At 63.5% G+C, this 55,572-nt stretch carries 56 protein-coding genes (1 of these 56 only partly in view); 26 read left to right on the top strand and 30 right to left on the bottom strand.

The features are described 5' to 3' along the window. Both G6N73_RS08260 and G6N73_RS08255 read right to left on the bottom strand, forming a co-directional pair. Positions 1 to 522, bottom strand: the 5' portion of a protein-coding gene (locus tag G6N73_RS08260; protein ID WP_165025972.1) for a small ribosomal subunit Rsm22 family protein. The gene continues 450 nt to the left of window position 1, outside the view; the window shows 522 of its 972 coding nt (coding positions 1-522); its start codon is at positions 520 to 522; its stop codon lies beyond the left edge, outside the window. Between the two features lie 15 nt (positions 523 to 537). Next, positions 538 to 1,800 carry an Hsp70 family protein gene (locus G6N73_RS08255; protein ID WP_165025970.1) on the bottom strand — a complete coding sequence of 421 codons (1,263 nt, stop codon included), beginning with the start codon at positions 1,798 to 1,800 and terminating at the stop codon, positions 538 to 540. Positions 1,801 to 1,991: 191 nt separating this feature from the next. Here G6N73_RS08255 and G6N73_RS08250 point away from each other — a divergent pair, with 191 nt between their 5' ends. From G6N73_RS08250 to G6N73_RS08225, 6 genes are all read left to right on the top strand, one after another. Beyond that, on the top strand, positions 1,992 to 4,799 hold the full coding sequence (locus G6N73_RS08250; RefSeq protein WP_165025969.1) for a [protein-PII] uridylyltransferase: 2,808 nt from the start codon (positions 1,992 to 1,994) through the stop codon (positions 4,797 to 4,799). A 37-nt stretch (positions 4,800 to 4,836) separates the two neighbouring features. Next, positions 4,837 to 6,438, top strand: a complete 1,602-nt coding sequence (gene murJ, locus G6N73_RS08245; RefSeq protein WP_165025967.1) for a murein biosynthesis integral membrane protein MurJ — start codon at positions 4,837 to 4,839, stop codon at positions 6,436 to 6,438. Between the two features lie 131 nt (positions 6,439 to 6,569). Continuing rightward, positions 6,570 to 7,763, top strand: coding sequence for an acyltransferase family protein (locus tag G6N73_RS08240; protein ID WP_165025917.1), 1,194 nt, complete (start codon positions 6,570 to 6,572; stop codon positions 7,761 to 7,763). Positions 7,764 to 7,961: 198 nt separating this feature from the next. Then, positions 7,962 to 9,029, top strand: coding sequence for a tryptophan--tRNA ligase (trpS, locus tag G6N73_RS08235; protein WP_165025915.1), 1,068 nt, complete (start codon positions 7,962 to 7,964; stop codon positions 9,027 to 9,029). Positions 9,030 to 9,114: 85 nt separating this feature from the next. Continuing rightward, a complete protein-coding gene (locus G6N73_RS08230; protein ID WP_165025912.1) occupies positions 9,115 to 9,606 on the top strand; it encodes a universal stress protein in 492 nt (163 codons plus the stop codon). A 142-nt stretch (positions 9,607 to 9,748) separates the two neighbouring features. Further along, complete coding sequence (locus G6N73_RS08225; RefSeq protein WP_165025909.1) at positions 9,749 to 10,324, top strand: NifU family protein; 576 nt, start codon at positions 9,749 to 9,751, stop codon at positions 10,322 to 10,324. Between the two features lie 97 nt (positions 10,325 to 10,421). On the opposite strand, the gene G6N73_RS08220 is transcribed toward G6N73_RS08225, so the two are convergent. Further along, entirely contained in the window at positions 10,422 to 11,042 is a 621-nt protein-coding gene (locus G6N73_RS08220; RefSeq protein ID WP_165025906.1) for a L,D-transpeptidase, read from the bottom strand. A 268-nt stretch (positions 11,043 to 11,310) separates the two neighbouring features. Here G6N73_RS08220 and G6N73_RS08215 point away from each other — a divergent pair, with 268 nt between their 5' ends. Then, a complete protein-coding gene (locus G6N73_RS08215) occupies positions 11,311 to 11,811 on the top strand; it encodes an MmcB family DNA repair protein (protein WP_165025903.1) in 501 nt (166 codons plus the stop codon). A 111-nt stretch (positions 11,812 to 11,922) separates the two neighbouring features. Here G6N73_RS08215 and G6N73_RS08210 read toward each other — a convergent pair whose 3' ends face one another. The 10 genes from G6N73_RS08210 to G6N73_RS08165 all read right to left on the bottom strand — a co-directional run bounded on the left by G6N73_RS08210 (position 11,923) and on the right by G6N73_RS08165 (position 24,387). Continuing rightward, complete coding sequence (locus tag G6N73_RS08210) at positions 11,923 to 12,486, bottom strand: ActR/PrrA/RegA family redox response regulator transcription factor (protein ID WP_165025900.1); 564 nt, start codon at positions 12,484 to 12,486, stop codon at positions 11,923 to 11,925. 73 nt (positions 12,487 to 12,559) lie between these two features. Beyond that, positions 12,560 to 13,885, bottom strand: a complete 1,326-nt coding sequence (locus G6N73_RS08205) for an ActS/PrrB/RegB family redox-sensitive histidine kinase (RefSeq protein WP_165025897.1) — start codon at positions 13,883 to 13,885, stop codon at positions 12,560 to 12,562. Positions 13,886 to 13,923: 38 nt separating this feature from the next. Next, positions 13,924 to 16,524: an ATP-dependent helicase HrpB gene (gene hrpB / locus G6N73_RS08200; RefSeq protein ID WP_165025894.1), complete on the bottom strand. Its 2,601-nt coding sequence runs from the start codon at positions 16,522 to 16,524 to the stop codon at positions 13,924 to 13,926. Then, positions 16,521 to 17,162, bottom strand: coding sequence for an ATP-binding cassette domain-containing protein (locus G6N73_RS08195; protein ID WP_165025891.1), 642 nt, complete (start codon positions 17,160 to 17,162; stop codon positions 16,521 to 16,523). Before G6N73_RS08195 ends, hrpB begins: the two co-directional genes overlap by 4 nt. A gap of 30 nt (positions 17,163 to 17,192) precedes the next feature. Next, positions 17,193 to 18,881, bottom strand: a complete 1,689-nt coding sequence (locus tag G6N73_RS08190) for an ABC transporter permease (RefSeq protein WP_425484064.1) — start codon at positions 18,879 to 18,881, stop codon at positions 17,193 to 17,195. 219 nt (positions 18,882 to 19,100) lie between these two features. Further along, the gene (locus G6N73_RS08185) at positions 19,101 to 20,321 is read right to left on the bottom strand and encodes an ABC transporter substrate-binding protein (RefSeq protein WP_165025885.1); all 1,221 of its coding nucleotides are present in this window, start codon (positions 20,319 to 20,321) and stop codon (positions 19,101 to 19,103) included. Between the two features lie 114 nt (positions 20,322 to 20,435). Continuing rightward, positions 20,436 to 21,548 carry a Gfo/Idh/MocA family protein gene (locus G6N73_RS08180; RefSeq protein ID WP_165025883.1) on the bottom strand — a complete coding sequence of 371 codons (1,113 nt, stop codon included), beginning with the start codon at positions 21,546 to 21,548 and terminating at the stop codon, positions 20,436 to 20,438. Between the two features lie 71 nt (positions 21,549 to 21,619). After that, on the bottom strand, positions 21,620 to 22,522 hold the full coding sequence (locus G6N73_RS08175) for a sugar ABC transporter substrate-binding protein (RefSeq protein ID WP_165025880.1): 903 nt from the start codon (positions 22,520 to 22,522) through the stop codon (positions 21,620 to 21,622). A gap of 78 nt (positions 22,523 to 22,600) precedes the next feature. Beyond that, positions 22,601 to 23,587, bottom strand: a complete 987-nt coding sequence (locus G6N73_RS08170) for an ABC transporter permease (RefSeq protein WP_165025877.1) — start codon at positions 23,585 to 23,587, stop codon at positions 22,601 to 22,603. Beyond that, positions 23,587 to 24,387 (bottom strand): ATP-binding cassette domain-containing protein, encoded by an 801-nt coding sequence (locus G6N73_RS08165; RefSeq protein WP_165025874.1) that lies wholly within the window; start codon positions 24,385 to 24,387, stop codon positions 23,587 to 23,589. The genes G6N73_RS08170 and G6N73_RS08165 overlap by 1 nt, the downstream gene beginning before the upstream one ends. Before the next feature lie 137 nt (positions 24,388 to 24,524). On the opposite strand from G6N73_RS08165, the gene G6N73_RS08160 reads away from it, so the two are divergent. Beyond that, on the top strand, positions 24,525 to 25,364 hold the full coding sequence (locus G6N73_RS08160; protein WP_165025871.1) for a MurR/RpiR family transcriptional regulator: 840 nt from the start codon (positions 24,525 to 24,527) through the stop codon (positions 25,362 to 25,364). Between the two features lie 76 nt (positions 25,365 to 25,440). Here G6N73_RS08160 and G6N73_RS08155 read toward each other — a convergent pair whose 3' ends face one another. Continuing rightward, on the bottom strand, positions 25,441 to 26,268 hold the full coding sequence (locus G6N73_RS08155; protein WP_165025869.1) for an SDR family oxidoreductase: 828 nt from the start codon (positions 26,266 to 26,268) through the stop codon (positions 25,441 to 25,443). A gap of 11 nt (positions 26,269 to 26,279) precedes the next feature. Further along, positions 26,280 to 27,269, bottom strand: a complete 990-nt coding sequence (gene iolG, locus G6N73_RS08150; RefSeq protein ID WP_165025866.1) for an inositol 2-dehydrogenase — start codon at positions 27,267 to 27,269, stop codon at positions 26,280 to 26,282. A 156-nt stretch (positions 27,270 to 27,425) separates the two neighbouring features. Here iolG and G6N73_RS08145 point away from each other — a divergent pair, with 156 nt between their 5' ends. The 8 genes from G6N73_RS08145 to phnN all read left to right on the top strand — a co-directional run bounded on the left by G6N73_RS08145 (position 27,426) and on the right by phnN (position 35,946). After that, complete coding sequence (locus tag G6N73_RS08145) at positions 27,426 to 29,351, top strand: bifunctional 5-dehydro-2-deoxygluconokinase/5-dehydro-2-deoxyphosphogluconate aldolase (RefSeq protein WP_165025863.1); 1,926 nt, start codon at positions 27,426 to 27,428, stop codon at positions 29,349 to 29,351. A gap of 27 nt (positions 29,352 to 29,378) precedes the next feature. Continuing rightward, the gene (gene iolD, locus G6N73_RS08140; protein ID WP_165025861.1) at positions 29,379 to 31,226 is read left to right on the top strand and encodes a 3D-(3,5/4)-trihydroxycyclohexane-1,2-dione acylhydrolase (decyclizing); all 1,848 of its coding nucleotides are present in this window, start codon (positions 29,379 to 29,381) and stop codon (positions 31,224 to 31,226) included. Positions 31,227 to 31,382: 156 nt separating this feature from the next. Beyond that, entirely contained in the window at positions 31,383 to 32,300 is a 918-nt protein-coding gene (iolE, locus tag G6N73_RS08135; protein ID WP_165025859.1) for a myo-inosose-2 dehydratase, read from the top strand. A gap of 30 nt (positions 32,301 to 32,330) precedes the next feature. Next, positions 32,331 to 32,528, top strand: coding sequence for a DUF3329 domain-containing protein (locus G6N73_RS08130; RefSeq protein WP_165025857.1), 198 nt, complete (start codon positions 32,331 to 32,333; stop codon positions 32,526 to 32,528). A gap of 3 nt (positions 32,529 to 32,531) precedes the next feature. Continuing rightward, a complete protein-coding gene (iolB, locus tag G6N73_RS08125; protein ID WP_165025853.1) occupies positions 32,532 to 33,329 on the top strand; it encodes a 5-deoxy-glucuronate isomerase in 798 nt (265 codons plus the stop codon). A 142-nt stretch (positions 33,330 to 33,471) separates the two neighbouring features. Next, positions 33,472 to 34,179 (top strand): DUF1045 domain-containing protein, encoded by a 708-nt coding sequence (locus G6N73_RS08120; protein WP_165025851.1) that lies wholly within the window; start codon positions 33,472 to 33,474, stop codon positions 34,177 to 34,179. A gap of 1 nt (position 34,180) precedes the next feature. Then, positions 34,181 to 35,320, top strand: coding sequence for an alpha-D-ribose 1-methylphosphonate 5-triphosphate diphosphatase (locus G6N73_RS08115; protein ID WP_165026201.1), 1,140 nt, complete (start codon positions 34,181 to 34,183; stop codon positions 35,318 to 35,320). Then, complete coding sequence (phnN, locus tag G6N73_RS08110; RefSeq protein ID WP_165025848.1) at positions 35,317 to 35,946, top strand: phosphonate metabolism protein/1,5-bisphosphokinase (PRPP-forming) PhnN; 630 nt, start codon at positions 35,317 to 35,319, stop codon at positions 35,944 to 35,946. Before G6N73_RS08115 ends, phnN begins: the two co-directional genes overlap by 4 nt. Positions 35,947 to 36,001: 55 nt before the next feature. Here phnN and G6N73_RS08105 read toward each other — a convergent pair whose 3' ends face one another. Genes G6N73_RS08105 through G6N73_RS08080 form a run of 6 tightly spaced genes read right to left on the bottom strand, consistent with a single transcriptional unit; the run spans position 36,002 to position 41,844 of the window. Next, a complete protein-coding gene (locus G6N73_RS08105) occupies positions 36,002 to 37,099 on the bottom strand; it encodes a DUF1513 domain-containing protein (protein WP_165025845.1) in 1,098 nt (365 codons plus the stop codon). Positions 37,100 to 37,101: 2 nt separating this feature from the next. After that, complete coding sequence (locus tag G6N73_RS08100; protein WP_165025842.1) at positions 37,102 to 38,166, bottom strand: imelysin family protein; 1,065 nt, start codon at positions 38,164 to 38,166, stop codon at positions 37,102 to 37,104. Continuing rightward, the gene (locus G6N73_RS08095; protein WP_165025839.1) at positions 38,166 to 39,716 is read right to left on the bottom strand and encodes a di-heme oxidoreductase family protein; all 1,551 of its coding nucleotides are present in this window, start codon (positions 39,714 to 39,716) and stop codon (positions 38,166 to 38,168) included. The genes G6N73_RS08100 and G6N73_RS08095 overlap by 1 nt, the downstream gene beginning before the upstream one ends. An 8-nt stretch (positions 39,717 to 39,724) precedes the next feature. Further along, positions 39,725 to 40,210 carry a bacterioferritin gene (gene bfr, locus G6N73_RS08090; RefSeq protein ID WP_165025836.1) on the bottom strand — a complete coding sequence of 162 codons (486 nt, stop codon included), beginning with the start codon at positions 40,208 to 40,210 and terminating at the stop codon, positions 39,725 to 39,727. Then, positions 40,176 to 40,487, bottom strand: a complete 312-nt coding sequence (locus G6N73_RS08085) for a (2Fe-2S)-binding protein (protein WP_165025833.1) — start codon at positions 40,485 to 40,487, stop codon at positions 40,176 to 40,178. Before G6N73_RS08085 ends, bfr begins: the two co-directional genes overlap by 35 nt. 55 nt (positions 40,488 to 40,542) lie before the next feature. After that, positions 40,543 to 41,844, bottom strand: coding sequence for an imelysin family protein (locus G6N73_RS08080; protein ID WP_165026199.1), 1,302 nt, complete (start codon positions 41,842 to 41,844; stop codon positions 40,543 to 40,545). A 498-nt stretch (positions 41,845 to 42,342) separates the two neighbouring features. Here G6N73_RS08080 and G6N73_RS08075 point away from each other — a divergent pair, with 498 nt between their 5' ends. Then, entirely contained in the window at positions 42,343 to 43,587 is a 1,245-nt protein-coding gene (locus G6N73_RS08075) for an NAD(P)/FAD-dependent oxidoreductase (protein WP_165025830.1), read from the top strand. An 86-nt stretch (positions 43,588 to 43,673) separates the two neighbouring features. After that, complete coding sequence (locus tag G6N73_RS08070) at positions 43,674 to 44,057, top strand: low affinity iron permease family protein (RefSeq protein WP_165025827.1); 384 nt, start codon at positions 43,674 to 43,676, stop codon at positions 44,055 to 44,057. Positions 44,058 to 44,110: 53 nt separating this feature from the next. Here the strand turns inward: G6N73_RS08070 and G6N73_RS08065 are convergent, their stop codons facing one another. Beyond that, on the bottom strand, positions 44,111 to 44,482 hold the full coding sequence (locus G6N73_RS08065) for a GFA family protein (RefSeq protein WP_165025824.1): 372 nt from the start codon (positions 44,480 to 44,482) through the stop codon (positions 44,111 to 44,113). Between the two features lie 528 nt (positions 44,483 to 45,010). Between G6N73_RS08065 and G6N73_RS08060 the strand changes: the two genes are divergently transcribed. The 5 genes from G6N73_RS08060 to G6N73_RS08040 all read left to right on the top strand — a co-directional run bounded on the left by G6N73_RS08060 (position 45,011) and on the right by G6N73_RS08040 (position 47,599). Beyond that, the gene (locus G6N73_RS08060) at positions 45,011 to 45,661 is read left to right on the top strand and encodes a Crp/Fnr family transcriptional regulator (RefSeq protein ID WP_165025821.1); all 651 of its coding nucleotides are present in this window, start codon (positions 45,011 to 45,013) and stop codon (positions 45,659 to 45,661) included. A gap of 215 nt (positions 45,662 to 45,876) precedes the next feature. Beyond that, positions 45,877 to 46,128 carry a DUF6894 family protein gene (locus G6N73_RS08055; RefSeq protein ID WP_165025820.1) on the top strand — a complete coding sequence of 84 codons (252 nt, stop codon included), beginning with the start codon at positions 45,877 to 45,879 and terminating at the stop codon, positions 46,126 to 46,128. A gap of 118 nt (positions 46,129 to 46,246) precedes the next feature. Beyond that, the gene (locus G6N73_RS08050; RefSeq protein WP_165025818.1) at positions 46,247 to 46,963 is read left to right on the top strand and encodes a Crp/Fnr family transcriptional regulator; all 717 of its coding nucleotides are present in this window, start codon (positions 46,247 to 46,249) and stop codon (positions 46,961 to 46,963) included. A 143-nt stretch (positions 46,964 to 47,106) separates the two neighbouring features. Further along, the gene (locus G6N73_RS08045; protein WP_165025816.1) at positions 47,107 to 47,355 is read left to right on the top strand and encodes a hypothetical protein; all 249 of its coding nucleotides are present in this window, start codon (positions 47,107 to 47,109) and stop codon (positions 47,353 to 47,355) included. Further along, on the top strand, positions 47,345 to 47,599 hold the full coding sequence (locus G6N73_RS08040) for a hypothetical protein (RefSeq protein WP_165025814.1): 255 nt from the start codon (positions 47,345 to 47,347) through the stop codon (positions 47,597 to 47,599). Before G6N73_RS08045 ends, G6N73_RS08040 begins: the two co-directional genes overlap by 11 nt. 15 nt (positions 47,600 to 47,614) lie before the next feature. On the opposite strand, the gene G6N73_RS08035 is transcribed toward G6N73_RS08040, so the two are convergent. Beyond that, positions 47,615 to 47,887, bottom strand: coding sequence for a hypothetical protein (locus G6N73_RS08035; RefSeq protein WP_165025812.1), 273 nt, complete (start codon positions 47,885 to 47,887; stop codon positions 47,615 to 47,617). Between the two features lie 317 nt (positions 47,888 to 48,204). Beyond that, on the bottom strand, positions 48,205 to 49,914 hold the full coding sequence (locus G6N73_RS08030) for an HWE histidine kinase domain-containing protein (RefSeq protein ID WP_165025810.1): 1,710 nt from the start codon (positions 49,912 to 49,914) through the stop codon (positions 48,205 to 48,207). A 160-nt stretch (positions 49,915 to 50,074) separates the two neighbouring features. On the opposite strand from G6N73_RS08030, the gene G6N73_RS08025 reads away from it, so the two are divergent. Continuing rightward, complete coding sequence (locus tag G6N73_RS08025; RefSeq protein WP_165025808.1) at positions 50,075 to 50,263, top strand: hypothetical protein; 189 nt, start codon at positions 50,075 to 50,077, stop codon at positions 50,261 to 50,263. A 114-nt stretch (positions 50,264 to 50,377) separates the two neighbouring features. On the opposite strand, the gene G6N73_RS08020 is transcribed toward G6N73_RS08025, so the two are convergent. Both G6N73_RS08020 and G6N73_RS08015 read right to left on the bottom strand, forming a co-directional pair. Then, positions 50,378 to 50,566 (bottom strand): hypothetical protein, encoded by a 189-nt coding sequence (locus G6N73_RS08020; RefSeq protein ID WP_165025806.1) that lies wholly within the window; start codon positions 50,564 to 50,566, stop codon positions 50,378 to 50,380. Between the two features lie 115 nt (positions 50,567 to 50,681). Further along, positions 50,682 to 51,251, bottom strand: coding sequence for a DNA-3-methyladenine glycosylase (locus tag G6N73_RS08015; protein ID WP_165025804.1), 570 nt, complete (start codon positions 51,249 to 51,251; stop codon positions 50,682 to 50,684). Between the two features lie 189 nt (positions 51,252 to 51,440). Here G6N73_RS08015 and G6N73_RS08010 point away from each other — a divergent pair, with 189 nt between their 5' ends. Next, positions 51,441 to 52,037, top strand: a complete 597-nt coding sequence (locus G6N73_RS08010; protein WP_246251781.1) for a sigma-70 family RNA polymerase sigma factor — start codon at positions 51,441 to 51,443, stop codon at positions 52,035 to 52,037. Positions 52,038 to 52,190: 153 nt separating this feature from the next. After that, positions 52,191 to 52,958: an SDR family oxidoreductase gene (locus G6N73_RS08005; RefSeq protein WP_165025802.1), complete on the top strand. Its 768-nt coding sequence runs from the start codon at positions 52,191 to 52,193 to the stop codon at positions 52,956 to 52,958. Positions 52,959 to 52,997: 39 nt separating this feature from the next. Here the strand turns inward: G6N73_RS08005 and G6N73_RS08000 are convergent, their stop codons facing one another. The 4 genes from G6N73_RS08000 to G6N73_RS36300 form a co-directional block, all read right to left on the bottom strand. After that, positions 52,998 to 53,444: a DUF421 domain-containing protein gene (locus tag G6N73_RS08000; protein WP_165025800.1), complete on the bottom strand. Its 447-nt coding sequence runs from the start codon at positions 53,442 to 53,444 to the stop codon at positions 52,998 to 53,000. A gap of 9 nt (positions 53,445 to 53,453) precedes the next feature. Next, a complete protein-coding gene (locus tag G6N73_RS07995) occupies positions 53,454 to 53,975 on the bottom strand; it encodes a hypothetical protein (RefSeq protein ID WP_165025797.1) in 522 nt (173 codons plus the stop codon). A 75-nt stretch (positions 53,976 to 54,050) separates the two neighbouring features. Further along, positions 54,051 to 54,266, bottom strand: coding sequence for a hypothetical protein (locus tag G6N73_RS07990; RefSeq protein ID WP_008840580.1), 216 nt, complete (start codon positions 54,264 to 54,266; stop codon positions 54,051 to 54,053). A 248-nt stretch (positions 54,267 to 54,514) separates the two neighbouring features. Next, positions 54,515 to 55,572 (bottom strand): hypothetical protein (locus G6N73_RS36300; RefSeq protein WP_206078735.1); only part of this gene is annotated, 1,058 nt, incomplete at its 5' end.

Here is a 55,572-nt window from a genome sequence, read left to right as displayed (position 1 = left end):
TAGCCGATCGATCAGCGGCTCGATCGCCGATGGCGAAAGCTCGTCCAGCACATAGGCCAGCGTCACCAGATCGGCGGGTTTCAGGCCGGCTAGCCCGGTGGCGAGGTCGGTGGCGATCCACTCGGCGCGCACCGGCGCGGCTTCTGCGAGCTGTTTTCCGACGCGGCGGATCGCTTCGCTGGTCTCGACGAGCGTTGCTGCTTCCAGGCTGTCGAAGCAGTCGCGGACGGCCCACAGCGCCGTTCCCGGACCCGCGCCGATATCGAGAAGACTTTTCGGAGCAAGTTCCGGCAGCACTTCGGCGACCGATCCGAGACTGGCGCGAACCGCCGCATAGGTGGCCGGCAGCCGCGTCGTCAAATAGGCTTTCGCCGCAAGATCGTCGGATATATGCAGCCTGCCGTCCCGGACTTCGCTGCGGTAGCGCCGAGAAAGCAGGTCTGCGGCCTGCTTCAACTCGTAAAGCGACGTGCCTTCCAGAACCTGCTCGACGGCCTGCCGAAGTGGGGGCGGAAGCTCCATCCTGCGCCCTGTTTCTCAGCCCGCGCCGAATTTCCGGTTGGCGTCGAGCGCCAGGCCGAGACCGACGCTGCCGAACATGTCGCCCTCGACCGCGACCGCTGCCGGAAACATCGCCAGCACGCTCTGTTTGAGCAGCGGGATCGCGGTCGATCCGCCGGTCAGGAACAGTGTCGTGATCGCCGTCGGCTTTACCTGCGCGTCGCGCAGCGTGCCGGAAATGACATCGGTGATCTTCCGCACGGCTTCCTCGATCGTCGCATTCAGGCCGGCTCTGGTCATCGGCAGGCTCAGCCGCTCGTCGGTCAGGCGCAGTTCCATCGCTGTCTCCGCCAAGTCGGTCAGCTCGATCTTGGCGCGTTCGATCTTCGATGCCAGCAAATGCCCCTGCCTGTGCTTTACGATGTCGATCATCCGGTCGACCAGTTCCGGCCGCGCCGCCTCGTAGCGGATCTGGCGAAGATCCGTCATCGCCTTGTTCGAGTAAAGCAGGTTGATGCGCTGCCATGTGGCGAGATCGAAGAAATAGCCGGCCGGCAAATTGCGCTTGCCGTCCTTTGTCCCCGTTTTGTAGCCGAGCTCCGGCATCAGATGCGCCATCGACAGCAGCCTGTCGAAATCGGTGCCGCCTATATGGACGCCGGTGCTGGCCAGTATGTCGTCCTTGCGGTCGGCAGCGGCCGCGCGCTCGGGCGAGACCCGCACGATCGAGAAGTCGGACGTGCCGCCGCCAATGTCGACGATCAGCGCCAGTTCCTCTTTGGTCACGCTCTGCTCGTAGTCGAGCGCCGCGGCGATCGGCTCGAACTGGAAGGCTATGTGCTTGAAGCCCTGCGCGCGGGCGGCCTTTTCGAGCTGCGCCTGCGCGTCCGCGTCGGCCTGCGGGTCGCCGTCGACGAAATGCACCGGGCGGCCGAGCACGACGGTGTCGACCGCCTCGCCCAGTTCGGAATCGAGCCGGCCTTTGAGATAGCCGATGAACGAGCCGATGATGTCGGAGAATGCGATCGAGCGCGCCTTGATCCGGGTCTTTTCATGGATCAGCGACGAGCCGAGCACGCTTTTCAGCGCCCTCAGCAGGCGGCCTTCGGCATGATCGGTGTAGTCCTCGATGGCGCGCCTGCCGAAATAGGTGCCGTTGTCCTCGAAATTATAGAACACCGCGCTCGGCATGGTGACGTGCTCATCCTCGAGCCGAACCAGCCGCGGGCGGCCGCCATTCATCACCCCGACGGTGGAGTTCGAAGTGCCAAAATCTATTCCGCCGCTGACCGGTCGCATGGTGGTTCCTGAGATCGTGGAGAGTGCCGCCCGAGCGGAGTGAGGCGGTTACACAACGAAGCCGGCAATGTCGAGGCCGGCGGGCGCATTGCAGCTCTGCGTCAATATCGCCCGATGCATTGCGGCCATACCCACGCCGGCCGAAACGCGCTATAGACGCCGCGCTGAAAGCGGAGATTCCACCCGGCGCGATGGCCAAGATTGCCCTGAAACTCGACGAGCTGATCGATAGCGCGGCACTCCGCCGCGAGTTGACCGCGCTTACCGCGGCGACGGAAGGCGACGGCTCCAGCCCGGCCGTCCGGGCAAAAGTTCTCGCGGCCCTGAAGGAGCGTATCACGACCGGACGGGCGGTTGCCGAACGGATGCTGACCGAGGACGGCGGCGGCACTGCCTGCGCGGCCAGGCTGTCGCATTTGATGGACGAGGTAATCCGAGCGCTCTACGACTTCGCCGCCACCCATGTCTATCGCGCAAAGAACCCGTCATCGGCCGAGCGTATGGCGGTGATCGCCGTCGGCGGCTATGGGCGCGGCACGCTGGCGCCGGGCTCGGACATCGACCTCCTGTTCCTGCTGCCCTACAAACAGACGCCGTGGGGCGAGCAGATTGTCGAGTACATGCTCTATATGCTGTGGGACATGGGGCTGAAGGTCGGCCACGCCACCCGCAACATCGACGAATGCCTGCGCCTGTCGCGCTCCGACATCACCATACGCACCTCGATTCTGGAGGCGCGCTATTTGTGGGGCGAGCATAAGCTCTACGACGAACTCCTGGCGCGCTTCGACAAGGAAGTGGTGAAGAGTACCGGCGCGGAGTACGTCCAGGCCAAGCTCGCCGAGCGCGACGACCGCCACGCCAAGGCCGGCGAAAGCCGCTATCTGGTCGAGCCCAACATCAAGGACGGCAAAGGCGGCCAGCGCGACCTGCACACGCTGTTCTGGATCGCCAAATATTTCTACCGGGTGCGCACCGGTGATGAGCTGGTCGAGCAGGGCGTGTTCACGCGGGCCGAATACAACCAGTTCCTCAAAGCCGAGGACTTCCTGTGGGCCGTGCGCTGCCACATGCATTTCCTGACCGGCAAGGCCGAGGAGCGCCTGCACTTCGACATACAGCGCGATATCGCCGAGCGGCTCGGCTACACCAGCCATCCCGGCCTCTCGGCGGTCGAGCGCTTCATGAAGCACTACTTCCTGATCGCCAAGGATGTCGGCGATCTGACCCGCATCTTCTGCGCCGCGCTGGAGGAGGAGCAGGCCAAGCACGTGCCGGGCTTCAACCGGATTTTCCTCACCTTCTCCAGGCGTCGGAGGAAGCTAGCCGGCACCAGCGACTTCATCGTCGACAACCAACGCATCAACATCGCCGACGATCAGGTTTTCGTGCGCGATCCGGTCAACATGGTGCGGCTGTTCTGGTTCGCCGACCGGCACGGGCTCGAATTCCATCCCGACGCTCTGAAGCTTTTGACGCGTTCGCTCCGCCTGGTCGACAAAGGCCTGCGCCGCGACGCCGAGGCCAACCGGCTGTTCCTCGATATACTGACCTCGGACCGCAACCCGGAGCTCAATCTGCGGCGGATGAACGAAGCCGGGCTTCTCGGCAAGCTGATCCCTGATTTCGGCAGGATCGTCGCGATGATGCAGTTCAACATGTATCATCACTATACGGTCGACGAGCATCTCCTGCGCTGCATCGGCGTTTTGTCGGAAATCGAGCGCGGCGGCGGCGAGAAGATACACCCCCTGGCGCACAAGCTGTTGCCGGGCCTGAGGGGCAAGCGCGAGGCGCTCTACGTCGCGGTGCTGCTGCACGACATCGCCAAGGGCCGGCCCGACGACCATTCCGAGGCGGGCGCCAGGATCGCGCGGCGCATCTGCCCGCATATGGGTTTGTCGCCGGCCGATACCGAGACTGTGGCTTGGCTGGTGGAAAACCATCTGGCCATGTCGATGACGGCGCAGACCCGCGATTTGAACGACCGCAAGACGATCGAGGATTTTGCCGCGCTGGTGCAGTCGGTTGAGCGGCTGAAGCTGCTGCTGGTGTTGACCGTCTGCGATATTCGTGGAGTGGGACCGGGCGTCTGGAATGGCTGGAAAGGCCAGTTGTTGAGGACGCTCTATTACGAGACCGAGCTTCTCCTGACCGGCGGCTTCTCGGAAGTGGCGCGCGTCGAGCGGGCGGCTCAGGCGCGTGAAATGCTGGCCGAAAACCTTGCCGACTGGCCCGAGGCGGCCCGCAAGCGCACCATCGGCCTGCATTACGAGAATTACCTGTTGGCCGTCGATCTGAAGGATCAGTTGCGCCATGCCGAGTTCATCCGGGCGGCGGACGAAGCCGGCAAGAAGCTCGCCACCATGGTCAAGACGCACGAATTCGAGGCGGTGACCGAGATCACCGTGTTGGCGCAGGACCATCCGCGGCTGCTCTCAGTGATCGCCGGAGCGTGTGCAGCCGCCGGCGCCAACATCGTCGACGCGCAGATTTTCACCACGTCTGACGGGCGCGCGCTCGACACGATCCTGATATCGAGGGAATTCGACCGCGACGAGGACGAGCGGCGCAGGGCCGAACGGGTGGGCACGCTGATCGAGGATGTGCTGTCGGGCAAGAGCTGGCTGCCGGAGATGATAGCGAAGCGCACCAAGCCGAAGCGCGGCTCCAAGGCGTTCCGCATCGAGCCGCGCGTCGAAATCCGCAACACCCTGTCGAACCGGTTCTCCGTGATCGACGTGTCGGGTTTGGACAGGCCCGGGCTGCTGTCGGAAATCACCGGTGCGCTGTCGGACCTATCGCTCGACATCGCCTCCGCGCACATCACCACATTCGGCGAAAAGGTCATCGACACATTCTATGTCAGCGACCTGACCGGCCAGAAGATCGACAATCCGGCGCGGCTGAAGACCATCCGCGACCGGCTGATCGCCACGCTTGAAGGCGAAGCCGGCCAGCGCGCCGTGAAGGCCCGCGCCGCGGCCGCCGCCGCATGATCGCCAACAACGCAGCCGTTCCGGAAACTCGCAATCCATGAGCCTGGTCAAAAAATTCGCCGGCGTCGGAAGCGCCACCATGGCAAGCCGCCTGCTGGGCTTCGTACGTGAGGCGCTGATCGCCGCGACGCTTGGCGCAGGACCGGTGACCGACGCCTTCTACGCCGCCTTCCGCTTCCCGAACCTCTTCCGCCGGCTTTTCGCCGAGGGCGCGTTCAACACCGCCTTCATCCCGCTCTTCGCCAAGGAACTGGAGGGCGGAGGCATGGAGGCGGCGCGAAAGTTCGGCGAGGACGTGCTTTCGGTTCTGATCGCGGCGCTGCTCGTCCTTTCGGCAGGCGCGATCATTGCAATGCCGTTCCTCGTCTCCACTGTCATCGCGCCGGGTTTTTCCGACACGCCGGACAAGTTCGACCTGACCGTGGTCATGACGCGCATCATGTTCCCGTATCTCTTCTGCATGTCGATGGTCGCCATGCTGTCCGGCGTGCTGAATTCGATGCGGCGCTATTTTCTCGCCGCCTTCGTGCCGGTCTTACTCAATATCGTTCTGATCCTGGTCCTGTTGGCAGCGCTGCGCGGCGGCATGGACGACCGCCTGACCGGCCTTTGGCTTGCCTGGGGAGTGTTCCTGTCGGGCGTGCTGCAGCTCGTTTTCCTCGTCTGGGGCGTCTGGCGGGAAGGTTTTTCGATGCAGCTCCGGTTGCCGCGTCTGACGCCTGACGTGAGGCGCCTGCTCGTTCTGATGGCGCCGGCCCTGCTCACAGGCGGCGTCGTCCAGATCAATCTCCTAGTCGGCCAGATCATCGCTTCGGCCCAGGACAACGCGATCAGCCTGCTTAATTTCGCCGACCGCATCAACCAGCTTCCGCTCGGCGTCATCGGCGTGGCGGTCGGGGTCGTGCTGCTGCCGGAACTGTCTCGGGCGCTGCGCAGCGGCGACCATGCCGACGCCGAGCATCTCCAGAACCGCTCGCTCGAATTCGCACTCGGCCTGACGCTGCCCGCCGCGATCGGACTGATCGCCATGCCCGGCCCGATCGTCGCGATGCTCTACGAACGCGGCGAATTTACCAGCGAGGCGACCCTGCTCACTGCCCAGGCTCTCGCCGCCTTCGCTGCCGGCCTGCCGGCCTATGTTTTGATCAAGGTGTTCTCGCCGGCCTTCTTTGCCCGCGAGGACATGAAGACGCCGATGTGGTTCTCGATCGTCGCCGTCGCGGTCAACATCGTCGCGAGCCTGGCGCTGTTCCCGATCTACGGCCATGTCGCGATCGCGCTGGCGACCACGGTCTCGGCCTGGCTTAATCTTCTGCTGCTCGCAGGCACGCTGTGGATGCGCAACGATTTCCGGCCGTCCGCCGTGACGGCCAGGCGCGTCGTGCTGATCGCGGTGGCGAGCTTCGCCATGGGCGTGCTGATATGGGCGCTGCAGATGCTGCTCGCGCCGATCATGGAAAACCCGTCGGGCCTGATCCGGCTGGCCGCCGTACTGGCGATCATCGCCGCCGGGGCGATCGCCTATTTCGCCATCGTCATCGCTACCGGCGCGGTCGACCGCCAACAACTGATCGGCATCGTCAGGCGCAGAAGAAGCCGTCCGATCGAAGCAGGGACGGCGACGCCCGATCCTGAATAGGCGGATCAGCGAGCGCGTTTGTTAAAACTGTTCGGCTTTCAAGCACCGGTTTTTTAACGAAATGCGTCCAGAACGATGATCTGCCGGCTGGTGCGTGAGCGCCGGCCGCCTGTCGGGTGGGGTGCATGCAGATGAGCGGCAGACTCTATTACGTCGACTGGCTGAGGGTCATCGCCTTCGCCATTCTCGTCGTCTATCACTGCTCGGTCGCGTTCTTTCCCGACATGTCATGGCTGATGAAGAGCGCTCAAGGCAGCGAAATGCTTTCGCTGGTGATGAAGTTTCCGCGCGCCTGGCGGCTGGCGCTGCTGTTCTTCGTTTCGGGCATGGGTACGTGGTTTGCGTTCCGATCCAATGCCGGGCTGACCTTCCTGAGAGACCGGACCACTCGTCTCTTGGTGCCGCTGCTGTTTGCCATGTGCGTCATCATCGTGCCGCAGGTCTGGTTCGAGCGCGTCTATGAGGACGGCTATGACGGCTCGCTCATGAGCTTCTGGCTGACCCGTTACTTCACCGAAGGCAAATACCCGCAGGGCAATTTCACTTGGGCGCATATGTGGTTCGTCGCCTACCTGCTGGTGATGGCGTTCCTGTGCTACCCGATCTTTCGACTGATTATCGATCCGAGGATGCGCCGGCTGACCGGCTGGTTCGAGAGCGTCGCCCGCTCCAACGCGATCTACCTTCTGTTTCTGCTCCCGCTGGTTCTCAATGTCGCGCTTTCGCCGATCTTTCCGCGCCAGACCAATGCGCTCTACAACGACGGCGCCTGGTTTGCCGTATGGGCGAGTTGGTTCGGGCTTGGCTTTCTCGTCGCCCGCCACCACCACGCGGTGATCGAGGCGATCGTCGATCGCCGCTGGTTGAGCGCGTCCTTTGCATTGACGCTGACCGTAACGCTCTACCGCCATTCATGGGCCGCCGGTCCGGATGACGCCTTCATGGGCGACTACGACAACATGACAGTGCTCTACAAGGCGGCGCTGTTCGGCCTTGCATGGAGCATGATCCTGACCGCGGTGGGCTTCGGCGCGCTTCATTTGAACCGCAAGAGCGCGGCGCTCGCCTGGCTGAACCGCAAGATCTTCCCGCTCTATATCGTGCACCAGACCATCATCATCGCCGCGCTGTTCTACGTCCTGCCGCTAGAGGCCGGCGTGGCGGAGAAGATGTCGCTCGTGCTGCTGGTGACGATCGGCGGGTCGCTCGCTCTGTGCCTGCTGTTCGAGCAGCTTCCATGGCCGTTCCGAGCCCTTGTCGGCCTGCCCGAGCAGCCTGCCGATGCGCCCGCGCCTGAAAAGAGCACGGTTCCGCTGCGCTATTAGCATGTCCGCAGCCAAGGACTCGCCTTCACGGGAGGCTTGATAGCGCCCGCGCCTTCGTCCATAAGCGCAACTCGATTTTCGCCGCCCACTTTCTCAGCCGCATGATCTTTGGCCGAAAAGTCTGCAACTTTTTGCTGCGCTGACCTTCGGTTCGGGATCATGCTTGGAAACGGCCCTCCACAAGCCACGAGGAAAACCATGACCGCCTTCAAGCCGCTCGTCTTTTCGGGCGTCCAGCCCACCGGAAATCTCCATCTAGGCAATTATCTCGGAGCAATCCGCCGCTTTGTCGCCCTCCAGGGCAGCCACGACTGCATCTACTGCGTGGTCGACCTGCATGCGATCACGCAGTGGCAGGAACCTGCCGAACTGATGAAGGCGACACGCGAAGTGACCGCGGCCTTTCTGGCAGCCGGCATCGATCCGAAGAAGCATATCGTCTTCAATCAGAGCCGCGTTATGCAGCATGCCGAGCTCGCCTGGGTGTTCAATTGCGTGGCCCGCATGGGTTGGCTGTCGCGCATGACCCAGTTCAAGGAGAAGGCAGGCAAGGACCGCGAGAACGCCTCGGTCGGCCTGTTCGCCTATCCAACGCTGATGGCCGCCGACATCCTGGTCTATCGCGCCACCCACGTTCCGGTGGGCGACGACCAGAAGCAGCATCTCGAGCTGACGCGCGATATCGCCCAGAAGTTCAACAACGACTTCTCCGACCGCATCGCCGATCTTGGGCTGGGTATCGAGATGAAGGTCGGCGAGGAGAAGGTCAACGGCTTCTTCCCGCTTACCGAGCCGCTGATCGAGGGTCCCGCGCCGCGTGTCATGTCGCTGCGCGACGGGCTGAAAAAAATGTCCAAGTCAGATCCTTCGGACCTATCGCGCATCAACCTGACCGACGACGCCGATGCGATCTCGAAGAAGATCCGCAAGGCAAAGACCGATCCCGCCGGCCTTCCTTCAGAGATCGAAGGCCTGAAGGACCGGCCGGAAGCAGAAAATCTCGTCGTGCTCTATGCGGCTCTCGCCGAGATATCGAAGGAAAAGGTGCTTGCCGAGTTCGGCGGCCAGCAGTTTTCGGCATTCAAGCCGGCGCTGGCCGACCTTGCCGTGACGAAGCTCGCGCCGATCGCCGCCGAGATGCGGCGGATTTCCTCGGACGAGAACTATGTCGACGGCGTGCTGAGGGACGGCGGCGAACGCGCCGGCGTCATGGCGGAAGCCAACATGAAGATGGTGCGTGACATCGTCGGCTTGCTGCAGAGCTAAGAGGTCTCGCCAAGCCCACTTGCCGACGCCCGGCGCGAATGACAGATTGCTCCGGAATGGCGTCGCTTCTCAGCAGGGTTAACACATGGTCTCCAAACGACTGATCCGGGAAGCAGGCCACCGTCGGAAATTCCTGGCGATCATCGATGACACGCCCGAATGCGAGCGCGCCGTTGCCTATGCCTCGACGCGCGCCAAGACGACTGGCGGCGTTCTGGTGCTGCTCTATGTGATAGAGCCGGGAGATTTCCAGCATTGGCTGGGAGTCGAGAAGATCATGCGCGACGAGGCCAATGCCGCAGCCAACGCAGCGCTCGACGGCTATGCCGCGACCGTGCGCGCCAAGCTCGGCATCGAGCCGGAACTGGTTGTACGCGAGGGCAAACCGGCGGAAGAGATCCACAAGCTGATCGAAGAGGACCAGGACATCGCCATCCTGGTGCTGGCCGCCGGCGCCGGCAAGGAAGGTCCGGGCCCGCTAGTCGCTTCGATCGCCGGCAAGGGCGCGGCATTCCCCATTCCGGTGACCGTGGTGCCGCAGAATCTTTCGGACGAGGACATTGCCAGCCTCGCCTGAGCCATCTGCCTCGACAAAGCGGACGCTTAGGGAGAAAATCATTTCCAAGGCTGGCTCAAAGCGCGGCGCATTTGGCTTGAATGTCGCCGGAACCAGGCTTATTTAGAACTATTCCAAACTTTGAGCGCACGGAGATGCGGCCATGTTCATCCAGACCGAGGCGACCCCCAATCCCGCCACGCTGAAATTCCTGCCCGGGAAGGAAGTGTTGATCGAAGGCACCGCCGATTTCCGCGACGCTGAAACTGGGCGCGCCGCCTCGCCGCTTGCCGGAAGGCTGTTCGACATTCCGGGCGTCGTCGGCGTTTTCTTCGGCTATGACTTCATCACCGTCACCAAGGACGGCGCGGACTGGCAGCATCTGAAGCCGGCCATTCTCGGCGCCATAATGGAGCAGTTCATGTCGGGCGTGCCGGTGATGGCAAGTGGCGGCCAGGCCGCGACCGATCGCGCCGACCAGGCAGGCGAGTTCTACGACAAGGCAGATTCGGAGATCGTCATCACCATCAAGGAGCTGCTAGACACCCGCGTCCGTCCGGCGGTCGCCCAGGATGGCGGCGACATCACATTCCGGGGCTACGAGAATGGCACGGTCTTCTTGCACATGAAGGGCGCTTGCGCCGGCTGCCCGTCCTCGACCGCGACTCTGAAGCACGGCATCCAGAACCTGCTTCGTCATTTCGTTCCGGAAGTAGAGCATGTCGAGCAGATCGGCTGATCCTGGCGCTGAAACGCCTCACAAATAGCAAAAAGCCGGGCAAATTTGCCCGGCTTTTTGTTGTGGACGTCCGTTGTTGCCGAGACGGTCCGCGTAGTTATTTGACGATCACCTTGGCGCCGACTTCGGCGCGATTGTAGAGGTCGATAATGTCCTGGTTCATCAGCCGGATGCAGCCCGACGACATCGCCTTGCCGATCGAGGCCCATTCCGGCGTCCCGTGCAGGCGATAGCCGGTGTCGCCGCGCTTGTTGTAGAGATAGAGAGCGCGCGCGCCGAGCGCGTTGGTGATGCCCGGCTCCATGCCGCCGGCATATTTCGCGAGTTCCGGCTGACGCCTGATCATCTCGGCCGGCGGCGTCCAAACCGGCCATTCACGCTTCGCCGCGACACGGGCGGTACCTTTCCACTCGAAGCCTTCGCGGCCGACGCCGATGCCGTAGCGCACCGCTTCGCCATCCGGCAGGACGAAGTAGAGATGCTTTTCGGTCGTGTCGACGATGATCGTTCCAGGTTTCTCGCCGCCGTTATAGGCCACGATCTGGCGATGGTATTTCTTGGGCACTTTGTAGATCGGGATGCTGGGCAAACGATAACCGGCGTCGGTTCTGCTGCCGTAGTCGGACGAAAACACCTTGTATGAGCCGAATGTGCTGCACCCGGAAACCGCGGTTGCGAGCGCCAGCCCGGCTGCCAGGACAAGTGTTTTCATCTGCATGATTAAATTCGCCGCTCCGGTCCAAATATCAATTTGGCCCGATTCGGGGCCGCAATTTCGCCTTTATTTACGGGCGCGCGTTCCTGCTTGCCAAGAGCTTAGTGATGCAACTGGCTGCTTACGCAAACGTAACCGGTTTGCTATGGCATTTCGGCAACAGCATATCACGCGAACGTGATTGCTTGCTGCACGGAGGGTTGATGCTGCTCTTCACCCCAGAGAACAAAAAGGGTTCAAAGCAGCGCTTTAAAATGTCACTATCCTCGGCATGCCGATCATCAGCCCGATTCTCGCCAACCCGCTCGTCGACGGCCGCCAGTCCGAACGGGCGATGGTGGTCAGGCGCGGCGTCCAGCGCCTGCTTATGCAGATGGGCGCGCATGTGTTGCCGGAACTGAGCCTCGCCACGGGCCGGCGGGCCGACCTCGTGGCGCTGACCAGGTCAGGCGATATTTGGATCATCGAGATCAAATCGTCGATCGAGGATTTTCGGGTCGACCGCAAATGGCCCGAATACCGGCTGCATTCGGACCGCTTCTTCTTCGCGACTCACCCGGAAGTGCCGGCCTCGATATTTCCCGAGGAATGCGGCTTCATCCTCTCCGACGGCTATGGCGCGGAGATCATGCGAGACGCGCCGGAGCACCGGCTGGCGGCGGCCACCCGCAAGGCGCTGATGCTGCGCATGGCGCGCGCCGGCGCGGCGAGGCTTCTGGCGGCGGAATTGGCCGGCGTTTCAGTGCCGGCGCTGGATGGGGAAAGTGAGTAGGAAAGCGAATAGTGAGTAGGGAACAGTGAGTAGTGAAGATTGACGGGCGCGGCATTCGTATGCCGACACTACACTACACTACACTACACTACTCACTACTCGCTATTCACGTTACCTGGGCGCCCGCTTGGCCAGTATGCGCTGCAGCGTACGCCGATGCATGTTGAGCCGCCGGGCGGTTTCCGAAACGTTGCGCTCGCACATTTCGTAGACGCGCTGGATATGCTCCCAGCGCACGCGATCGGCCGACATCGGGTTTTCCGGCGGCGCGGCGCGCTCGCCGGCGGTACGGGTCAGCGCAGCGAACACGTCGTCGGCATCGGCCGGCTTCGACAGGTAGTCCACCGCGCCGAGCTTTACCGCCGTCACCGCCGTGGCGATGTTGCCGTAGCCGGTGAGAATGATGGTGCGGGAATCGTTGCGCTTTTCTCGGATGGCCGCAACCACGTCGAGCCCATTGCCGTCGCCGAGCCGCATATCGACCACGGCATAGGCGGGCGGATGTGCGCGAGCCTTCGCAACCGCTTCCTCAACGCTTTCGGCGGTCTCGACCTGAAAACCTCGTGTCTCCATCGCGCGCGCCAGGCGGGTCAGGAACGGCTTGTCGTCATCCACGATCAGCAGCGACACATCGCCGGCGCCGACGACGCCCTGAACGGTTTCTTCGTTGATCATTCTTGTTCGTCCGTGTTGCCCAGATTTGCTTCAGATATAGGCCCAAACCACATCATTTGCCACCTTGGAGCCTCTATGCCGTGTCGAACATGGACGTTACCGCCGATCCGGGATTGAGGAAGGCCTCGCGCGGCCAACTCACCTGCACGACCGCGCCTTGGCCGCGCTCATTGGCGTTGTAGAAGGAAAGCGTCGCGCCCGAGCGCTCCAGCAGTGTCTTGGCGATGAACAGCCCGAGCCCAAGCCCTCCGCCCGGCTCCGCGCCCTGCCGGGTCGACATATAGGGCTCGCCGATGCGGTCTATGATTTCCGGCGGGAAGCCCGGCCCGTCGTCGACGATTTCGAAGGCGACTTCGCGCTCGTCCCAGCGCCAGCGTATAGTGACTGTACCAATGGCGAAGTCGACAGCGTTCTCGACCAGATTGCCGAGGCCGTAGATCACGCCCGGATTGCGCCGCGCGACCGGCTCGGGGCCGATCCGCTCGCCGGGTTCGAGCCTGATGGCGATGCCGAAATCACGGTGCGGCGCAATGACCTCCTCGACCAGCGAGGTCAGGGGCAGCCTGGCGAGATGCGCTTCACCCTCCGACGACAGGCTGGTCAGGCGCTTCAGGATCTCGCGGCAGCGCTCGCTCTGGGAGCGCAGAAGGGTGACGTCCTCGTGGTATTTCGGATCGCCTCGCAGCGCGCGTTCCATCTCCTTGGCGACGAGCGCGATGGTGGCGAGCGGTGTGCCGAGTTCGTGTGCGGCCGCTGCCGCAAGTCCATCCAGCGCTGAAAGATGCTGTTCGCGCTGCAGCACGAGTTCAGTGGCGGCGAGCGCGTTTGCCAGCAGCCGCGCCTCCTCCGCGACGCGCCAGGCATAGACTGCGGTGAAGGTGGTGGAGCAGAACACCGCGGTCCACATGCCGGCGACATAAATGAAAGGCATGGAAAGCTCGGCGCCTTCGAACCACGGCAGCGGCAGATGGTAGAAGGCCAGGAGCGTGGCCATGGCCATGACCAGGCCGCCGAGCAGGGCCGTAAGCCGCAGCGACAGGGACGTTGCCGAGATGATGACCGGCACCGTCATAAGCAGCGAGAACGGATTGGTGAGCCCGCCCGTCATGTAGAGCAGGCCGGCAAGCTGCAGTGCGTCGAAGGTGAGCGTGATGAAGGCTGCGCGCGGTGTCAGCCGGTGTGCCGCCGGATAACGGAAGGTGAGCAGCAGATTGAGCCAGGCCGAACAGGCGATGAGCGCGAAGCACAGGCTGACCGGCAGCGGGAAATCGAGCCAATAGGCAACGACAACAACGGTGACGCTCTGGCCAACGATCGCCAGCCAGCGCAGCCGGATAAGCGTGTTCAGCCGCAGCCGGTGGCTCTGCTGGAGGTCGGGCGTTCGCAGCTTTTCGATCATGGCCGTTTATGCCCCTCGCGGGCGGGCAACGCCAAGCGCTATTTGACGCGCGGCTTGGCTCGCGCCGTGGCCTCGGCCGAAACCGGATCTTCCGGCCAGACGTGTTTGGGGTAGCGGCCGCGCATGTCTGCGCGAACATCGGCCCAGGAGCCGCGCCAGAAGCCGGGCAGGTCGCGCGTGGTCTGGATCGGCCGGTGCGCCGGCGATAGAAGTTCCAGCGTCAGAGGAACCGTGCCGCCGGCGATCGACGGGTGTCGATCGAGGCCGAAAAGCTCCTGAACGCGCACGGCCAGCACCGGCCATTCGCCATCATAGCGGATCGGAAGATGACTGCCCGATGGGGCATCGAAATGGGTCGGCGCCAGAGACGCGATCCGGCGCTGCAGATCGTGCGGCACCAGCGACATAAGCCCCGCATGGAGAACGCCGGCGTCGATTCGCTGGAACGATGCCTCGCCGGAGAGGAATGGCGCCAGCCAGTCGTCGAGCGAAGTGAGCAACGCCTCGTCGGAGACGTCCGGCCAGGGCGCGCCGAGTCCGCGATGCAGCCATTGCAGCCGATGGCGCAGCGTTTCAGCTTCCCTGCTCCATGGCAGCAGCGCCAGTCCGTGCGCGCGCAATGCATCGAGTATGGCGCGGTCGGCTTCCGCGCCGGTCGGCGGCGGCAGCATGCGTTCCGAAAGCACGATCGCCCCGAGGCGCTCGGTCTCGCGCACTCTGACCGCGCGCTTTTCGGGGTCGAAGCTCGAATCCACCTGTTTGACGATGCGTGCGCCGAGCGCGTCGCGTATCTCGCTTATGGAGACAGGGGCAGCTGCGGCTATGCGCGCATTCTGCGCCTTGCCCTGGAGGTCGGCGACGACGAGGAAGGCTTCACCCGCAAGTGGGTCGGCGGCGTCAAGCATGGCGCCGCTGCCGTTTGCGAGCACGAAACGCCCGTGCGCACCGCGCGCTTTGGCGACGCGGTCGGGCCAGGCACTGATGAGCAGGGCGCCGACGCCTTTACCCTCCCCCTTGAGGGGAGGGTGGCCCGGAGGGCCGGGTCGGGGTGGAGACGACCGTGCCTTCCGCTCCGAAAACGAGTGCCGATCAGGCGCCGACAGCGAAGCGGAACCACCCCCACCCGTCGGCTTCGCCGACACCCTCCCCGCAGGGGGGAGGGAGGGCGCTTGCCGAGCCAGCCGCTCCGCCAACTGCCGGGCCGCATTCGCACGGGGCGATTTTTCGGCTCGGAAGCGCATCAGCCGGCGTTCGAGGTCTACGCTGTCACCGCCCAATCCACGCTCGGTGATCAGAACGGCCAGCATGGCGGCTTCGTACGGATGTCCGTCCTTCGCCGCTTCCGCGACCATGTGGGCGAGCCGCACCGGCAGCGCCAGCTTGCGCATCGCTTCGCCTGCGGGCGTCGGCCGTCCGGCGGGATCGATGGCGTCGAGATCGGCGAGCAACGCCCATGCCTCGGCAAGCGCCGGCGCTGGCGGCGGATCGAGAAAGGCGAGGCTGGCCGGATCGGCGACGCCAAAGGCGACGCAATCCAGAACCAGTGACGACAGGTCCGCTTCGAGGATTTCGGGCGGCGTGAAGGCAGGCAGCGCCGCGGTCTGCTCGGCGCGCCAGAGGCGGATCGCGACGCCAGGCTGGGTACGCCCGGCGCGGCCGGCGCGCTGATCGGCCGAAGCGCGCGAAACGCGCACCGTTTCGAGCCGGGTCAGGCCGGTCGCCGGCTCGTATTTCGGCAGGCGGGACAGGCCGCTGTCGATCACCACGCGCACACCGTCTATGGTGATCGAGGTTTCGGCGATCGAAGTCGCCAGCACCACCTTGCGGCGGCCCGGCCGCGCCGGCTTGATCGCGGCGTCCTGCGCCATGCCGTCGAGCATGCCGTAGAGCGGCGCGATGTCGACATCGCCGCCTGTCCGGCCTTCGAGGCGTTCGGCAGTCCGCTCGATCTCGCGCTGGCCGGGCAGGAAGGCGAGTACGCTGCCGGGTTCGGCAACAAGCGCCTCGCGGATGGCTTTTGCCATCGCATCCTCGACAGGCATCCCTGCGGGACGCTCGTCGTAGCGGACGTCGACCGGAAAGCTGCGCCCCTGGCTTTCGATGACCGGCGCGTCGCCGAGCAATTTGGCGACACGCGCTCCGTCGAGCGTCGCCGACATGACAAGCAGCCTGAGGTCCGGGCGCAATGCGCCCTGCACGTCCAGCGCCAGCGCCAGCCCGAAGTCGCCATCGAGCGAGCGCTCGTGGAACTCGTCGAACAGGATCGCCGAGATGCCAGGCAGTTCCGGGTCGTCGAGTATGGTGCGCGCCAGCACACCCTCGGTCACAACCAGTACTCGGGTCGCGGCCGAGACGCGACGCTCCATGCGCATGGCGTATCCGACCGTGCCGCCGACCTCCTCGCCAAGCAATTCGGCCATGCGCCGGGCGGCGGCTCGCGCGGCCAGGCGGCGAGGCTCCAGAAGCAGGATCCTGCCGGCGCCGAGCCATGGCGCATCGAGCAGCGCCAGCGGCGCCAGCGTCGTCTTGCCGGCTCCAGGCGGCGCGACCAGGACCGCCTTGCCCTTGTTCTCCAGCGCCTGCAGCAGAGCCGGCAGGATCGCCGTTACGGGAAGATCGGGAAGCGTTCGCACGGTCACTGCCCGACGCGGATGACCCGCCCGCCCGCTGCTTCGGCGTCGGCCTCGTCATGAGTGACCAGCACTACGGGAAGGCGGCTGGTGCGCGCCTTGGCGAAGACGAGTTCGCGCATCTGGCTGCGCAGTTCCGCATCGAGCTTGGAGAAGGGCTCATCGAGAAGCAGCATGCGCGGCGCCGAAAGCAGCACCCGGGCCAGCGCCACACGCGCCTTCTGGCCGCCTGACAACGTGTCGGGGTCGCGTGACGCCGTTCCGGCCAGCCCGACGCCGTCGAGCGCCTCCTCCACCAGGGCCAAGCGCGCTGCCTTGCCCTTGACCGCAGGCGGAATGGCGAACAGGAGATTGCCGCCCACCGACATATGCGGGAAAAGCAGCGGATCCTGGAACAATATGCCGGCGTGACGCTCTTCGGCGGGCAGCGCGGTGATTTCCTCTTTGCCGGAAAACACCTTGCCCGAAGCCGAGAACGCCGGGTCGAGAAAACCGCCAATATAGGCGAGCAGGGTGGACTTGCCGGAGCCCGACGGCCCCATGACGGTCAAGACTTCGCCCACCTCGACGCGATGCGTGACGGCGACGAGCACGCGCGCATTCAGCGCGATGCTCACCCCGTCGAGGAAAAGTTGCTTGTCGGCCATCTGTCCCGCCGCGTTCCGCCTGAACCGGTCCTATACCCGCATGGCGCGGCGGTTGCGGAATACCAGCGCGGGGACGAGAGTGGCAACAGCAAAGCCCGCCGCCGGCAAAAGCATCTGCAGGAAGGCGTAGACGCCGATGACGCGGCGATTGCCGCCCGATGCGAGCGCTACTGCCTCCGTGGTGATCGTTTCCAACCGGCCGGCGCCGATCAGCACGGTCGGCAGATATTGCCCGACCGACACCGCAAACCCGACGGCTGCGGCGACCAGTATGGCCCGTGACAGCATCGGCAGGCGGACCCTTAGCAGCGTCGCGATCCGCGATTTACCGAGGCCGGCGGCGATCGCCTCATAGCGCCGGTCATAGGCTCGCCAGGGGTCCGACAGCGACAGGAATACATAGGGCATGACGAAGGTGAGATGCGCCAGCACCAGCGCCGGCAGGCTGGCGACGCCGCCTGTGAATACGAACAGCAGTTGCAACCCGAACAGGAAAGCCGCCTGCGGTACAAGCAGCGGCAGATAGAGGAAAAGCAGCGCCCGCCGGCCGGCGACGCGGCCGGTCTCGTTCTCGCGCATCAGGCAGAGCAGCGTCAGCGCTATCGCCAGGGTGGTGGATGCGGCGGCGACAATTAGCGTGACCGACAGCGGCGCGGCGAGCCGTGGTGCTGTCTTCATCCAGGTCTTCGCCGTGAACGTCTCGGGCAAAGCGTCGGGAAACTGCCAGAGCCCGGCGAACGACCAGATGGCGAGCGTTGCGAGGCCGGCAAGGACGGTCATCGCCGCAGTGACCATGGCGGCGAGAGCCGCACGTCGAAGCCAGGCGTCGCGGCGGAAACGCAGCCCGGACCTGCGGAGCCGGCGCAACATTGCTGCGCCGAGGCGTTCGAGCGCAATCCAAATGAGCAGCGCCGCCGCCGACACACAGAGCTGGAGCAGCGCGCCGGCGCTGGCGAAGAAGCGCATCGACAGTTCGGGATCGTTCATCCAGCCGACCAGGCGCACGGCGAGCGGGGCCGGCGTGGTCGGCCCGAGGATCGCGGCGACGTCGACGACGGACGTGGCGAAGGCGACAACCGCGAAAACAGCCAGCCGCATCTGCCGGTAGAGCGGTGGCCAGACGCCGTGCAGGAAACCGGCGACGCGGCCATACCCGAGCGATGCGGCCAGCGCGCGGGTGCGCGGAAGGTCGACCTGCGGCAGCGCCGCGAGCGCGATCAGAAGCAGGAAGGGAATTTCCTTGACGATGAGCCCTGCAATCATCGACAGGCCCGTCGGATCGTTGACGATCAGCAGGTCTGGCGGGCGCTCCCAGCCGGTCAGCCATGGCGACAGCATCCGCGCGATCATGCCGGACGGCGCGATCAGGAATGCGAGGCCGAAGGCGGCTGCGGCATGCGGGACCGAAAGCAGCGGCGAAACCAGATGCTGGATGCGCGAGAAGATGTGCGTTCCGGCCCAGCCGGCGATGAACAGCATGACAACGCCGAGCGAAACGGCCGTCGTGACCAGTCCGGCGGCAAGGCTGATCAGCGCCGACATCATTATGCCGGGCTGGGTCAGCAGCTTTTCCGCGTGGGCAAGCGTGAAGCCGGTTCCGCCGAGCGCAGGCAAGTAGCCGAAGGCCGGCAGGATGGTTCCGGCGAGGCCGAAAAGGATCGGGCCTGCCAGGACGGCGATGGCGAGCGGCGGGCCTAGACGGGGAAGCATAGAACACATGAAGAGAGCGTAGGCCCTCTATGTTGCCCCCCTCTGTCCTGCCGGACATCTCCCCCACAAGTGGGGAGATCAGCTCTCCCAACGTGCTTTGCACTTCCTGCGACGCCGAAGGTGGGCGGCCTTCTTCGAGGACAGGCAATCTCCCCCCTTGTGGGGGAGATGTCCGGCAGGACAGAGGGGGGCGCGAAGGAACACGTGCCTTGCGACGTCATCAAACGCTCAATGCGCCGCGCCGTAGCGCCGCTTCCATTCCGTCTCGATCCTGTCCATCCAGCTTGGATGCGGCTCGTCGAGTGCCGGGCCGAGCTCGTCCGGTTTCAGTGTGGCGACGCCGAGGTCGAGCGTCTCGAAGCGGGCGCGGTCGGCTGCGTGGAGCTTCGAGATAGCGAGCACGGTCGGGTCGCCCCAGATCTGCGGATCCTGCTTGCGCGCCTGCGCCTCCGGCGAGATCAGGAAATCGGCCGCCACCAGCGCGCCAGCCTTGGCGGCGGCATTGTAAGGGATCGCCACGAAATGCGTGTTGGCGAGCGTCCCGCCCGGAAACGTGAAGGAGCGCACCGTGGCCGGCAATTCGCCATTGGCGATCGCGCTGGAGGCTTCCGACGGATTGAAGGCGAAGATGATGTCGACCTCGTTGTCGGCGAGCAGCTGCTTCATAGCGGGGTAATTTTGCGGAAACGCCTTGCCGCCGCGCCACAGCAGCGGATTCAGCTCGTCCAGATATGAAAAGAGCGGCGCGACGGTTTTGTCGAACGATGCTTCGTCCACCGGCTTCAAAAGCACGGACCGATCGGCCACGAGTTCGGAGAGCACCTGCTTCAGGAACGATGAGCCGATGAAGTCCGGCGGCTGCGGATAGGTGAAGCGGCCCGGGTTCTGCTGCGCCCAGGCAAGCAGGTCCTTCGCCGATTTCGGCAGGGAAGCCAGGTCGGTGCGCGCCGAATCGTGGAAGAAGACCAGCTTGGCCATGCCCCACGGGCTCTCCAGCCCTTCGACAGGAACGGTGAAGTCCGTCTGAATGGTCGGCTTGTCCTCGACATCGACGAAACGCCAATTGGGCAGCTTCTCGGCCCAGCCGGGCGAGAACAGCAATTGCTGGCGCTTCATGGACGAAAAATTCTCGCCATTGATCCAGATTAGGTCGACCGTGCCGCCTTCGTTACGGCCAGCGGCTTTTTCGGCGACCACCTTGGCGACGGCGTTTGCTGTGTCGTCGAGCTTCACATGGACCAGCTTGACGCCGTAGCGCTTTTCCAGCTCGGCGCCGGCCCATTCGAGATAGGCGTTGATGTTTTCAGCGCCGCCCCAGGCGTTGAAATAGACCGTCTCGCCGCGTGCGTCGGCAAGAACCTCCTGCCACTTCTCCGGATCGGGCTCACCGGCCAACGCCGGAAGCGTCATGGCCGCGAACGCGGCGGCGGCCAGAAGCAGCTTCTTCATCAGATTCTCCGGTCCCGTTCAGTCGGGCGCGATTGAGCATCGTTGGGGGAAGCCGGTCAATGAGCCCTCTTCGAGGGCAGGGTCAATTCGGTGTGAGAAACGCGTGAGACCGCTTCATGCGACATCCACCCAGCGGCTTTCGCGAAACGAGCGCGCCATCGCGTCGACGGTGCGCTCGATCAGTATGCCTTCCTCGAAGTCGATGCCCACCGTGGCCTCGCCGCGCATGCGCCCGATAAGCTGGCGACATTCTATGATCTTCAACTCGTTGAAGCCGAGCCCGTGGCCCGGGGCGGGAATGAAGCGATCGTAGGGCGCGTGGTGCGGAGCGGTCAGCACTGTGCGAAAACCCTGTTCTGTCGCCCGGTCGGAGGTGAGATAAAGCTGGAATTCGTTCATCCGCTCCTGGTCGTAGAGGATCGAGCCCTTCGACCCGAATATCTGCATGGCGATACGGCCCTTGCGGCCCCAGGCGGTGCGGCTGAGCGCGATCATGCCAGATGCACCGTTGGCCAGGCGCAGCAGGATGGTAGCGATGTCGAAGACCTCGACTTCGCGTTCGCCGGCGTCGGTCCTGCGCGTCGGATAGGGTTTGGCCATGTCGCACATGACCCGCGATGCCCGGCCAAACAGCGTCGAGATCAGCGACAGCGGATGCACGCCGAAGTCGTCGATCGCGCCATGGCCGTTGGCCGCTTCGTGCCGCTGCTGGAACGGCGCCTCCGGATCGGCCATGAAATCCTCGTCCATCTCGATGCGGACATTGTTGACCGCGCCGATGGCCCCCTCGTCGAGCAGCTTTCGGATGTGGCGGATGGCCGGGTTCTGGATGTAATTGTAGCCGAGGATGGCAACCTTGCCCGAGGCACGCGCCGCTGCCAGCATCGCCTCTGCTTCGGCGAGCTTCGGCGCCATCGGCTTTTCGCACCAGACGTGCTTGCCGGCCTCGAAGGCCGCGACCGCCATTTCGGCATGGAACCGGTTGGGGGTCGTGATCGAGACTACATCGACCTCAGGATCGGCGATCACGTCGCGCCAATCGCCGGAAGCTTTCGCGAAGCCGAATTCGGCCGCCTTCCTTGCCGCGAGTTCCTGGCTGGCTTCGCCTAGATGAACGAGATGAATGTCGGGTACGTCGCCGAACGCCGGCCTGACCCCGGTCCAGGCCATGGCGTGGCACTTGCCCATATAGCCCGTGCCGATCAGTCCGACGCCGATCTTCTTCATGGAGGGTCTCGCACCTTCGACCGGAAAAAGACCGGGGCGTTGGAACACCCCGGTCCGATAAGCGCGCAGGCTTATTTGTACTGTTCGGCGTTGCTCTTGTCGACGAGCACCGTGCCGGTGTCGATTACCGGCGGGATGGTCTTTCCGGCCTTCAGATCGACCAGCGCCTGGATGCCGAAGCCACCCATGTTCTTCGGCGCCTGTGCGACAGTTGCTGTCATATCGCCGGCCAGGACGGAAACAGCGGCGTCCGGATTGGCGTCGAAGCCGACGACCATCACATCGGCCAGCTTGCCGGCCGATTTCAGCGCTTCGACCGCGCCGAGCGCCATGTTGTCGTTGGAGGCGAAGACCGCCTTGATGTTCGGGTTGCCGGTGATGATGTTTTCCATCGCCGCCTGGCCCTTGGCGCGGTCCCATTCGCCCGTTTGTTCGGCGACCACTTTCAGGCCGCAGGCTTCGAGGCCGGCCTTGGAACCGTTTGCTCGGGCCTGGCCGGTCGACTGGGTGATGATGCCCTGCAGGATCGCCACCTCGGAGCCTTTTTCGAGCTTGCCGCAAATATAGTCGGCGGCGAGCTTGGCGCCGGCCTCATTGTCGGTGCCGATGAAGGTGACGCCTTCATTGGAGCCCTTGGTGTCGACGAAGACGACCGGAATGCCGGCGGCTTTCGCCGCGTCGACGACCGGGGCGAGAGCGTTCGGGTCAGTCGGGGCAAGCGCGATGCCGTCCAGGCCCTGCGCGATCATGTCCTCGATCTGCGCGATCTGCGCGGCCACGTCGGATTCGGTCGGCGGCGACATCACCATCACTTCGACGCCGAGTTCCTTGCCCTTTTCCATCGCGCCGGCTTCCACCGCCGCCCAGAACGGGTTGCCAGCGCCCGGGCCCTTCATGTCGAGCAGGAATTTGTCGGCGAGCGCCGTGCCGGACATCAGCGCGAGCGCCGCACCGGCCAGAATGAGTTTCTTCATATTATCCTCCCAGATGTTCAAAACGTCTCCGATTGAGGATTGCGGCCGGCGCGGAGACGGCGCCGGCCGCAATTTCGACTATCGCCTCACCGCTGCATGGCGGCGCAGGACGTCGATATAGACGGCGGCGATGATGACCAATCCGATCAGGATCTGCTGCCAGAAAGGGCTGACATTGTTCAGGTTGAGGCCATTGCGCATCAGTCCCATGATCAGGACCCCGGCCATGACGCCCAGAACCGTGCCGCGGCCGCCAAAGAAGGATGCGCCGCCGATGATGACCGCTGCGATTGCGTCGAGTTCGGCATTCTGGCCCGCGAGCGGAAAGCCCGAATCGGTGCGGCCGGCGAGCAGCAGGCCGCCAAGCCCGGCGAAGAAGCCGCTGATCGCATACACATAGACCAGCACGCGGTCGACATTGATGCCGGACACGCGTGCGGCATGCGGGTTGCCGCCGATGGCGAAGATATGCCGGCCCATCGATGTCCGGTTTAGGAAGAACCACATGCCGACCGCGCTGATGCCGACCACGAAAAGGCTGGCCGGAAGGCCGGTCGGCGGCGGGAAGAAGCCGAAATCGTAATTTGCCTGGCCGAGATAGCGCACCTCTCGCCCGAGCCCGGACACCGGGGCGCCCTCGGTGATCAGGCTCGACAGGCCGCGCGCGATGTTGAGCGTGCCGAGCGTCATGATGAACGGATGCGGCAGCCTTAGCACTGTCAGCCCGAGCCCGTTTACCAGGCCGGCGGTTATACCGACCAGCGGCCCGATCAGGATGACGATCGGCCAGGGGACGCCGGCCTTGGCGGTGACAGCCAGGCACATCATGCCGAGCGCCATCACCGAGCCGACCGAAAGGTCGATGCCGGCGGTCACGATGACCACGAACATGCCGAGCGCCAGCAGCGCCAGCGTGGCGTTCTGCTTGATGATGTTGGTGAGGTTGGCCAGTGACATAAACACGTCCGGCCGGCTGGCGTAGAGGAAAGCCATCATCGCCACGACGATGACGACGATGCCGTAATGCTCGAGAAAGCTGGAAATTCTTGGGCTGTTGCCGAGCATCAGTGCTGCACCTTGTCGTGGGCGAAGGACTGGGTGTGGCCCTTGGTGCCCATGATCCAGCCGATGACCTCGTTGCGGTTGGTGTCCTTCAGCGGCGCGTCGGCGAAATTGGCGCCCTGGTAGAGCGCCATCACCCTGTCGCAGCAGTAGAAAATGTCATCCATGCGGTGCGAGATGATGATCACCGCGACGCCGTGCTCCTTCAGCGACTTGATGAGGTCGAGCACCTTGCCGACCTCCTTGATGGCGAGCGCTGCGGTCGGTTCATCCATAATCACGACCTTGGCGTCGAAGGCGGTCGCCCGCGCTATCGCCACCGCCTGGCGCTGGCCGCCGGACAGTTCCTCGACGTTCTGGTCGATGCTTTTGACATGGATCTTCAGCTTGTCGAGGTGCTCGGCGGCCATGCGGCGCGCCAGGTCGCGGTCGATGATCGTCAGGCCGGCGAATTTCCTGCCCGGCTCACGGCCGAGATAGATGTTCTCGTAGATCGGCATGTTCCCGGCCAGCGCGAAATCCTGGTAGACCATTTCGATGCCCATCTTGCGGGCGTCGCGCGGCGAATGGAATTTCACCGGGGAGCCGGCAAAGTAAAGTTCGCCCTCGCTCGGCGTGTAGAGGCCGGAAAGAACCTTCATCAGCGTGGATTTGCCGGCGCCGTTGTCGCCCACCACGCCCAGCGCCTCGCCCGGCGCGACGTGGAAGCTCACGCCGTTCAGCGCCGTGATGGCGCCGAAATACTTTTTGACGCCTCGCGCCTCGAGCAGCGGCTCGGCTGCCGGCCCCGTCCGGTCGGTCATCGCTGCAACTCCTCCCACACCATTTCTCCGCAGCAGAATTGGAACAAACGGTGCATTTAACTTTTTAGTGTGGAATATTCATTCCATTTCTGATTGACTGCGTCAAGGGACAAAATGTCCGTCAAGGATGCCGGCCGATGAACGTCACGGATGCCTCTCCCAAGGACTATCAGGCGCTGCGCGCGCTGATCGCGCAACGCGCAGAGGATCTGCCGCGGCGGCTGATGCAAGTTGCCGGTTACGCGCTCGAAAATCCCGACGAGATCGCCTTCGGCACCGTCGCCGGCATCGCCGCCAAGGCGGATGTGCAGCCCTCGGCGCTGGTGCGGTTTTCGCGCGCGCTCGGCTATCAGGGATTCACCGAACTGCAGGACGTGTTCCGCTCGCGGCTGAGGGAGCGGGTGCTGAACTACGATGAGCGGCTGGCCAAGATGCGCGAGCACGGCATCGCCACAAGCAAGTCCGGGCTGGTGCTGGACGGGTTCCTGGAAGCCGCCGAGCAGTCGGTCAGTCGGTTCCGCGAGAAGGTCGACCATGACGCCATAGAGCGCGCCGTCGATCTGATGGCCAAAGCGGAAACCATCTACCTGATCGGCCTCAGGCGCTCGTTTCCGATTACCTCCTATATGAGCTACGCTCTCGGCAAGCTTGGCATTCGCAACATTCTGGTGGATGCAGTGGCCGGCATGGGCGCCGAGCAGGCGAGTTTCATCACCGAGCGCGACGCTGTCCTTTCGGTCAGCTTCACCCCTTATGCCAGCGAAACGGTGACGCTCACCAACGCCGCCAAGGCGCGGGGCGCGGCCATAGTCTCCGTGACCGATTCGGTGTTCTCGCCGATTGCACCCTCGGCCGACGTTCTGTTGGAAATCGTCGAAGCCAATTTCGAGGGCTTCCGCTCCATGGCCGTCACGATGGCGCTGGCAATGACGCTGACGGTTTCAGTTGCGGCACGAAGGGGAGAGGAGCCTTCTTGAACTCTGCTTCAGCTTAGCGGGTGAGACGAGGCTAAGGTCGCGCCATTCCCTCCCCTCAAGGCATCGAGGACACCCGTTAAACCGCCGGCAGCGGAGCCGGACTGTCGCCGGCGCCCAGAACCTGCTGGTCGAAATCGATGATCGAGCCGGTCATCAGCCCGCTTTCGGCGCTGGCGAGAAAAGCCACGGCGCGCGCGACCTCGTCGGGCTTGAGCAGCCTTCCGAACGGCTTTTGCGCCTCCGCGCCCTGCAGCCAGCTATCATCAGCGCCGTGAAATACCTTCATGATGCGGTCTTCGCCGGGTGTATCCATATGGCCGATCGTCAGCCCGTTGACGCGGATCTGCCGGTTCATGACGCTGTAGGCGACGTTTTTGGTCAGCGTGATCAGTGCGCCCTTCGAGGTGGCGTAGGCGGTGATGAAGCTCTGCCCGCCATGGCCCGACATCGAGATGATATTGACGATCGAGCCTTTTATCCGCTCGCGGTCCATCACCTTCAGCGCCTGCTGCATCAGGAAGAAAGGCGCCCGCACATTGATGGCGAACATGCGGTCGAAGAGTTCCGGCTGGGTGTCCCAGATCGTGCCGCGATCGGTCAGCCCGGCCGAATTGACGAGGATGTCGACCCGGCCGAACGCGCTATCTGCGGCGGCGATGATCTTGTCCGTATCCTTCATGACCGAGAGGTCGGCCGAGACGAAGACAGTCTTCACTCCCTTGCCTTCCAGCGCCGCCTTGACGCGCCCGCCATTCGCTTCGTTGCGACCGGTCACGACCAGGCCGGCGATGCCGCGCTCGGCGAAAAGGTGCGCGATGGCTTCGCCCAACCCTTGCGTCGAGCCGGTGACGACGGCGATCTTTCCTTCCAGCGAAGACAGCGCGAGCGAGGCCGGATCGAACATCGTATCTGCTCCTATCGGACGGCCACCGCCTGTCCAGTCTTCAGCGATTCGGCCGCGGCTTCCGCAAGCTTCTGCGCCATCAGCCCGTCATGGCCGGAAGCGCGCGGCGCCTCGCCCTTTTTCATCGCCGTCAGGAAGGCGTTGATCTCGATGCGGTAGGCGTCCTCGTAACGCTCGATGAAGGAGAACGGGATCAGATCGCTGGTGAAGCCGGCGCTGTCGGCTTTTTCCAGCGTGGTCAGATGGATGTTGCCGGCCCGCAGCATGCCGGCCGAACCGTGCACTTCGATGCGTTGGTCGTGGCCATAGGTGGCGCGGCGCGAATTGGTGATGATGCACATCTTGCCGGTTGCGGTCTGCATGTGCACGGCGGCAGTGTCGATGTCGCCGGCCTGCCCGATTGCCGGGTCGACAAGCGACGCGCCGAGCGCATGGACCACGACAGGGTCCTCGCCGAGCAGGAAGCGCGCCATGTCGAAATCGTGGATCATCATGTCGCGATAGAGCCCGCCGGAGCGCTCGATATACGAGACGGGCGGCGGCGAGGGGTCGCGGCAGGTGATGGTGACCATTTCGACGTCGCCGATCTCGCCGGCGCGCAGGCGGCGCTCGAGCACCGAGAAATTCGGATCGTAGCGGCGATGGAAGCCGATCATCAGCGGTACGCCGGCCTGCTCGACGACCTTCAGGCACTCTTCGATGCGCTCGACCGACAGTGAGACCGGCTTTTCGCACAGGATCATCTTGCCGGCGCGCGCCGCCTGCTCGATCAGATCGGCATGGGTGTCTGTCGGCGTGGCGATCAGTATGGCGTCGACATCGCTGGCCGTGATTACATCGTCCACAGAGGCAGTCTTGGCCCCGACAGAACCCGCAAGCGAGGACGCTGCGTCGGGCATGGCGTCGGCGATGTAGGCGACCTGCGCCCGCCCCGATTCATGCAGCGCCTTTGCGTGCACCTTGCCTATGCGTCCTGCTCCCAGAACTCCGAAACGCAACATATGCCGTCTCCCTGACCTCGATTCAAAAACGGAATAAACATTCTGAATTGACTAATCCGCAGAATGTCTGTTTCATGGAGCAATCTCTTATGCCGTATCGTGCGGCGCGTCCATAGCGAACTCAGCCGGCGTGCCGAAAAATGGAAGGACCGGGTCATGTCCGAGGCGGACGCCAGGCGGCTTGACGTTATCACCATGGGGCGGGCCTCGGTCGACCTTTATGGCCAGCAGATCGGTTCCCGGCTGGAGGACGTGACCTCCTTCGCCAAGTCGGTCGGCGGTTGTCCGGCCAACATCGCCATCGGCACGGCGCGTCTCGGCCTTCGCTCGGCGCTGCTCACTCGCGTCGGCGACGAGCAGATGGGCCGCTTTATCCGCGAGCAGATGCAGCGCGAGGGTGTGGCGGTCGATGGTCTCGTCACCGACCCGACCCGGCTGACGGCGCTGGCCATTCTGTCGGTCGAGAATGACAGGAGCTTTCCGCTGCTGTTCTATCGCGAGAACTGTGCTGACATGGCGCTGTCGGAAGACGATGTCGACGCGGAGTTCGTCGCCTCGGCCCGCGCGCTGGTGGTCACCGGCACGCATTTCTCGCGCCCGAACACCGACGCCGCGCAGCGTAAGGCGATGCGGTTGATGAAGGAAACGGGCGGCAAGGTGGTGCTCGACATCGACTACCGGCCGAACCTCTGGGGGCTTGCCGGCCACGCGGCTGGCGACAACCGCTACATCGCCTCGGAGCGCGTCTCCAACCAGATGAAGACGGTGCTGGCCGATTGCGACCTCATCGTCGGCACTGAGGAGGAGGTGCTGATCGCCTCGGGCGAAAGCGAATTGCTTGCCGCTCTGAAAACCATCCGCGCGCTTTCGGCGGCGACGATCGTGCTCAAACGCGGGCCGATGGGCTGCATCGTCTATGAGGGGCCTATCTCCGACGATCTGGAGGACGGCATTGTCGGCGAAGGCTTTCCGATCGAAGTTTACAACGTGCTCGGCGCCGGCGACGCTTTCATGTCGGGCTTCCTGCGCGGCTGGCTTGGCGGTGAAACCCTGGCGACGGCGGCAACCTGGGCCAATGCCTGCGGCGCATTTGCGGTTTCGAGGCTCCTGTGCTCGCCGGAAATCCCGACTTTCGAAGAACTGCAGTTCTTCCTGAAGCACGGCAGCCCGCACCGCGCGCTGCGCAAGGACGAGGCGATCAACCACGTCCACTGGGCGACGAACCGGCGGCGCGACATCCCCTCGCTGATGGCGCTCGCCATCGACCATCGCGCGCAGCTGGAGGAGATCGCGAGCAGAGCCGGCGCGGATACGCAGCGCATCGGCGCCTTCAAGGTGTTGGCGGTGAAGGCGGCGGCGCAGGTCGCCTCCGGCCGCGACGGCTACGGCATGCTGATTGACGAGAAGCATGGCCGCGAGGCGATGTTCGAATTCGCGCGCTCATCGATGACCTGGCTCGGCCGTCCGGTCGAACTGCCCGGCTCGCGGCCGCTGCGCTTTGAATTTTCGCAAGACATCGGCTCGCAACTGGTCGAATGGCCGGTCGATCACTGCATCAAGTGCCTCTGCTTCTACCATCCCGACGATCCGGCGGAGCTCAAGGAAGAGCAGCAGCAGAAGCTGCGCGCGCTGTTCGAGGCCGCGCGCAAGGTCGGGCGGGAACTGCTCATCGAGATCATCGCCGGCAGGCACGGCGCGCTTGCCGAGGACACCATCCCGCGCGCGCTTGAAGAGCTTTACGCGCTCGGCATCAAACCCGACTGGTGGAAGCTCGAGCCGCAGGCGTCCAGTACCGCCTGGGGCGCTATCGGCGCGGTGATTGAAAATCACGATCCGTGGTGCCGCGGGGTTGTGTTGCTCGGGCTGGAAGCGCCGCAGGACGAACTGGCCGCCGCCTTTGCCGCAACGGCCGACGCGCCGATCGTCAAGGGCTTCGCGGTCGGGCGAACGATATTCGTCGAAGCCGCCGAGCAATGGTTCGCCGGCCGGATCTCGGATGAAGCGGCGGTTGCCGATATGGCCGAGCGGTTCGAAAGACTGACTGAAGCCTGGCTTGCAGCACGCGGCAAGAAAGCAGCATAGTCGGTCAAAATTGGCCGGGAGGAACCCATGAGCAAGACCATCCGCCTGACCATGGCGCAGGCACTGACCAGATTTCTGGCGCGGCAGATGACGGAGATTGACGGCAAGACGCTGCCGCTGTTCGGCGGCGTCTGGGCGATCTTCGGCCACGGCAATGTCGCCGGCATAGGCGAAGCGCTGTATCAGGTAAGGGAGGGCTTACCGACTTACCGAGCCCACAACGAGCAGGGCATGGCGCATGCAGCGATCGCCTATGCCAAGGCCAATTTTCGCCGCCGCATGATGGCGGTCACCACCTCAATCGGTCCCGGCGCTACCAATCTCACCACCGCCGCTGCCCTTGCGCACGTCAACAGGCTGCCGTTGTTGTTGTTGCCAGGTGATGTCTTCGCCAACCGCATTCCCGATCCGGTGCTACAGCAGGTGGAGGATTTCAGCGACGGCACGGTGTCGGCCAATGATTGTCTCCGTCCCGTTTCCTGCTATTTCGACCGCATCACGCGGCCGGAACAGATCGTGCCGGCGCTCAGCCGAGCGATGCAGGTGCTGACCGACCCGGCTGAGTGTGGGCCGGTGACGCTGGCGCTCTGCCAGGACGTGCAGGCCGAGGCCTATGACTATCCGGAGAGCTTTTTCGACGAGCGGCTGTGGCGGCCGCGTCGGCCGCAGCCGGACGCCAGCGAGCTGGACGCTGCGGTCGCTGCGCTGAAAGGCTCCACGAAGCCGGTGATCATCGCCGGCGGCGGGGTTCTCTATTCGGAGGCCACGGCGACGCTGAAAGCCTTTGCCGAGAAGCATGGCATTCCGGTCATGGAGACCAATGCCGGCAAGTCGAGCCTGCCGCACGACCATCCGCTCAACATGGGCTCGGTGGGAGTGACCGGGTCCTCGGCCTCGAACCTGCTTGCCGAGCAGGCCGATGTGGTGCTCGCTGTCGGCTCGCGGCTGCAGGATTTCACTACCGGCTCCTGGGCGCTGTTCAAGGCCGATGGCGTGAAGATCGTGGGGCTGAACGCTCAAGCTTTCGATGCCGGCAAGCATCGCGCGCTGCCGCTGGTGGCCGACGCGAAAGCCGGGCTCGAGGCGTTGGAAGCACGGCTCAATGACTGGAAGTCGCCCACCGCCTGGGTCGCGACGGCGAAGGCCGCCAAGACCGACTGGCTGGCGGCAGCCAAGGCCGTGACCGATCCGACCAACGCGTTGCCTTCCGACGCGCAGGTGATCGGCGCGGTGCATCGTGCGCGCGGCTCGAAGGCGACGCTTGTCTGCGCGTCGGGCGGATTGCCCGGTGAGTTGCACAAGCTGTGGCCGGCCGGCGCGCCGGGCAGCTACCACATGGAATATGGCTATTCGACCATGGGCTACGAAATCGCTGGCGGCCTCGGCGTCAAGCTAGCCAGGCCCGACGACGACGTTATCGTCATGCTCGGCGACGGCAGCTACATGATGATGAATTCCGAGATCGCCACCTCGGTGATGCTGGGCAGGAAGTTGACCATTGTAGTGCTCGACAACCGAGGCTTCGGTTGCATCAACCGTCTGCAGATGGCGACAGGCGGAGCGAATTTCAACAATCTGCTGAAGGATGCCAAGCACGAGGTGCTGCCCGAAATCGACTTCGCCGCGCACGCCGCTTCGATGGGCGCGACAGCCAGGAAAGTTGCATCGATCGCCGAGTTGGAACGCGCGCTGAAAGAGGCGGAAGCCGACACGAAAACCTCTGTGATCGTCATCGACACAGACCCGCTGATCTCGACGGAGGCCGGCGGTCATTGGTGGGACGTGGCGGTGCCGGAGGTCAGCAGCCGCAAGGAAGTCAACGCAGCCCGCAAGGACTATGAGCAGAAGCGCAAGATGCAGCATCTGGTGAACTGAGCTTGCCCCTCGCCCTCCCTCTACCCGTGATCCTTCGACGGGGAGAGGAGGTCGTCAGCGTTGCGGCCTTGCTCCTCTCCCGGTCCTTACGGGGAGAGGAGGCCGGCAGGCAGGTGACGGGCAGCGCTGCCCATGGAAAGAAACCGGAGAATAGACTTGAAAGCCAAACTCGGCATGTCCCCCATCGCGTGGTGGAACGATGATCTGGCCGAACTCAGCGATGACGTGTCGCTGGAGGAGTGCCTGCGGCAGTCGCGGTCGGCTGGCTTCACCGGCATGGAAATGGGACGCCGCTTCCCCAACGATCCGAAGGTCATGCTGCCGATCCTGAGAGAGGCCGACGTGACCCTTTGCGGCGGCTGGTTCTCTGGCACGCTGGTCAATGAGGACCTGGCGGCAAACAAGGATCGCATCCAGCCGATGATCGACCTGTTCAAGGCCGTGAGCGCGCCCTGCATCGTTTATGGGGAGGTCGGCCGTTCCATCCAGGGCGACCGCTCGAAGCCGCTCGCCACCAAGCCGAAGCTCGACGACGGCGAGATGAAGGCCTACGCCAAAAAGGTCACCGAGTTCGGCGAATGGTGCGCCGATCAGGGCATGCCGCTCTCCTACCACCATCACATAGCGGCAGTGGTCGAGACCGAACCCGAACTGGACGCCTTCATGAAATATTCGGGCGCCGGCATTCCCTTGCTCCTGGATGCAGGTCACCTGGCTTTTGCCGGAGGCGACGTTTTGCGGGCCATCGACAACCACCACACGCGCATCAACCATGTGCATGTGAAGGATGTTCGCATGGACGTGATCGACCGGCTCGACCGCACCAGGCAATCTTTCCTCGACGCGGTGGCCCTTGGCGCCTTCACCGTGCCCGGCGATGGTTCGCTCGACTTCGGCTCGATCGTGAAAAGGCTTGCGGACTATGGCTATGAAGGCTGGTTCGTGGTCGAGGCCGAGCAGGACCCGAAGAAAAATCCGCCACTCAGGATGGCGCAAATCGGCTACAAAGAGTTGATGCGGGTCATGACGGCGGCCGGCTACACAGTTGAGACACAGGGCTTTCCAAATGCTTGATCCCTGCACTCCCGGTACCGGCATTATCTGATGGCCGGCGAGAACCATCCGTTCCTGCGGCCGCTCTGGCGGCGAGTTGCGCTTGTCGCTTTCTGCGTGGCGTGGGCCATATTCGAAATATTCTACGGTCAATCGTTCTGGGCGATGATCGCCATCGGCATGGCCGGTTATGGCGCGTGGATTTTCCTGATCGCCTACAAGCCTGGCCCGGAAAAGGAAAAGGAGTAAGCCATGCCGAAACTGCTGGTGAAATCGGAAAAAGGAACCGGCCGCGTTTCCCATGTAACGCCCGCGAGCGCCGGCTGGACCTATGTCGGTTTCGACCTCCACCGCATGAAGCCGGGCGAGGCGGTGTCGGCCGCCACTGGGGATCGCGAGGTCTGTCTGGTGCTCGTCACCGGCAAGGGCAGGGCCAAGGCGGGAACGGAGGATTTCGGCCTGCTCGGAGAGCGAATGTCGCCATTCGAGGGCAAGCCGTGGTCTGTCTATGTGCCGCAAGGCTCCGACTGGTCGGTTACCGCCGAGACCGGTCTCGAACTCGCGGTCTGCTCGGCGCCGGGACTGGACGGCGGGCTTGCCGCGCGCGTCATCGCGCCGGACCAGCTTGGGCGGGAGGTGCGCGGCAAGGGCGCCAATACGCGCTATGTCACCAACATACTGCCGGAGAACGAGCCGGCGGATTCGCTGCTGGTCGTGGAGGTGATAACGCCCGGCGGCCATACGTCGAGCTATCCGCCGCACAAGCACGACCGGGACGATCTGCCCAGGGAATCCTATCTCGAAGAAACCTATTATCACCGGCTGAACCCGCCGCAGGGCTTTGCCTTCCAGCGGGTCTATACGGATGACCGGTCGCTGGACGAAACCATGGCGGTAGAGGATGGCGACGTCGTACTGGTGCCTAAGGGCTATCACCCCTGCGCGGCCTGCCACGGCTATGATCTTTACTATCTCAACGTCATGGCCGGGCCGAAGCGAACCTGGAAATTTTACAACGCGCCCGAGCATGAGTGGCTGCTCAAAGCCTAGACTCGGCAGGTCTCCGGCAGCCCACTTTGCGGCACCGGCTAATGACTTTGCAGGGGGCATCTGCTATCAGCCGAAATCTGCCCTGCTTCGTCAATCCGTCATACAAATCGCCTATGGCATCGAGGCTGGCGAAGGAATTTCGATGCGTTACGCGATCTATTTCACACCTGATAAGGACGATCCGCTCACGCGGCTCGCCGCAAGCTGGCTCGGCCGCGATCCGTTCACCGGCGCTGCGACCGAACCGCCGGCGAGCACCATTCTGTCGCCAGCCGAGATCGCCTTTCACACCGCCTCAGCCCGCCGCTACGGCTTCCACGCGACGCTGAAGGCGCCGTTCGGCCTCGCCGCGGGCGAGACTGAAGCCGGCCTCGAACGCGCCATGTCGGCCTTTACTCAACGAACCGAGCCCGTGGTCATCCCGCGCCTCGTAATCAAGCAGATGGACGGCTTTTTCGCCCTGGTTACTGGCGACGGAAATCCCGGCCTGCAGCGTTTCGCCGACGACGTCGTCACCGGCTTCGACCGCTTCCGTGCGCCGTTGAGCGAGGCGGACATGGAGCGCCGCAACCCCGACGCGCTGAGTCCTGTCGAGTTCCGCAACCTCTGCCAGTGGGGTTATCCCTACGTATTCGACGCGTTCCGCTTCCACATGACGCTGACCGGCCGCGTCGGCGCGGTAGAGAGCGCACGCATCCGCGCCGCGATCGAAGAGGTGTTCGGAGCCGCCCTCGCGAGACCGGTCGCGATCGACGGCCTTGCCCTTTTCGTGGAACGTGAAGCCGGCGCGCCGTTCACTGTGCTATCCTACCATGCGCTCGGCGACCGGCGTGACAGAAAGACTGCCTGACATGAGTTCCGAAACCATCCTGACCAATGCGCGCATCGTCCTTGCCGACGAGGTCATCGACGGCTCGCTTCTTATGCGCAACGGCAAGATCGTCGACATCGCCCCGGGCGCGACCCGGACCGGTGAGGATATGGAGGGCGACTTCGTCATTCCCGGGCTGGTCGAGCTTCACACCGATCACCTCGAAGGCCATTACGCGCCGCGCCCGAAGGTGCGCTGGAATCCGATCGCCGCGGTTTTGGCCCATGACGCGCAAGTGGCGACCGCCGGTATAACCACTGTGTTCGACGCGCTGCGTGTCGGCATGGACCAGGATGGCGAACTCGCGATCGAGGACATGCGCAAGTTGGCCGACGCCATCGAAGACAGCTCCCGGCAGGGCCGGCTGCGCGCCGATCATTTCATTCACCTGCGCTGCGAAGTGTCGGCGCCGGATTGCCTGGAGGGTTTTGCCTATTTCGACGGCGATAGCCGCGTCAGGCTGGCGTCGCTGATGGACCATGCGCCCGGACAGCGCCAGTTTGCCCGGCTCGAAGCCTATGCAATCTACTATATGGGCAAGCTGAAGATGAACGAAGAGCAGTTTCGCGAATTCTGCGAAAGGCGGATGGCGGAATCGGCACTGAATTCACCCGCTAACCGCAGCGCCATCGCTGCCGCCTGCCAGGCGCGCGGTATCGTTCTCGCCAGCCACGACGACGCGACGGTCGCCCATGTCGACGAGGCGGTGACGCAGGGCATCAAGGTCGCCGAGTTCCCGACCACGGCCGAGGCAGCCAAGGCGTCCAAGGATGCCGGGCTCGGCGTCCTTATGGGGGCGCCCAACGTCATGCGCGGCGGCTCGCATTCGGGCAATGTCTCGGCCCGGTCGCTCGCCGAGAACGGCCTGCTCGACATATTGTCGTCGGACTACATCCCGTTCAGCCTGATCCAGTCGGCCTTCTTCCTCGGCGAAGTCGTCGATGCGATTTCGCTGCCGCAAGCAGTCGCCATGGTCTCGAAAACCCCGGCCGAGGCCGTCGGCCTCTCCGATCGCGGCGCCATCGAAGCCGGCCGCCGCGCCGATCTGGTGCGGGTGCGTGTCGACGAGCATGTGCCTGTCGTTCGCACAGTCTGGCGCGAAGGACGCCGCGTCGCATGATGGCGTCCGCGCTCATCGAGCGCGAGCAGGCGCGCGCCGAATTCCCGATCCGCAATGGCGTCTTCATCGCCGTGGTCGGCCCGAGCGGCGCCGGCAAGGACACCGTGATCGGTTATGCGGCAGATCGGCTATCGGCGGATGAGGGCGTCGATTTTGTGCGCCGCGTCATCACCCGCCCCTGCGACGGCTCGAGCGAGATCCACGACACGCTGGCCGACGCCGCATTCGATGAGGCCGAGGCGTCGGGCGCGTTCGCGTTGACCTGGGAGGCGCATGGGCTGAAATACGGCATCCCGGCCAGCGTCGACGACGCCATCGCCAATGGCCGCGTGGCGATCGCCAACGGTTCGCGCAGCGCTATTCCGGTCCTGCGGGAACGCTACGCCAACGTGGCGGTGGTCGAAATCACCGCTCGCCCCGAAATCCTGGCCGAACGGCTTGCCTCGCGAGGGCGCGAATCGCGTGGTGAAGTGCTGGCGAGGCTGGCGCGCGCGGCCGCGGTCGAGCTTTCCGGGCCGGGCGTGGTTTCGATCGACAATAGCGGCCCGCGCGAGATCGCCGGTGAGCGCTTTGTGGCCATCGTCCGCAAGGCCATCGCCCATTCGGACGTGTCCGGCACGGTATGACGCTCGCCATTTTGGGGTAGAGAGTGCGTCCTTCGAGGCTCGCTGCGCTCGCACCTCACCCGATCCGGGACAGGTGGTTGTCCCAGACGTATTCCTCGGTCGCAATCAAGCCGCCCTCGGGACCGAGGATCTCGCCCGCGCCGGTCGTGGCGAGAAATCCCCTCCCGTCGGGCGCGACCCCACAAACCTCTGTGAGCCGGCTCGTCGAAACGATGCGCCCGCCAGCCGTTTCGATGATCACCAGCGCGTTCCCCTGCGGCGACGACACTGCGATCATGCCGGCCTTGGTATTGGCGGCGACCGAGCCTACATAATTGCGCAAGCCGCCGAGCACGTCTTGCGGCATATCGATCAGCCCAAAGCTTTCGCCGGGCCTGGCGCGCCCGACCAGCGCCGGCCGCTCGCTAGCGGGTCCCTCGTGCTGGCAGCCGAACCAGACAGCGCCGCTCCGGTCGACGGCCATGTGGCGGATCGACAACTGGTGCAGTTCGGGCTGCAGTTCGTGGCGTTCGATGAGATCGCCCGAGAGCCGGTCGATGAAGACCAGCGACGGTCTCATGGTCGAAAGGTTCAGCTTGGCGCGGCCGAAATCCGGGTGCGTCTCGATACCGCCATTGGCAACCGCCAGTGTTCGGCCATCGCCGAGCAGCAGCAGTTCGTGCGGTCCAACCCCATGGGTGGGGAATTCCTCCAGCCGCCGGAAATCTGCGCTGGCGTCATAGACGCCGATCATGCCTGCCGCATTGTCGAAATCGTTCTCGGTGGCGTAGAGCAGCCGGCCGTCGCGGGAGAACACGCCATGGCCGAAGAAGTGCCGGCCGCCGATGCTGGCGATGGTCACGGGCTCTTTTCCGCCGGTATGGTCGAAGACCATTGCGAAGGTGCCCGGCTTGCGGGCGAACACCACCGAGCGTCGCGACACCGGGTCGAAGGTCACGTCGTGCCCCCGGTCGGGCAAGTCGATCCGATGCAGGACTGCGCCCGCTTCGGACAATATCGCAGCGCCGTAGCTGCCGTCGCGCCGTTGGTAGGCGGTGGCGAACACGGCATCCGCCTGCATTGTTTCGGCGAGTGCGCGGCCGGTCAGGGCTGCGAAGAAACCTGCGCCCGCGGCCTTCAGGAGCTCCCGGCGGTCGATGAGCGGCGTGCGCACGCTCAGTCTCCGTCGAGCGACGAGAAGCCGGCGGTCAGGCCGAGCGCGCCCGCGAGCCTGACGCCGAAAAGCTCCGACAGGCTGGAGGTTACGAGGCGCGCATAGGCCAGCTTCCCCCGTCGCGCCGCGTCGGCGAGTATTTCCGCAACCGGCCCGTCCGCAGCTTCCAGAGCGCTCTCGGCATTGTCGAATTCGAAGCCGATCGAATCCGCGATCCAGGCTGAATCCGGTGGCAGCAATCCCGCAAGTTGGCTCGCCTCGAACAGCTTTCGCATGCCGCGCAAGTTCGCCGTAATGGAGCCCGTCGTTGCACCGGATCGCCAGAAGATTGCCTGCTTCGGCCGGTCGCCGTCGGCTTCCTCGCCAAGAAAGCCGTTGATGCGCACGTCGCGCACCATTTCAAGACCATGAATGAAGATGTCGAACAGTTCGGTGACCGCTTCTTCGTCGGTGCGGAAGAGCGGATTGTCCGCACCGGGATTGGCCCATTGCGCCGAAATGCCGGCGGGGTCCTGCCAGCCAGCAACAACGGCCGAGGCTATTCCCTGGACATTAGATACAATCGCGCGTCCATAGGCGCATCGGTAGTCTTCGCCCGGCTCGGCCAATCTCTCCGAACCCGTGCCGAAAAGGATGAATTCGAGCGCGCCCAACCCCTGCATGGCGACACTCTTGCTCTTGAGCGTCGCGGGGTCAGTGGCGGTCGCATCCTTCTCCGCAAGCGCCCGCTGCACCTGCTTCAGGCCAGTGCTCTTGCGGTCCGGCCAGAAAAGGATGCGCTCCAGCCGGTTCTCCTCCATCACCGGGCCGAAGCGGATGATTTCGGCTTCCGACCACGCGGTGACGAGGCTCGCGAAAGCTTCCCGCGCCGCCGCGAGCCTGTCCGGCGACGGTTCGGCGCATAGCGCGTCCATGTCGTCGCTGAGTTCGGCCGACGCGGTCTGGAACGCGCCATAGGCCGGCTTCACGAAGCCCGATACTGCAGCGGCTATAACCTGGTTTTCGGCCCTGGCCGGAGATGCAAAGGCGATCGCCATCGCTATGAGGAAGAGCAGCAAGGATCGCATCACAGCGACTCCAGGAATTTTGCAAGCGCATCGCGATCAGCTTTGGGCAAAGCGGCGAAGCCGTCGCGGGCGGCCTGCGCCTCGCCGCCGTGCCAGAGGATCGCCTCGGTCAGATTGCGCGCGCGCCCGTCATGCAGGAAAAAGGTGTGGCCGCTGACCTGCTCGGTAAGCCCGATTCCCCAGAGCGGCGGCGTGCGCCATTCGCTGCCGCCGGCGTCGCCGACGCTCTGGCCGTCGGCCAAGCCTTCGCCCATGTCGTGCAGCAGGAAGTCGGAATAAGGCCATATCAGCTGGAAGGCATGCGCCTTGTTGGGCGCGTCGCGCCGCGTCACGAATTTAGGCGTGTGGCAGGAGGCGCAGCCGAACTGGTAAAAAACCTTCTTGCCGGCAAGCACTTCCGGCTTTCCGACGTCGCGCCGCGCCGGCACTGCGAGATTCTGCGAATAGAAGGTGACGAGGTCGAGCACCGGATTGGGCGCTTCGGTTTCACCGAGGCGTTCCTGCACGCCGTTCGGCAACGCAAGGCAGTCTTTCTGCGCATCGCTGCAATCGCCCCAATGGTGCGGCACATCCGGCGTCGAGATGCCAATGTCGCCGGCGAAGGCTTCGGCCGACTGCTGGCGGATCGACGGCGTGGACGCCTTCCAGCCGAACCGGCCGAGCGTCGGTTCGCCGCTCGCTGCGTCGCGCACGATCGACGCCTTTCCCGAAATGCCGTCACCGTCGCTATCTTCCGGGTCGGACTTGGCGAGAATGTCGGCCGGGTGGATCTGCTCGACCAGACCGAGCCCGATCATCGGCGGCGTCACCCGCGGCGACAGTGTCGTTGCGGGACGCAGCGGGCCGAGCGACAGGTCGCTGACCGAATAGCTCGGCTTGCGCAGCGAAACGACGCTCCCGTCGTCAAGCATGACCGGCGTCTCCTCGTAGGCGATTTTCATCCTGCCTTCGGCGGCAAGGCCCGGAACGGCGAGATCCTGCAGCTGCCCGCCATAGACGGGATCGGGAAAGTTGAGCGCGGCCTTCCGCGCCAGCATCGTCTTCTCCTCAGCGGTTTCGGCGGCGCGGGCGAGCCGCAGGAACATTGAGGTCGCGTCGGCATTGCCTTCGGGAGGATGGCCGCGGCCATCCTTGAGATGGCAGCTCTGGCAGGCGCGCGCATTGAACAGCGGCCCGAGCCCGTCGGACGCCTGCGTGGAAGACGGCGAAGATACCCATAGCTTGCGAAATAGCCCGTTGCCGAGCTTGAACGTGCCCTGCTCCTCGAAGCTTAGATTGGCCGAGGGATGAGAAAACGCGTCGTGGTTGACGCGTTTGCGCGAGGTCGCGGCACCCCCCGGCATCGGCTCGAAATCTTCAGTCTTGGAGAAATCCGCAGTCGGTTCGGTTATCGCCCTGACACGGGCGAGATCTTTTTCAGTCAAATCGTCGCGAACGGACGGAAGCGCATCGGGCTCGGACGAGACGGCGACACCCGATAGCGCAGCCAGCGCCGCGGCTACGGCCAACCCAATGCGAACGCGGCGCGTCAGGTTTATGGCGCGCCGCATCGCATGACCTATTCGGCGTCTTCCGCCGAAGCCGCGTTGAGCAGGCCGTAACGTTCCTCGCCGATGCTGGCGAGCAGTTGGAGCTGGGTTTCGAGGAAGTTAATATGGCCTTCCTCGTCCTTCAGCAGGTCCTCGAAAAGCTGCATGGTGACGTAGTCGCCCAGTTCTTGGCAGATCTCGCGCGAGCGCTTGTAGGAGGTTCGTGCGTCATACTCGCCGGCCAGATCGGATTCGAGCACTTCGCGGACGTTCTGGCCGATGCGCAGCGGCGCCAGCGACTGGAGGTTCGGGTGGCCCTCCAGGAAGATGATACGCTCGATGATCTTGTCGGCGTGATGCATCTCCTCAATGGATTCCTCGCGTTCCTTCTTGGCCAGCTTGAAGAATCCCCAATCCTCCAATAGCCGGTAATGAAGCCAGTATTGGTTGACGGCGCCTAGCTCCAGAAACAGCGCCTCGTTAAGCCGCTCGATGACTTGTATTTCGCCCTTCATGGCGTCTGCTCCCGAATTGGGTCCGCAATCCTCGGACGCGGTCCAGATGTGAAACGACATCCGCCCCGTTCGCCTCCGAACGAAGGTGGTAGTTCTCGGTTACCCGAATGATCGTTTCCACCACATTTGGGAAGCAGCCGCAACAGCGACCGCGCTTCTGAAGCCAATGATATACCTTGGCGGGCACGATGAGGTGCCAGGGATCCTCCTCGAGAAGCTGGATGATGGCCTCTTCGATCTCCTTTTCGGTGATAAGGTTGCAATGACAGACAATCATGATCAGCTCTGGTAGTGGTCCGGCGGCTTGCGCCGGACCTGATAGGTTTTTGCGCTTACTGGAAGACCTTGTCAGGCGCGTCGAGGCTGTCGGAGCCTTCGAAGGCGATCGAATCGAGCTTCAGCGCCGCGACCGCACGCTCGATCGACCTGGTCTGGTCGATCAGCCCGTCGATGGCCGCCTGCACCACAGCGTTGCCCTCGGCATTGCCTTCTCCGATCTGCTGGTCGTAGGCCTCGCCGCCTTCGGTTCGTTTCGCCACCGCTTCCATGGCGGCGATCGTCGCGTCAAGCTTGCCCGTCAATTCAGTGTCGAGCGCTGGGTCGGCTTCCTTGACTATGGCGGAGAGCGACGGCCCTTCGACCACGGTTCCGTCGACGCGCTTGTAACTTCCGAGATAGGCATCGCGGATGCCGATCGCATCGTAGAGATGCGAGATATGGGTATTGTCGGAGAAACAGTCATGCTCCTCCTCGGGGTCGTGCAGCAAAAGGCCAAGCTTCATGCGTTCGCCTGCGAGTTCGCCGTAGGAAAGCGAACCCATGCCCGTCAATATGGCGGAAATCCCGGCCTTGGGATCGCCGTCGAGCAGCGCCTTGCGCGCCGCGCCTTCAGCTCCCCAATTGGCGACCATCTCCTCGAGGTCGGCCACCAGAAGGTCGGTCGCGGCCGCCAGATATTCAGCACGCCGCTCGCAATTGCCGCCGGTGCAGTTCGCCCTGTCGTAGTCGGTGAAGGGGCGGGTTCCCGCGCCGGGACCAGTTCCGTTCAGATCCTGGCCCCAAAGCAGGAATTCGACCGCATGGTAGCCGGTGGCGACATTCGCCTCGATGCCGCCGGCTTCCTGCAGCGTGCCGGCAAGGAATTCCGGCGTGATCCGGGAAGCGTCGACCTCAGCCCCGTTGATCTCGATCTGGGGGTTGGCGATGACGTTGGCCGTGTAGAGCGTATTCTCGTCGGATTCGGTGCCGTAACCTGCGTCGACATAGTCTATCAGCCCTTCGTCCAGCGGCCAGGCGTTCACGCGGCCTTCCCACTCGTCCACGATCGCATTGCCGAAGCGGTAGACCTCGGTCTGCTGGTAGGGGATGCGGGCTGCCTTCCAGGCGGCGCGCGCGGCCTCCAGCGTTTCCGCGGAAGGCTTGGCGATCAGGGCGTCGGCGGCCTCGTCCAGCTTGACGGCGGTCGCCAGCGCATCTTCGTATTTCGCCTGGGCGATATCGGCATAATTGGCCAGCACCGCCTTGGGATCGGTATCGGCCTTTGCCGGCAGCACGAAAATGGCCGCCGTCAGCATCGCCGTAGCGGCTATCGCCGCCAATTTGCCGCCCTGCGGCACTGTGACCCATGCTTGCATCATCGTCTTCTCCTCAGGATTGGCCGGCAAGCGGCACGTGACTTGGATGTCTGACGGTATGCAGCGACGCGTGGCAGGGCGCGGAAACGCGCAGTGCTGCCGCGAGGCTGGCTGGATTACCGGAGGGCGTGCGCCGCTTCAATTGCGGCCTGACCGCGCAGGGGCGCGGGTCGGGAAATCGAGACACAAAGGTCCTCCAATCGAAAGGGTTCAAGGCCCAGACATCAAAGGGATACGCTCTTCGAGCACGCGCCATAAAGACTTCGGACGCGCAAAAGTCAAGAAGCATTCCTACATTAACATTTGAAATCAATAGATTAGAACTGTTCTAAAGAGGTCAACTTATGCTCGCTGCAGCAGAACTCGCGGCAGGCGTGAAGACGGTTCGCTTGACATGGCGGCATCCGGAGTGCGACCCGGAACCGGTCTGCAATGTCGGATCGGGACGGTCGGCGGGTCTCGCGCCATCCTATCCTGCGCGTCGGAAACATAGGCATCATGAAGAACGGCGCTGTCATTGTCGGTGCGGGACATGCGGGTGTGCAGGCAGCCGCGAGCCTGCGCGAAGAGGGTTTCAACGGCTCCGTCACGCTGATCGGCGATGAGAACGAACTCCCCTACCACAAGCCGCCTCTGTCCAAGGCTTTCATGAAGGACGCCGACGCCAAGCCGCAAATGCTGCGCGCCGAGGCCTTTTACACAAATGGCCATATCGATCTGATGCTTGGCTCCAGCGTCGAACAGATCGACCTTTCCGGCCGCCGGCTCGACCTTTCTGGCGACCGCCATATAGCCTTCGATCGCGTAATCCTCGCCACCGGCTCGCGGCCGCGTACTCTGGCCCTGCCGGGCTCCGACCTTGCCGGGGTGCTGTCGCTACGCTCGGTCGCCGATGCCCGCGCGATCCGCGAGGCGAGCGCCGGCTGCGAGGACGTCGTCGTTCTCGGCGGCGGCTTCATCGGACTGGAGATCGCGGCGACGCTGGCGCTCGGCGGCCGCAGTGTTGTTGTCGTCGAGGCGCAGGACAGGCTGCTCGCCCGCGCAGCCGCGCCGGTGATCGCCGCCCATGTCCGCTCACGCCTCGAAGCGTCGGGCGTACGCCTTTTGACCAATACGACGATCGAGCGGCTGGAAGGCCAAAGTGGCCATGTCGTCGCGGCGGTAACTTCGTCAGGTGAGAGGCTGCCGGCGGGGCTTGTTCTTATCGGCGTCGGCGTCGTGCCCAATTCGGAGCTTGCCGAGGCGGCAGGCATCGCGGTCGCCAACGGCATCCGCGTCGACCCGCAAATGCGCAGCTCGCAGCCCGAAATCCTGGCGATCGGCGACAATGCCAATTACCGGCACTGGCTTTCCGGCGCCGATGTGCGGCTGGAATCGGTGCAGAACGCTACCGATCAGGCGCGGCTCGCCGCCCGCACCATAACCGGCCAAGAAGACGCCTATCGCAGCGTCCCCTGGTTCTGGTCCGATATCGGCGACATGAAGCTGCAGATGGTCGGCCTGGCCGCCGGCGTCGACAGGTCCGTCGTGGTCGGCGAGGCGGCCGAAAACCGCTTTTCGGTGTTCCATTATCTGGGCGACAGGCTGATCTGCATCGAATCCGTCAACCGGCCTGCCGACCACATGCTCGGCAGGAAAATGCTCGCTGCGGGTTTTTCGCCGAACCCGGCAACGCTTGCCTCAGACGATCTCAAGGCCCAGTTCGCTGCATGGCAGCAATTGCAGCCGGTCGAACCGGCCTGATCCACCGGGAACCCGCTCCGCCCGTATACGTTCTGCGGGGAAGGTGAGGGCATCATGCCGTCTCCGGGCCGAAAGAGGTTCAAGGCATGACATTCAACGGCACGTTCACCAAAATTGCCAACACGGTGGCGCACGCCGCCGGCATGCCGGCGGCTTTCATCGCCTGCTGCCTGGTCGTCTTTGTTTGGGCCGTCAGCGGTCCTCTGTTCGGCTTTTCCGACACGTGGCAGCTCATCATCAACACCGGCACGACGATCATCACCTTCCTCATGGTCTTTCTCATCCAGAACACCCAGAATCGCGATGGCGCAGCCCTTCAGACCAAGCTCGACGAACTGATCCGCGTCACGGCCGCGTCGAACAAGTTCATCGGCATCGAGCACCTGACCGAGCAGGAGGTCGAGGAGTTCCGCCTGCGCTGCGAGCGCGCCGCGAAGAGGAAGAAGAACGCCTTGGAGAACACGCGCTGATCCGCCTCGACAGGGCGCGCGCCAGCCGACGCATGGCCAAGCCCGGCCGGAGCCTATTTTCCGTCCGGCGCGGCGGCGGGTCGCTCGATAGGTTTCAGCCACGGTTCGCGCCGATGCGCCCACAACTCGTAATGCGGCGAAAGATCGGTGGGCGCCGTGTCCAGCGTGCCGATTTTTATCTCGGCCTCGCCACCATCGATCTCGAACAGCCGCGAGCCGCATTTGGGACAGAAATGCCGGCGCTCCCACTGCCGCGTTTCGCCGCTCGTTTCAAATGCGGATTCGGGCCAGACCGCGAAAGCCGTGAACACGCTGCCGGATTCCTTGCGGCAGCTCGTGCAATGGCAGATGCCGGCGCGCAACGGTTCGCCGGCGACTTTATAGCGGACCGCGCCGCAACTGCATCCGCCTGACCTGTAGCGCATCGGCGCGCCTCCTCGGCATGATCCCGAACCAAAGTCAGCTAAGCAGGATCATGCAGCAAAAGACTCCTGGACCTGAAAACCTCGCCGGCTCGAACTGGTTCCAACTGGCGGGTCGATTGCACCCCGACGGCGGAACGCAAATCCGATTTCGGCGTTGGTGTGCGTTCGCGCGAACAAAGCTCCCGAAGCACCGGACCCGAATTTTGAGCACTGCAATCGAATAGTCGGCGGCGAACGAAAACGGAAAGCTGTAAAGGTGGCGTCCTTCACTGTCGGTCCCATCGAACTCCGCTCCGCGCGGAACTCCAACCTCCCGCGCCGGGCCAAATTGCGGGCTCGCCGAATATGTTCCAGACATTGCAGCGCGAGCCTTCAGCGATGACCAGAGCGATAAATGGTTTGGCGGCGAAGGCCGCCATTCCGACAGCAGATCCGGACAAGGGAACGACGACCGACGCTCGCAAAGTCATATCGGCCGCGCGTCCACGAAACATGCTTTTGAGGGGGCTGAGCGCTCAGGATTTTGCGATGATCAGGCCTCACCTCGAGCCGTCGACTTTACAGCGCAGGGATGTGCTCGAAGAGGCGAACAGGCCGATAGAGCATGCCTATTTTCCCGAAGATTGCCTGATCTCCGTCGTTGCCATGCTGCGCGACGGCAAGGCGGTAGAAGTCGGAATGGTTGGCCGCGAAGGCATGACCGGAACCGCTATCGTTCTCGGGAATGGCGAAGCGTCGAACGAGTGCCGCGTACAATTGGAGGGGTCGGCGCTGCGAATTCCGGCGGCAGGGCTGCGCGAGCTTCTTCCGCGCAGTGCGTCCCTCCACGCGCAGTTTCTGCGCTATGTGCAGGTCGTGCTGGTGCAGGCGACGCAAACCGCTCTGGTGAATTCGCATCTGACGGTCGAGAAGCGTCTGGCTCGCTGGCTGCTCATGATGCAAGATCGTGTCGGCGAGGACGAGTTCGACCTGACGCATGAATTCCTCGCCGCCATGCTGGGAGTGAGGCGGCCTGGCGTCACCGTGGCCCTGCACATGCTGGAAGGCAGGCATCTTATCCGCTCCACCCGCTCCCATATCGGTATCCGCGACAGGGCGGGGCTGGAGGAATTCGTCGCCTCAGGCTACGGGATCCCTGAAGAACGTTACAGAAGGCTTTTTCCCGGCGCGGGTTTCTGAACGACGACTCCGATTGGCCTTCGCTGGCAAGGGATCGGCATCGCCGCTGCTAATCCTCTCCCGTTTGATGCCCCGCTGGGGAGGAAACCGCGCCCCGCCAGCCTCCACCTCAAATGTCGCTTTCGTACAACGGTCGCGTTGGTACGTTTTCAACCTAACTTTTTGATCTTGCGGGATTTAATTCTGCTAGCCCGCTATCTGGAGCATTGATTCCAATGCCGCGCTATTTTTTCCATTACCGGGACGGGGATCGTTTCAAAGAGGATTACGAGGGCGAATTGCTCTCGGGAATCGCGGCTGTCGAGGAGACCGCGATGGCCTCGGCCAAGGAGATCATTGCCGAGGGGCTTTTGGGCGGCAATCCGGTTTTGACCGGATACAGCTACGAAATCCACGACGAAGCCCGAAATCTGGTGCTCGTCTTCCCGTTTTCGGAAGCGGCTGAGAAGCCGGGCGTGCGGCCTTGATGGCGTTCTTCATTGCTAGCCGATAAATTAGAGCGTAAAAATATGTATCGTTTGCACATTTCAGTGGGCGCGAACGGCTGGGAGATTCGTGAGCTCTTGCCCTGCAAAAGGCTTTCGAATGTATAAGCCGAACAACAAGAGATACAAGAACGAACTGCTCCGCCGATTGAGCCAGGAAGATCTTGCTCTGGTGGAACCTGAACTAGTCCGATGCGAGCTTCCACTGCGGATGATGCTTGAGAATCGTAATGCACCGATCGAGTTTGTCTACTTTCTGGAAGATGGAATAGGGTCGATTGTCGCCAAGATCCCCATGGGGCGCGACACCGAGGTTGGCCTCATCGGCTTCGAAGGTATGACCGGCGGCGCTCTCGTGCTTGGCGATGACCAGTCGACCCACGAATGCTTTGTGCAACTCGCCGGCGAGGCCCACCGGCTGCCGGCGGATCAGCTTCGCTCCGTTTTGTCGCAAAGCGAGACCCTTCGCCCCTTCCTGCTTCGCTACGTACAGGCGCTGTTTATCCAGACCAGCTATACGGCGCTGGTCAATGCGCGATCGAAGCTCGAGGAGCGGCTGGCGCGCTGGCTTTTGATGTGCGACGACCGCGTCGTCGGCGACAGGCTTACGATCACGCACGAATTCCTGGCCATCATGCTCGGCGTCAGGCGGCCGGGGGTCACCGTCGCGTTGCAGATCCTGGAAGGCAAGGGCCTCATTCGCGCCAATCGTGGCGAGATCATCTTGCGCGACCGCAACGGCCTCATCGACCTCGCTGACGGCGCCTATAGCGAGCCGGAGGGGGAATATCGGCGTCTTATCGGCGAGATAGGATAGGGTCTTCGCGTCGTGTCGGAACGACCTTAGACGAAAGTAGTGTCACCCACCGTACAAAGCCCGTTTTAGGCGTCGACAAGCGTCGTCGCCCCTGCCACATTTATTTGCTGCCTGAACGCGATCAGACAAAATGGGAGGTAGAAATGAGTCTCGTTTCAATCTCTGTGCGGTCGGCTCAGGACGCCGCTGAGGCCTATGTCCTTTCGCGGCGAAAATCGCCAGTCCTGTCCACCGCAATGGCCATCCGGGCCATTCGCACGCTGCTGCCCAAATGCCAGTCCACGGACCGGGAACTCGCCGATATGGTCGCGTCTGCCGCTATCCAGCGCGGGCTTTCAGTCTCGTTCGACGGCGCAGATCGCGGCGAGGTTCGCGTTCCATATGAACTCTGATCGGATTCCGAAGGCTGGAATTCTTGCGGCGCTTGCGGCCAGTTCCGAAGGCGATCCAAGGATCGGCCGGGTGGTCTCGACATCCAAAGCGCTCGAAGCGTTTCGGCATCTGACGGGAGACCGGACGACGCCCGACGAGGAACTGGTGGCGCTCCTGGCCGACGCTGCTGTCGCGTCGAGCTGTTCGGTCATTTTCGACCATCGCGAAGGCGATTCGAACGGGCGAGCGGCTAAGACCGGTTAGCCGGCTAAGCCTCGCCTATGGCTCTTTCCAGCTTGTTTTGAGCACCCGGCGGCGTGGTTTTGCTGGTTTGCGTTCGGGGCTGATCTCCAGGCCGTGCGTGGCTGCGTAGCGCCTGATCATTTCCGCGAGTTCGGTCTCGGAAATCGCCGCCCGGCCGATATGGGCGCGCACCCTGCGCACGCCGTCAGCAACAGACACCGGCCATTGCCCGCCCTTGGTCGCGGCGAAGAATTCCTCGATCGCCGTTTCGATCTCGACGGATTGACCTGCGCTGTGGCGTGTTCTCATCCAGGCGGCGCGCTCCGGTTCAAGCGGCGAGCCGCAACCGGCGCTGGGAGGAGCATTGTCGATGAAAACGCCGGCCGCGTCTCGTCCGGCCTCCCAACAATTTGCCCTCGCGAAATGTTCCTTTAAACACGCGCGCCGCCGATCGCTTCCCGATCTGCCTGGAACAAACCATCCGGCGTGCCGTTCAGCCCGGCGTGCCTGCCCGCGGCATCCCGACCAGGAGATTCGATGGGAGCACTGTGCCGGCATGGCCGGTCAAACTCTGCCTGACCCGATGGGCGACCGGCTGTCGCCCGCTCGGCTGAGTGCGGTGCTGCTCAGGCCGGCTCGACCGCCGGCCTGCGGCGCGGGCCTTCTTCTTTCGTCACGAGATTCGTGAGCGGCGCCTCGATGCGGCATTCGACGCCGGAGCGCGGGTAGCGGAGTTCGACCTTGGCCCCCAGTTCCGATGAAAGCATGCGCTCGATCATGCGTGTGCCGAAGCCGGTCTTCGAGGGCCGCTTCACTGGCGGGCCTTCATGTTCGGTCCATTGCCAGGCGAGACTGTTGTCCGAAACCGTCCATTTGATGCGTACGCAACCGTCGGTATTTTGCAGAGCGCCGTATTTAGCGGCGTTGGTGGCCAGTTCGTGCACCGCCATGGAAAATGCCAGGGCGGCTTTCTCGCCGATGCGTAGCGGCGGCCCCTCGATCTCGAACTGCTCCTTGCGGAACGGTTGCAGCGTGTTGACGACGGTTTCCCGCAGATCGGCGCTCGTCCAGTTGCTGGCCATCAGCTGCTGGTGGGCGCTGGCCATGGCGCTCAGGCGGCCACTGAACACGGACAGCGCGTCGCTCGAAGCCGCGCCCCTGAATGTTTGCGAAGCCACGGCCTGAACGGTTGCCAATATATTCTTGATCCGGTGCTCCAGTTCTCTGGCGAGCATGTCGCGGTGCTCTTCCGCCTTTCGGCGCGCCGACCTGCCTTCGACCACTTCGTCCATGAAACCGTCGATCGCCGCGCCAACTTCCGAAAGCTCGCCGCTGTCATGCGACATGCCTGTGCGCGATTTCGTATCGCCGGCGCGCCACGCCTCAATGGTGGCCAACATGCGGTTTACCGGACGGCGCACCAGGCGGTTGCCGGTCAGGGCTGCGAGTGCGAATGCGATCAGGGCTCCCAGCCCGGCAATGACGACGCCGCGTTGCGTCGCTTGGTAAACCGGCAACATGGCCGCGTCATACGAGACGCCCGCGCTGACATAGATGCCGCCATCGGGCGCCGTCGCCACGGGACGATAACCGAGGATCCGTCGCGTGCCGTCCTGGCTCATCACCTCGATCGTTCCCGGCCCCTCCGCGGTGACCAGATGCAGGTAAGGCTCGGGTATGCGGGTTCCCACGAACCGCTCGGGAAATGGGTGGCGCGCGATGATCACTCCATTGCGGTCGGCCAAGGTCAAAGCGTCATTTTCGGGATACTGGCGCTCGGCGAGCGAATTGTTGAGCCAGTCGAGGCTGAGACCGGCGACAAGCACTCCCTTGAAGGTTCCATCCTTATCGCGGATCGGGACGGCGAGAGGCAGCGACGGCTCACCCGAGATCCTGCTCGTCTCGTAGGTTCCGACGACAAAATCGCCGTGCGCCATAACCTCGCGGAAATAACCGCTTTCATCCACCCTCAACGGCGTCGCCGGCGCGTCTGGCCGGCACTGGACCACTCCTTCCGCGTCCGCTACCGCGATCGAAGTGAACTGCGGCGATTGCGCCTTCACGTCCGCCAGGAAAGGGACGCAAAGGCCGGCGTCGAAATCGCGGATCGACGGGGCGTTGGCCAGCGTGCGCAGCACACCTTCCGACCCATCGATGATCCGCTGAATCTCGAGCGAAGCCAGTTCGCCGATGCGCATGGCGGTGCGATGCACCTCAATCTCGCGTTCCCGGCTGGTGACGACCTCGTTGTACAGGAGGATTATCAGCGCAGGCGCCAGCGCCACCGCTGTCAGCAGATACAGACGCTGACGCAATGAAAGCGTGCCTAGTCTCACTCCGTACTTCTCCGCGTCGCCACGCCCGCAACGCGGCAACCTAACCATGAATGCCCCCTGCCTGCAAATTGGACGGAGACTGGATCGAGCCTCGTGCCGGCGCTGGAACTCCGGGCAAGGATCGGCGTTCATCCGAAAGGCGGGCGATGGAGCGAAGCTGATGTTGCGACTGTTGCTTCTCGGGCTGATCGGCGTGGCGGCCTACCGGATCGGCAGCGAATTTTTGCGCACAATCCCGTCCGATTTCGAGCCGGTGCCGGCGCCGGCCGGAAATCCGGAACAATCCCGCGCGACCGACCAGGGACAGAGCAATTCCAAATCTCGAGGTGGCCATGTTGGCGACCGCTAGCGCGCTCGTGGCCGGCTCGATCGGAATGGCGGTGGTCGATGTGAGCTTTCTCGTGCTGGCCTCGACGATAGGGCTGCTGCTCATCCACTACGAAGGCAATTGATCCCGGGCAGGCTAGTCGCCGTTCATGGTCTCGCGCCTTCGTTGCAGCGCGGCCTGCAATTGGTAGGCAAGCTTGGTCAGATTTTGCGGAACCGGCTCTTTTTCGATCTGAGCCAGGATATTCCTGATTTCGCGATCGAGGCGTTGCGTCTGGGGCGATTCCCGACGGTCCGACTGATGATTGGCGTCGTTCGAATTCATGCTTCAAGCCCAGGCCCGGTCCCTTGACCGGCGATGTTCCGGTAACCGAACCGCCATTTCAACAGATTGTTGCCGAAATGGCCGAAGTTTCGATCGCCATCCACACTTTGCGCGTTCATGAAAAGCGGCGACTCAAGAAGGGTGACCCGGCCAACCCGAAACGCCAGGGCGTTTCGATGGCCTTGGTGATGCCCACTCTCCTTCCGATCGCGAGATCGGCGATTGCTGGCGCATCGAAAATCCGGAACGGCGGAACCGTCAGAGAAAGGCCGTCATGGCTTTTGTCGATCGCAAGAGCCGAGCAGAGCCGGCCCGGCCCCGAGCATAGCTTCAGTGGGTCGGCGGCGCCCCGCCGCTGCCGCATTTGCTCGATCCCGAAAACCGGCTGGATCGCCCTGATCAGGACCGCGTTGGCGGGCAGACAGACGAAATTCAGACACCAGTGCACGCCGTAGGATCGGTACACATAGGCGTGGGCCGGCGGCCCGAACATCGTGGCGTTGGCGTTCTTGAGGCCGCGGAAACTGTGCGAAGCGGGATCGTCCGGGCTATAGGCCTCGGTTTCGACAATGACGCCGCCCACGCCATCAACGGTGAGCTGCTTGCCGATCAGGTCGCGGGCGACGGCAACCGCTTCACGGGCGTAGAAGGCGACTGGGAGCGTTCTCGCTGCCTCCCCAGGCAATGTTTGTTCCAACGGCTAACGTCCTTTCTGATGCCCGCCCCCGACGAGGCGGGGGCTTTTGCTTTGGCCCTTGGTAGGAACCAAATCCGTTACTGTCCGCAACCGTACTTTATAGGAACCCCCCTCTTTGCGCCTGCGTTGGTTCGTCAGTTGCCCCTAAGCAATCCTGAAATTCAAAAGGAATCGGTCATGAATCATACCGATATTCCAGCCGAAGCCACAACCCAACGGGACGGCCGGCGCGCAGACCGGGGCGAAGTTGTGACACTCATCCCTGCACTGCGTGCTTTTGCCCGAACCTTCTGCAGCGACGCCAACGATGCGGACGATCTCGTCCAGGAAACGTTGATGAAGGGCATCGCCAACATCAGCCGCTTCCAATCCGGCACCAACATGAAATCCTGGCTTTTCACCATCATGCGCAACACCTTCTACACGCGCATCAAGATGGCGAACCGCGAGGGTCCCGGCCTGCTCGATTGCGCTTCGAGCCGCCCGGCCACGGCAGCCAGCCAGGAGTGGTCGCTGCGCAGTCAGGAGATGGCGCGCGCCATCGAAGCGCTGCCCGATGATCAGCGTCAGGTCATCGTGTTGATCGGCGTCCTTGGCACCAGTTACGACGACGCGGCAAGCATATGCGGCTGTGCCATCGGAACGATAAAGAGCCGCCTAAGCCGCGCGCGCAACCGACTACTTGAAACGCTTGGCGAAACGTCTCCGCACGACGCGGTGATCACGCCCGATGTCTCGGCGACCGCCATCCGTTCCGACGAGGCGGTCGTCTGACCTTGCCGGCATCCGCCAAGTGGATTGCGCCAGTGCCACTTGTAAATGCAGGTGTCTTGCCCGGCAGTTGTCGATAATCTCCACGCAACCGGGTTAAGAAGGGTTGGGCGAACGAGTCGCCCAGCTTCTTACGCCGGGTTCGTGGAGGCGCTTTTGAGTAAATCGCTCTTTGATTTGACGGGACTTCGAGCCCTGGTTACTGGCTCTAGCCAAGGCATAGGCTTGGCGCTGGCTGAAGGTCTGGCGCGACATGGCGCCGAGATCGTGTTGAACGGCCGCAACGCCACGAAAATCGGCGAAGCAGCCGATGGGCTCGCCACCAAGGGCTACAAGGCGGGCAGCGCTGTATTCGACGTTACCGATGGGGCGGCGGCTGCGGCAGGCGTCGCCGACATCGAAGCGCGGCTCGGCCCTATCGACATATTGGTCAACAATGCCGGAATGCAGTTTCGCGCGCCGCTGGAGGATTTTCCGGCGGAGAAATGGGACGAGCTGCTGCGCACCAACATTTCAAGCGTGTTCCATGTCGGCCAGGCCGTGGCGCGACACATGATCCCGCGCCGTCGGGGCAAGATCATCAATATCGCCTCCGTGCAGAGCGAATTGGCGCGGCCAAACATTGCACCCTACACGGCGACCAAGGGTGCTGTGCGGAACCTGACGCGCGGCATGTGCGCGGACTGGGCAAAGTACGGTTTGCAGATCAACGCGATCGCGCCCGGCTATTTCAAGACGCCGCTCAATCAGGCGCTGGTCGACGATCCGGAATTTTCGGCTTGGCTGGCCAAGCGAACGCCAGCCGGGCGCTGGGGCAATGTCGACGAGCTCGTCGGCGCGGCGGTATTCCTCGCCGGGCCGGCTTCGTCCTTCGTCAACGGGCATACGCTCTATGTGGATGGCGGCATTACGACTGCGCTTTGATCCGCGCTGCTGGGTCCGCCCGGAAGTGCTGCGACATCGTCACTTTTCGGTGGGAATTATGCTTAGGTGGCCGCCGACCTCGAGAACGGCGAACTTGATCTGATCCAGTCGCTCCAGCCCATGTTGCTCACGCGCCGCGTCCAGTATGTCCTCGAGCGCGACCCGCGCGCGCTGCATGGCGCGCCGGTCGAGCTTGCCGAGGCTGATCAGTACGGTGGGTGTGCCATCTATCCATCTACTGGCGCTCGGCCTCCACTCCTTCACGTAGGAGAGCATTATGTCGGTGAGGAACAGGGTAACAATCAGCAGCACGGCGTTTGCGATCGAAAAATCGTCGCCGAGCAAAGCCTGCTGCGTTGTTTCGGCGACAATAAGCAACAGGACGAAGTCGAAAGCCGTCATCTGCGCGAGGGCCCTGCGGCCCGAAAGCCGGACGATGATAAGCAGGATCACATAAACCGCCACGCCGCGCAGAACCGATTCCATCTCTGTCTCCTATGGCAGAACGACCGTGGTCACGCCGACCGGGTCGCCGCCGTTGAGCGAAACCTCGTAGCCGGCAAGGCCCGGGCGCTGGGGTCGCAAATGCAGAACGACTTTCGACGGTGGGCCGTTCTCGGACCGGAACACCATCACCTCGCCGGCAGGGCTGGTTAGAGACCGTTCAGGCAGGGGCTGGATGTCTTCGATCTGGAAGTACTGCGAAAACTGCGGCGAGAGCGTCAGCCGATGCTCCTCGCCGGGCGAGCCGAAGGTCACGGTCACTTCGTCCGCCGATTCCCAGCGGGCGACACGGGGATAATCGACCTTGCCGGCCTCCGTGGCAATCGTTGCGTGGGCCAGAACTCCACCGCCACCGCCCAGGCCCGCAAGAGCGGCGAGAAGAATCAGGCCGAAACCCACCCATGCCCAGCGCTCGACTGTCCAGAAGCGCTCCTGGAAGTCGCGATGTTCTTCAAGCTGCAGTCCGTCGTCTCTGATGGGGATAGGAGGTTGAGCAGTGTCGGCCTTGTTCAACTTGCGCTCCCTTTCGCAACGAGAAACAAAGATGCCGCTAGTTTGGTTCCGGAACCTACAGAGCCGGCAGCGGGCTCAGATCGCCGGAACCCATTTCCAGAACACGCCTTCCATGCGCTCCGGGTAGTACTTGAACTCGCATTCGAAGCGCCAGCCATAGGCCTTGGCCGCGCTGAGGGCCTGATCGCTAGCCGGCTTCATGCCGGTTCCGGGGGCAAACCAGTCTTCAAGGAGATCGTCGGGCACGTAAGCGCCGATCCTGAGCGGCAAATGCTTCAGAACGGCGTCCATCGATTTCGGCGGCACGACTCTTCCCTCCGGGCGGAGCACAGCATCAACAATTTCGCTACCCATTGGTTCCAGGGGCTGAAAACGATCGCGCCAAGCCGATGGGTGAACGCGGCGCCGTCGTCGCCGCCACGCTTGGCAAAACTGCGAGGAGCTATAACAGCGCGCTGATCGGGCGACTGGAGCAAAAGGTTGGAGCCCCGGCTTAGCGGGGCTCCAACAACGTTCTGATTAGACCATGGGTGGCCGATTTACATCGAACCGACCCAGGAGCAGAGCTGCGTCATCGCGGTGCTGTAGGTGCCGGCGCCGGCCGTACCGCTCGCCGCCATGTCGGATGAGGTTGTGCCCGTACCGGTGGTCGTATCGGGGGTCGTCGAAGCAGTCGTATCGGTGGAGGTGCCGGCCGCCGGGCCGGTCGTATCAGGGGTCGTAGAGGCTGTTGTGTCCGTCGACGTCCCGGGGGCGGAGGCCGTGCCCGACGAAACCGTGGTGCAATCCTGCTTGACCTGCGCCTGCTGCTCTGCGCTCAGCGAGGCCCAACTGGATTGGATCTCAGCCTGGCTCTTGAGGGTGGTCATCGAGTCGTCGGTGAAGAAGGCATCGCCGATCGGTCCCGACCAGTCCTTGGTCAACGCCTTGTCGGCTTCCGTCATCATCATCGTGTCGGTCGATGTGCCGGCGGCCGGGCCGGTGGTGTCGGTCGTGCTGCTTTGCGCAATGGCGCTTGTGCCCAGCGCCAGTGTGAGCATCGAAGCTGCAATAAGTTTGTACATCATATCTATGAATCCCGTTTGTGGTTGGAGTTCCCCCCGTTTGGGGCGAACAAAACCGGTCTGTACGGCTGATGTTCCGATATTTTTCCAAAAAGTTCCCGACCGGCGCAGCATCCGCGGCGGCCATAATCCGCAAGTTTTCATTCGTCTTTGCCGGACCGCAGGAACATCGTTGGCGTCCCGCGGTTCGACTGAGAAGTGGGAGGCGAAGCTGATGAAACGGTCGTGGGAATTGACAAGCATCATCGTCGTGGCCGCCATAGCTGTTTTGATGCTGATCGCTTTTCTGTGGATCAACGGCGGCTTCGGCACTGCTCCTGTTGCAACTCCAGGGGGCGAACACCCGGCCACCAGGGCGCCTGCCGGTGTCGAACCGCCCGAGCCGAATACGCCTGCCGCCGAGCCGCAATGAGGAATGTTATCAAAATAGCTACGCCCACAGGTCAGAGGTGGTTCGGCGCGGCAGTTGCCAACTCCGGCTGCTTTGACGCCTTCGAGACCACCGCACCGCTGGTTTTGGGTGACGCCGACTT

It is taken from the genome of Allomesorhizobium camelthorni, from assembly GCF_011045125.1.
In the GTDB taxonomy this organism is placed as follows: domain Bacteria; phylum Pseudomonadota; class Alphaproteobacteria; order Rhizobiales; family Rhizobiaceae; genus Allomesorhizobium; species Allomesorhizobium camelthorni.
Note: the sequence above shows the minus strand (reverse complement) of the source record. Positions and strands in the feature narration are given on the sequence as shown.

Bases quoted from the DNA above. Each gene is read 5' to 3' on its own strand.
- G6N73_RS08255 (WP_165025970.1), bottom strand. From the start codon at position 1,800: ATGCGACCGGTCAGCGGCGGAATAGATTTTGGCACTTCGAACTCCACC.
- G6N73_RS08250 (WP_165025969.1), top strand. From the start codon at position 1,992: ATGGCCAAGATTGCCCTGAAACTCGACGAGCTGATCGATAGCGCGGCA.
- murJ (WP_165025967.1), top strand. From the start codon at position 4,837: ATGAGCCTGGTCAAAAAATTCGCCGGCGTCGGAAGCGCCACCATGGCA.
- G6N73_RS08240 (WP_165025917.1), top strand. From the start codon at position 6,570: ATGAGCGGCAGACTCTATTACGTCGACTGGCTGAGGGTCATCGCCTTC.
- trpS (WP_165025915.1), top strand. From the start codon at position 7,962: ATGACCGCCTTCAAGCCGCTCGTCTTTTCGGGCGTCCAGCCCACCGGA.
- G6N73_RS08230 (WP_165025912.1), top strand. From the start codon at position 9,115: ATGGTCTCCAAACGACTGATCCGGGAAGCAGGCCACCGTCGGAAATTC.
- G6N73_RS08225 (WP_165025909.1), top strand. From the start codon at position 9,749: ATGTTCATCCAGACCGAGGCGACCCCCAATCCCGCCACGCTGAAATTC.
- G6N73_RS08220 (WP_165025906.1), bottom strand. From the start codon at position 11,042: ATGCAGATGAAAACACTTGTCCTGGCAGCCGGGCTGGCGCTCGCAACC.
- G6N73_RS08215 (WP_165025903.1), top strand. From the start codon at position 11,311: ATGCCGATCATCAGCCCGATTCTCGCCAACCCGCTCGTCGACGGCCGC.
- G6N73_RS08210 (WP_165025900.1), bottom strand. From the start codon at position 12,486: ATGATCAACGAAGAAACCGTTCAGGGCGTCGTCGGCGCCGGCGATGTG.
- G6N73_RS08205 (WP_165025897.1), bottom strand. From the start codon at position 13,885: ATGATCGAAAAGCTGCGAACGCCCGACCTCCAGCAGAGCCACCGGCTG.
- G6N73_RS08195 (WP_165025891.1), bottom strand. From the start codon at position 17,162: ATGGCCGACAAGCAACTTTTCCTCGACGGGGTGAGCATCGCGCTGAAT.
- G6N73_RS08190 (WP_425484064.1), bottom strand. From the start codon at position 18,881: ATGTGTTCTATGCTTCCCCGTCTAGGCCCGCCGCTCGCCATCGCCGTC.
- G6N73_RS08185 (WP_165025885.1), bottom strand. From the start codon at position 20,321: ATGAAGAAGCTGCTTCTGGCCGCCGCCGCGTTCGCGGCCATGACGCTT.
- G6N73_RS08180 (WP_165025883.1), bottom strand. From the start codon at position 21,548: ATGAAGAAGATCGGCGTCGGACTGATCGGCACGGGCTATATGGGCAAG.
- G6N73_RS08175 (WP_165025880.1), bottom strand. From the start codon at position 22,522: ATGAAGAAACTCATTCTGGCCGGTGCGGCGCTCGCGCTGATGTCCGGC.
- G6N73_RS08170 (WP_165025877.1), bottom strand. From the start codon at position 23,587: ATGCTCGGCAACAGCCCAAGAATTTCCAGCTTTCTCGAGCATTACGGC.
- G6N73_RS08165 (WP_165025874.1), bottom strand. From the start codon at position 24,387: ATGACCGACCGGACGGGGCCGGCAGCCGAGCCGCTGCTCGAGGCGCGA.
- G6N73_RS08160 (WP_165025871.1), top strand. From the start codon at position 24,525: ATGAACGTCACGGATGCCTCTCCCAAGGACTATCAGGCGCTGCGCGCG.
- G6N73_RS08155 (WP_165025869.1), bottom strand. From the start codon at position 26,268: ATGTTCGATCCGGCCTCGCTCGCGCTGTCTTCGCTGGAAGGAAAGATC.
- iolG (WP_165025866.1), bottom strand. From the start codon at position 27,269: ATGTTGCGTTTCGGAGTTCTGGGAGCAGGACGCATAGGCAAGGTGCAC.
- G6N73_RS08145 (WP_165025863.1), top strand. From the start codon at position 27,426: ATGTCCGAGGCGGACGCCAGGCGGCTTGACGTTATCACCATGGGGCGG.
- iolD (WP_165025861.1), top strand. From the start codon at position 29,379: ATGAGCAAGACCATCCGCCTGACCATGGCGCAGGCACTGACCAGATTT.
- G6N73_RS08130 (WP_165025857.1), top strand. From the start codon at position 32,331: ATGGCCGGCGAGAACCATCCGTTCCTGCGGCCGCTCTGGCGGCGAGTT.
- iolB (WP_165025853.1), top strand. From the start codon at position 32,532: ATGCCGAAACTGCTGGTGAAATCGGAAAAAGGAACCGGCCGCGTTTCC.
- G6N73_RS08120 (WP_165025851.1), top strand. From the start codon at position 33,472: ATGCGTTACGCGATCTATTTCACACCTGATAAGGACGATCCGCTCACG.
- G6N73_RS08115 (WP_165026201.1), top strand. From the start codon at position 34,181: ATGAGTTCCGAAACCATCCTGACCAATGCGCGCATCGTCCTTGCCGAC.
- phnN (WP_165025848.1), top strand. From the start codon at position 35,317: ATGATGGCGTCCGCGCTCATCGAGCGCGAGCAGGCGCGCGCCGAATTC.
- G6N73_RS08100 (WP_165025842.1), bottom strand. From the start codon at position 38,166: ATGCGATCCTTGCTGCTCTTCCTCATAGCGATGGCGATCGCCTTTGCA.
- G6N73_RS08095 (WP_165025839.1), bottom strand. From the start codon at position 39,716: ATGCGGCGCGCCATAAACCTGACGCGCCGCGTTCGCATTGGGTTGGCC.
- bfr (WP_165025836.1), bottom strand. From the start codon at position 40,210: ATGAAGGGCGAAATACAAGTCATCGAGCGGCTTAACGAGGCGCTGTTT.
- G6N73_RS08085 (WP_165025833.1), bottom strand. From the start codon at position 40,487: ATGATTGTCTGTCATTGCAACCTTATCACCGAAAAGGAGATCGAAGAG.
- G6N73_RS08080 (WP_165026199.1), bottom strand. From the start codon at position 41,844: ATGCAAGCATGGGTCACAGTGCCGCAGGGCGGCAAATTGGCGGCGATA.
- G6N73_RS08075 (WP_165025830.1), top strand. From the start codon at position 42,343: ATGAAGAACGGCGCTGTCATTGTCGGTGCGGGACATGCGGGTGTGCAG.
- G6N73_RS08070 (WP_165025827.1), top strand. From the start codon at position 43,674: ATGACATTCAACGGCACGTTCACCAAAATTGCCAACACGGTGGCGCAC.
- G6N73_RS08065 (WP_165025824.1), bottom strand. From the start codon at position 44,482: ATGCGCTACAGGTCAGGCGGATGCAGTTGCGGCGCGGTCCGCTATAAA.
- G6N73_RS08060 (WP_165025821.1), top strand. From the start codon at position 45,011: ATGATCAGGCCTCACCTCGAGCCGTCGACTTTACAGCGCAGGGATGTG.
- G6N73_RS08055 (WP_165025820.1), top strand. From the start codon at position 45,877: ATGCCGCGCTATTTTTTCCATTACCGGGACGGGGATCGTTTCAAAGAG.
- G6N73_RS08050 (WP_165025818.1), top strand. From the start codon at position 46,247: ATGTATAAGCCGAACAACAAGAGATACAAGAACGAACTGCTCCGCCGA.
- G6N73_RS08045 (WP_165025816.1), top strand. From the start codon at position 47,107: ATGAGTCTCGTTTCAATCTCTGTGCGGTCGGCTCAGGACGCCGCTGAG.
- G6N73_RS08040 (WP_165025814.1), top strand. From the start codon at position 47,345: ATGAACTCTGATCGGATTCCGAAGGCTGGAATTCTTGCGGCGCTTGCG.
- G6N73_RS08035 (WP_165025812.1), bottom strand. From the start codon at position 47,887: ATGAGAACACGCCACAGCGCAGGTCAATCCGTCGAGATCGAAACGGCG.
- G6N73_RS08025 (WP_165025808.1), top strand. From the start codon at position 50,075: ATGTTGCGACTGTTGCTTCTCGGGCTGATCGGCGTGGCGGCCTACCGG.
- G6N73_RS08020 (WP_165025806.1), bottom strand. From the start codon at position 50,566: ATGAATTCGAACGACGCCAATCATCAGTCGGACCGTCGGGAATCGCCC.
- G6N73_RS08010 (WP_246251781.1), top strand. From the start codon at position 51,441: ATGAATCATACCGATATTCCAGCCGAAGCCACAACCCAACGGGACGGC.
- G6N73_RS08000 (WP_165025800.1), bottom strand. From the start codon at position 53,444: ATGGAATCGGTTCTGCGCGGCGTGGCGGTTTATGTGATCCTGCTTATC.
- G6N73_RS07990 (WP_008840580.1), bottom strand. From the start codon at position 54,266: ATGGACGCCGTTCTGAAGCATTTGCCGCTCAGGATCGGCGCTTACGTG.